The sequence below is a fragment of the Kitasatospora sp. P5_F3 genome (genome assembly GCF_054049135.1).
The window spans coordinates 111,563-169,073 of record NZ_JBFUMY010000005.1; the positions used below are offsets into that span (position 1 = coordinate 111,563).

At 71.6% G+C, this 57,511-nt stretch carries 50 protein-coding genes and 2 pseudogenes (2 of these 52 cut by a window edge); 29 read left to right on the top strand and 23 right to left on the bottom strand.

Going from position 1 to position 57,511, the window contains the following annotated elements; all coding sequences use genetic code 11:
* Together ACXJMZ_RS03830 and ACXJMZ_RS03835 are read left to right on the top strand one after the other, a co-directional pair.
* A protein-coding gene (locus tag ACXJMZ_RS03830) for an acetyl-CoA carboxylase biotin carboxylase subunit (RefSeq protein ID WP_457028542.1) crosses the window boundary here: on the top strand, positions 1-406 show its 3' end. It extends 971 nt beyond the left edge of the window; the window shows 406 of its 1,377 coding nt (coding positions 972-1,377); its start codon lies off the left edge, out of view; its stop codon occupies positions 404-406.
* A 229-nt stretch (positions 407-635) separates the two neighbouring features.
* On the top strand, positions 636-1,025 hold the full coding sequence (locus tag ACXJMZ_RS03835) for a hypothetical protein (RefSeq protein ID WP_457028543.1): 390 nt from the start codon (positions 636-638) through the stop codon (positions 1,023-1,025).
* Between the two features lie 29 nt (positions 1,026-1,054).
* Here ACXJMZ_RS03835 and ACXJMZ_RS03840 read toward each other — a convergent pair.
* The 5 genes and pseudogenes from ACXJMZ_RS03840 to ACXJMZ_RS03860 all read right to left on the bottom strand — a co-directional run.
* Positions 1,055-2,038, bottom strand: a pseudogene (locus ACXJMZ_RS03840) (methyltransferase); the annotation flags it as partial.
* Between the two features lie 38 nt (positions 2,039-2,076).
* Positions 2,077-3,141, bottom strand: a complete 1,065-nt coding sequence (locus ACXJMZ_RS03845) for a right-handed parallel beta-helix repeat-containing protein (RefSeq protein WP_457028544.1) — start codon at positions 3,139-3,141, stop codon at positions 2,077-2,079.
* 112 nt (positions 3,142-3,253) lie between these two features.
* On the bottom strand, positions 3,254-3,985 hold the full coding sequence (locus ACXJMZ_RS03850; protein ID WP_457028545.1) for an FAD:protein FMN transferase: 732 nt from the start codon (positions 3,983-3,985) through the stop codon (positions 3,254-3,256).
* Between the two features lie 56 nt (positions 3,986-4,041).
* Positions 4,042-4,503: an FMN-binding protein gene (locus ACXJMZ_RS03855; protein WP_457028546.1), complete on the bottom strand. Its 462-nt coding sequence runs from the start codon at positions 4,501-4,503 to the stop codon at positions 4,042-4,044.
* 59 nt (positions 4,504-4,562) lie between these two features.
* Positions 4,563-5,909 (bottom strand): ferredoxin reductase family protein, encoded by a 1,347-nt coding sequence (locus tag ACXJMZ_RS03860; protein ID WP_457028547.1) that lies wholly within the window; start codon positions 5,907-5,909, stop codon positions 4,563-4,565.
* 212 nt (positions 5,910-6,121) lie between these two features.
* Here ACXJMZ_RS03860 and ACXJMZ_RS03865 point away from each other — a divergent pair, with 212 nt between their 5' ends.
* Both ACXJMZ_RS03865 and ACXJMZ_RS03870 read left to right on the top strand, forming a co-directional pair.
* Entirely contained in the window at positions 6,122-6,856 is a 735-nt protein-coding gene (locus ACXJMZ_RS03865; RefSeq protein WP_457028656.1) for a response regulator transcription factor, read from the top strand.
* Positions 6,853-8,379, top strand: a complete 1,527-nt coding sequence (locus ACXJMZ_RS03870; protein WP_457028548.1) for a sensor histidine kinase — start codon at positions 6,853-6,855, stop codon at positions 8,377-8,379. Before ACXJMZ_RS03865 ends, ACXJMZ_RS03870 begins: the two co-directional genes overlap by 4 nt.
* Positions 8,380-8,428: 49 nt before the next feature.
* Here the strand turns inward: ACXJMZ_RS03870 and bla are convergent, their stop codons facing one another.
* Positions 8,429-9,343: a class A beta-lactamase gene (gene bla, locus ACXJMZ_RS03875; RefSeq protein WP_457028549.1), complete on the bottom strand. Its 915-nt coding sequence runs from the start codon at positions 9,341-9,343 to the stop codon at positions 8,429-8,431.
* A 113-nt stretch (positions 9,344-9,456) separates the two neighbouring features.
* Positions 9,457-10,029, bottom strand: a complete 573-nt coding sequence (locus ACXJMZ_RS03880) for a TetR/AcrR family transcriptional regulator (RefSeq protein ID WP_457028550.1) — start codon at positions 10,027-10,029, stop codon at positions 9,457-9,459.
* A 72-nt stretch (positions 10,030-10,101) separates the two neighbouring features.
* Here ACXJMZ_RS03880 and ACXJMZ_RS03885 point away from each other — a divergent pair, with 72 nt between their 5' ends.
* The 19 genes from ACXJMZ_RS03885 to ddaH all read left to right on the top strand — a co-directional run bounded on the left by ACXJMZ_RS03885 (position 10,102) and on the right by ddaH (position 37,694).
* Positions 10,102-11,283, top strand: a complete 1,182-nt coding sequence (locus tag ACXJMZ_RS03885) for an FAD-dependent oxidoreductase (RefSeq protein ID WP_457028551.1) — start codon at positions 10,102-10,104, stop codon at positions 11,281-11,283.
* A 239-nt stretch (positions 11,284-11,522) separates the two neighbouring features.
* On the top strand, positions 11,523-11,945 hold the full coding sequence (locus ACXJMZ_RS03890; protein ID WP_457028552.1) for a CU044_2847 family protein: 423 nt from the start codon (positions 11,523-11,525) through the stop codon (positions 11,943-11,945).
* Between the two features lie 307 nt (positions 11,946-12,252).
* Positions 12,253-12,792 (top strand): effector-associated domain 2-containing protein, encoded by a 540-nt coding sequence (locus ACXJMZ_RS03895; protein ID WP_457028553.1) that lies wholly within the window; start codon positions 12,253-12,255, stop codon positions 12,790-12,792.
* A gap of 4 nt (positions 12,793-12,796) precedes the next feature.
* Complete coding sequence (locus tag ACXJMZ_RS03900) at positions 12,797-14,323, top strand: VMAP-C domain-containing protein (protein ID WP_457028554.1); 1,527 nt, start codon at positions 12,797-12,799, stop codon at positions 14,321-14,323.
* Positions 14,320-15,378, top strand: coding sequence for an AAA family ATPase (locus ACXJMZ_RS03905; RefSeq protein WP_457028555.1), 1,059 nt, complete (start codon positions 14,320-14,322; stop codon positions 15,376-15,378). The genes ACXJMZ_RS03900 and ACXJMZ_RS03905 overlap by 4 nt, the downstream gene beginning before the upstream one ends.
* Positions 15,379-15,464: 86 nt before the next feature.
* Positions 15,465-21,827, top strand: coding sequence for an SAV_2336 N-terminal domain-related protein (locus tag ACXJMZ_RS03910; protein ID WP_457028657.1), 6,363 nt, complete (start codon positions 15,465-15,467; stop codon positions 21,825-21,827).
* A 194-nt stretch (positions 21,828-22,021) separates the two neighbouring features.
* Positions 22,022-23,305 carry a lysine N(6)-hydroxylase/L-ornithine N(5)-oxygenase family protein gene (locus ACXJMZ_RS03915; RefSeq protein WP_457028556.1) on the top strand — a complete coding sequence of 428 codons (1,284 nt, stop codon included), beginning with the start codon at positions 22,022-22,024 and terminating at the stop codon, positions 23,303-23,305.
* The gene (locus ACXJMZ_RS03920; protein ID WP_457028557.1) at positions 23,305-24,840 is read left to right on the top strand and encodes a class I tRNA ligase family protein; all 1,536 of its coding nucleotides are present in this window, start codon (positions 23,305-23,307) and stop codon (positions 24,838-24,840) included. Before ACXJMZ_RS03915 ends, ACXJMZ_RS03920 begins: the two co-directional genes overlap by 1 nt.
* Positions 24,837-25,895 (top strand): NAD(P)/FAD-dependent oxidoreductase, encoded by a 1,059-nt coding sequence (locus tag ACXJMZ_RS03925; protein WP_457028558.1) that lies wholly within the window; start codon positions 24,837-24,839, stop codon positions 25,893-25,895. The genes ACXJMZ_RS03920 and ACXJMZ_RS03925 overlap by 4 nt, the downstream gene beginning before the upstream one ends.
* Positions 25,892-27,181 (top strand): MFS transporter, encoded by a 1,290-nt coding sequence (locus tag ACXJMZ_RS03930; RefSeq protein ID WP_457028559.1) that lies wholly within the window; start codon positions 25,892-25,894, stop codon positions 27,179-27,181. The genes ACXJMZ_RS03925 and ACXJMZ_RS03930 overlap by 4 nt, the downstream gene beginning before the upstream one ends.
* Positions 27,178-29,661 (top strand): ATP-grasp domain-containing protein, encoded by a 2,484-nt coding sequence (locus ACXJMZ_RS03935; RefSeq protein WP_457028560.1) that lies wholly within the window; start codon positions 27,178-27,180, stop codon positions 29,659-29,661. The genes ACXJMZ_RS03930 and ACXJMZ_RS03935 overlap by 4 nt, the downstream gene beginning before the upstream one ends.
* A complete protein-coding gene (locus ACXJMZ_RS03940) occupies positions 29,658-30,863 on the top strand; it encodes an acyl-CoA dehydrogenase family protein (RefSeq protein WP_457028561.1) in 1,206 nt (401 codons plus the stop codon). The genes ACXJMZ_RS03935 and ACXJMZ_RS03940 overlap by 4 nt, the downstream gene beginning before the upstream one ends.
* Before the next feature lie 22 nt (positions 30,864-30,885).
* A complete protein-coding gene (locus tag ACXJMZ_RS03945; protein WP_457028562.1) occupies positions 30,886-32,055 on the top strand; it encodes an acyl-CoA dehydrogenase family protein in 1,170 nt (389 codons plus the stop codon).
* Between the two features lie 43 nt (positions 32,056-32,098).
* Positions 32,099-33,826 (top strand): tryptophan 2-C-methyltransferase, encoded by a 1,728-nt coding sequence (tsrT, locus tag ACXJMZ_RS03950; protein WP_457028563.1) that lies wholly within the window; start codon positions 32,099-32,101, stop codon positions 33,824-33,826.
* A gap of 209 nt (positions 33,827-34,035) precedes the next feature.
* A complete protein-coding gene (locus ACXJMZ_RS03955) occupies positions 34,036-34,701 on the top strand; it encodes a response regulator (RefSeq protein ID WP_457028564.1) in 666 nt (221 codons plus the stop codon).
* Between the two features lie 51 nt (positions 34,702-34,752).
* The gene (locus ACXJMZ_RS03960) at positions 34,753-35,097 is read left to right on the top strand and encodes a cupin domain-containing protein (protein ID WP_457028565.1); all 345 of its coding nucleotides are present in this window, start codon (positions 34,753-34,755) and stop codon (positions 35,095-35,097) included.
* The gene (locus tag ACXJMZ_RS03965; protein WP_457028566.1) at positions 35,094-35,432 is read left to right on the top strand and encodes a hypothetical protein; all 339 of its coding nucleotides are present in this window, start codon (positions 35,094-35,096) and stop codon (positions 35,430-35,432) included. The genes ACXJMZ_RS03960 and ACXJMZ_RS03965 overlap by 4 nt, the downstream gene beginning before the upstream one ends.
* Positions 35,429-36,811: an FAD-binding oxidoreductase gene (locus ACXJMZ_RS03970; protein WP_457028567.1), complete on the top strand. Its 1,383-nt coding sequence runs from the start codon at positions 35,429-35,431 to the stop codon at positions 36,809-36,811. The genes ACXJMZ_RS03965 and ACXJMZ_RS03970 overlap by 4 nt, the downstream gene beginning before the upstream one ends.
* A 70-nt stretch (positions 36,812-36,881) precedes the next feature.
* Positions 36,882-37,694, top strand: a complete 813-nt coding sequence (gene ddaH, locus ACXJMZ_RS03975) for a dimethylargininase (RefSeq protein ID WP_457028568.1) — start codon at positions 36,882-36,884, stop codon at positions 37,692-37,694.
* Positions 37,695-37,753: 59 nt separating this feature from the next.
* Here ddaH and ACXJMZ_RS03980 read toward each other — a convergent pair whose 3' ends face one another.
* A complete protein-coding gene (locus tag ACXJMZ_RS03980; protein ID WP_457028569.1) occupies positions 37,754-38,698 on the bottom strand; it encodes a LysR family transcriptional regulator in 945 nt (314 codons plus the stop codon).
* Between the two features lie 115 nt (positions 38,699-38,813).
* Here ACXJMZ_RS03980 and ACXJMZ_RS03985 point away from each other — a divergent pair, with 115 nt between their 5' ends.
* From ACXJMZ_RS03985 to ACXJMZ_RS03995, 3 genes are all read left to right on the top strand, one after another.
* Positions 38,814-39,626, top strand: coding sequence for an inositol monophosphatase family protein (locus ACXJMZ_RS03985; RefSeq protein ID WP_457028570.1), 813 nt, complete (start codon positions 38,814-38,816; stop codon positions 39,624-39,626).
* A gap of 48 nt (positions 39,627-39,674) precedes the next feature.
* Positions 39,675-40,319: an NADPH-dependent F420 reductase gene (locus ACXJMZ_RS03990; protein ID WP_457028571.1), complete on the top strand. Its 645-nt coding sequence runs from the start codon at positions 39,675-39,677 to the stop codon at positions 40,317-40,319.
* Positions 40,320-40,560: 241 nt separating this feature from the next.
* Positions 40,561-41,034, top strand: coding sequence for a DIP1984 family protein (locus ACXJMZ_RS03995; RefSeq protein ID WP_457028572.1), 474 nt, complete (start codon positions 40,561-40,563; stop codon positions 41,032-41,034).
* A gap of 323 nt (positions 41,035-41,357) precedes the next feature.
* On the opposite strand, the pseudogene ACXJMZ_RS04000 reads toward ACXJMZ_RS03995, so the two are convergent.
* Positions 41,358-41,471: pseudogene (locus ACXJMZ_RS04000) on the bottom strand (exodeoxyribonuclease III); the annotation flags it as partial.
* Between the two features lie 488 nt (positions 41,472-41,959).
* On the opposite strand from ACXJMZ_RS04000, the gene ACXJMZ_RS04005 reads away from it, so the two are divergent.
* On the top strand, positions 41,960-43,189 hold the full coding sequence (locus tag ACXJMZ_RS04005; protein ID WP_457028573.1) for a branched-chain amino acid ABC transporter substrate-binding protein: 1,230 nt from the start codon (positions 41,960-41,962) through the stop codon (positions 43,187-43,189).
* A gap of 484 nt (positions 43,190-43,673) precedes the next feature.
* On the opposite strand, the gene ACXJMZ_RS04010 is transcribed toward ACXJMZ_RS04005, so the two are convergent.
* A complete protein-coding gene (locus tag ACXJMZ_RS04010; protein ID WP_457028574.1) occupies positions 43,674-43,928 on the bottom strand; it encodes a hypothetical protein in 255 nt (84 codons plus the stop codon).
* On the opposite strand from ACXJMZ_RS04010, the gene ACXJMZ_RS04015 reads away from it, so the two are divergent.
* Entirely contained in the window at positions 43,922-44,365 is a 444-nt protein-coding gene (locus ACXJMZ_RS04015; RefSeq protein ID WP_457028575.1) for a hypothetical protein, read from the top strand. The genes ACXJMZ_RS04010 and ACXJMZ_RS04015 overlap by 7 nt on opposite strands.
* A gap of 33 nt (positions 44,366-44,398) precedes the next feature.
* Here the strand turns inward: ACXJMZ_RS04015 and ACXJMZ_RS04020 are convergent, their stop codons facing one another.
* From ACXJMZ_RS04020 to ACXJMZ_RS04055, 8 genes are all read right to left on the bottom strand, one after another.
* Positions 44,399-44,527, bottom strand: coding sequence for a hypothetical protein (locus ACXJMZ_RS04020; protein WP_457028576.1), 129 nt, complete (start codon positions 44,525-44,527; stop codon positions 44,399-44,401).
* Between the two features lie 454 nt (positions 44,528-44,981).
* Positions 44,982-46,055, bottom strand: a complete 1,074-nt coding sequence (locus ACXJMZ_RS04025; protein WP_457028577.1) for a restriction endonuclease — start codon at positions 46,053-46,055, stop codon at positions 44,982-44,984.
* Positions 46,056-46,230: 175 nt separating this feature from the next.
* Positions 46,231-47,415 carry a protein-L-isoaspartate(D-aspartate) O-methyltransferase gene (locus tag ACXJMZ_RS04030; protein ID WP_457028578.1) on the bottom strand — a complete coding sequence of 395 codons (1,185 nt, stop codon included), beginning with the start codon at positions 47,413-47,415 and terminating at the stop codon, positions 46,231-46,233.
* Positions 47,416-47,572: 157 nt separating this feature from the next.
* Positions 47,573-47,887, bottom strand: a complete 315-nt coding sequence (locus tag ACXJMZ_RS04035; RefSeq protein WP_457028579.1) for a hypothetical protein — start codon at positions 47,885-47,887, stop codon at positions 47,573-47,575.
* Positions 47,888-47,994: 107 nt separating this feature from the next.
* Positions 47,995-48,840, bottom strand: coding sequence for a helix-turn-helix domain-containing protein (locus tag ACXJMZ_RS04040; RefSeq protein WP_457028580.1), 846 nt, complete (start codon positions 48,838-48,840; stop codon positions 47,995-47,997).
* 21 nt (positions 48,841-48,861) lie between these two features.
* Entirely contained in the window at positions 48,862-49,425 is a 564-nt protein-coding gene (locus ACXJMZ_RS04045; protein ID WP_457028581.1) for a DUF6879 family protein, read from the bottom strand.
* A complete protein-coding gene (locus ACXJMZ_RS04050; RefSeq protein ID WP_457028582.1) occupies positions 49,397-49,639 on the bottom strand; it encodes a hypothetical protein in 243 nt (80 codons plus the stop codon). The genes ACXJMZ_RS04045 and ACXJMZ_RS04050 overlap by 29 nt, the downstream gene beginning before the upstream one ends.
* A 127-nt stretch (positions 49,640-49,766) precedes the next feature.
* Complete coding sequence (locus ACXJMZ_RS04055; RefSeq protein WP_457028583.1) at positions 49,767-50,567, bottom strand: exodeoxyribonuclease III; 801 nt, start codon at positions 50,565-50,567, stop codon at positions 49,767-49,769.
* Positions 50,568-50,811: 244 nt separating this feature from the next.
* Between ACXJMZ_RS04055 and ACXJMZ_RS04060 the strand changes: the two genes are divergently transcribed.
* Complete coding sequence (locus ACXJMZ_RS04060) at positions 50,812-51,594, top strand: GntR family transcriptional regulator (RefSeq protein ID WP_457028584.1); 783 nt, start codon at positions 50,812-50,814, stop codon at positions 51,592-51,594.
* On the opposite strand, the gene ACXJMZ_RS04065 is transcribed toward ACXJMZ_RS04060, so the two are convergent.
* The 5 genes from ACXJMZ_RS04065 to ACXJMZ_RS04085 all read right to left on the bottom strand — a co-directional run.
* Positions 51,498-52,787: an ROK family protein gene (locus ACXJMZ_RS04065; protein ID WP_457028585.1), complete on the bottom strand. Its 1,290-nt coding sequence runs from the start codon at positions 52,785-52,787 to the stop codon at positions 51,498-51,500. The genes ACXJMZ_RS04060 and ACXJMZ_RS04065 overlap by 97 nt on opposite strands.
* A 229-nt stretch (positions 52,788-53,016) precedes the next feature.
* On the bottom strand, positions 53,017-53,685 hold the full coding sequence (locus tag ACXJMZ_RS04070) for a class I SAM-dependent methyltransferase (protein ID WP_457028586.1): 669 nt from the start codon (positions 53,683-53,685) through the stop codon (positions 53,017-53,019).
* Positions 53,686-53,788: 103 nt separating this feature from the next.
* Positions 53,789-54,217, bottom strand: coding sequence for a GNAT family N-acetyltransferase (locus ACXJMZ_RS04075; RefSeq protein WP_457028587.1), 429 nt, complete (start codon positions 54,215-54,217; stop codon positions 53,789-53,791).
* Positions 54,218-54,322: 105 nt separating this feature from the next.
* On the bottom strand, positions 54,323-55,468 hold the full coding sequence (locus ACXJMZ_RS04080) for an alpha/beta hydrolase family protein (protein WP_457028588.1): 1,146 nt from the start codon (positions 55,466-55,468) through the stop codon (positions 54,323-54,325).
* A gap of 279 nt (positions 55,469-55,747) precedes the next feature.
* Positions 55,748-57,511, bottom strand: partial view of a glycoside hydrolase family 3 C-terminal domain-containing protein gene (locus ACXJMZ_RS04085; protein WP_457028589.1) — the 3' portion only. It continues 657 nt past the right edge of the window; 1,764 of the gene's 2,421 nt are visible here — the last part of the coding sequence; the start codon falls outside the window, past its right edge; its stop codon occupies positions 55,748-55,750.

A 57,511-nucleotide genomic window follows, 5' to 3' on the forward strand; every position in this document is an offset into this window, starting at 1 on the left:
CCAGCAGGACGTCAGGCCGCGGGGAGTGGCCGTCGAGTGCCGGGTCAACGCCGAGGACCCGGACCGCGACTTCGTGCCGACGCCCGGTCTGCTGACCGAATTCGTGCCGCCCGGCGGCCAGTTCGTCCGGGTCGACACCCACGCCTACCCGGGCTGGTACGTCGGTCCCGACTACGACTCGCTGCTCGCGAAGGCCGTCGTCTGGGCGCCCGACCGGGAGCAGGCGCTGGCCCGGATGGACCGGGCCCTGGGCGAGTTCAGGATCGACGGGAGCGGCCTGCGGACCACCACCGGCTTTCTCCGCCGGGTCCTCGCCCGTCCGGAGTTCCGCGCGGGGACACACACCACCGGGCTGGTCGAGGCGATGACGGAGGAGACCCACCCGCCGGTGACGATCGGAGCCTGACCAGCTCTGCTGATGACGAGCTCTGCCGATGACGAGAGCTGTCGGTGCCGGGTGACCCCAAGGGGCGCCCGGCACCGGCGCGTGACGGATCGTCAGGTGTGCGCTCCCCCTGATGCCGCACCCCGGTGGCGGGTAATTGGCCGATGACAGACGGTGATTGAGGTGCTGGTGTGACTCTCCTGCCGACGCGGTGTCGGCAGTCGCACGGAGTACCGGAAGGACCACCCTCATGCGTTCCGCACGTACCCTGCTCACCGGCGCCGCGCTCGCCGCCACCGTCCTGCTGGCCGCCCCCGCCGCGTACGCCGAGGACGGCGCCACCGAGCTGACCTGGGAGCAGAAGCAGGCGAAGGCCGCCACCGCCGAAGGGCAGAAGACCTGGGAAGAGAAGCAGGCGACCGGCAAGCCGGGCAGTACGACGACCGAGCAGACGGCCGGGGAGACCACGGCCGAGGCGGCGACGGAGCACAAGCAGCCCAAGGGCGGCGTGCACACCGGCGGCGGCGGCACGGCCCTCTCCGGCGGCGGGCTGGCCGCAGGTACGGTCCTGCTGGCCGGCGGGCTCGGGGTCGGCGCGCATGTGCTCCGCCGTCGTCCGGGCGTCTCCGACGCGGTCTGAGCCCACAACGCGATCCGGCCTCGCCCTGGTTCCCGGACCTGCAGCCCGGCCTCGCCCAGCAGGGTGAGCAGGCTCGCCCTGGAGTGCTTCGCCCCGCCGACGTTGAGCAGCAGCATCAGGTCCATCCCGGTGGTGAACCGCATCGACGGACTGTCGTCGACGAGGTTCTCGACCACCACCACCCGGGCCCCCGGGCGGGCGGCCGCCACCACGTTGCGCAGCGTGCGGCGAGTGCTCTCGTCGTCCCACTCCAGGATGTTCTTGATGATGTAGAGGTCGGCTTGGACGGGGATCTCGACCCGGCAGTCGCCAGGCACCAGCTGCGCCCGGTCGGCCAGCGGACCGCCCGCGCGGAGCCGCGGGTCGGCGTGGGCGACCACCTGGGGCAGGTCGAGGAGTGCCCCGTGGATCCCGGGGTACTTCTCCAGCAGGCCGGCCAGCACGTGCCCCTGGCCGCCGCCGATGTCCACCACGCTCGACACACCGTCAAGGTCCAGGAAGGCGGCCAGATCCGCCGCGGACTGCCGGCTCGAGTGGGTCATCGCCTTGTTGAACACCTGCGCCGAGTCGTCGGCGTCGTCGTGCAGGTAGTCGAAGAACTCCTTGCCGTACAGGTCGGGGAAGATGTTCCGGCCGGTACGGACGGCGTCGTCCAGCCGGGGCCAGGCATCCCAGGTCCACGGCTCGGTGCACCACAGGGCGATGTACCGCAGGCTGTTCGGGGCGTCCTCGCGGAGCTGCCGGGACATGTCGGTGTGGGCGAAGCGGTCGTCGTCCGTCTCGGTGAAGACGCCGTAGCAGGACAGTGCGCGGAGCAGGCGGCGCAGCGGCTTGGGTTCGGCCTGGACGGCTGCGGCGAGCTCGTCGGCCGTCATCGGTTCGTCGTCCAGGACGTCGGCGATCCGCAGCGAGGCGGCCGCGCGGACCGCGGCGGCGCAGGCGGCGCCGAAGACGAGCTCGCGCAGTCGCATCGCGGACTGCGGGGAGGGGGAGTGGTGCTGAGCGGTGGTCATGAGGGCCTCTCTGAGAGGGGAGTCCGGGAGTCCGGGAATCAGCAGCGGCCGGCCGGTTCGGAGACCTGGCAGGTGTTCCCGGTGAAGGTGTGGCCCGCCCCGGTGTCGCGGTCGGCGAGGTCGGCCGGGCCGTTGCGCAGGGCGACGTTGTCCCGGACGGTGATCCGGGAGCTGGGGGCGCCCACGACGCTGCGGAAGAGCACGATGCCGCCGGACATCTCCGACGCGCCGTCGTTGTCCTCCACCCGGTTGTCCGTCACCAGGGTGTCCTCCGCGCCGGTGAGCAGAATCCCGGTGCCCTGGATGTAGCCGAGGCGGGGGGTGGGCGGGCAGTACTTGTTGTTCTCGTACACGTGGTTCTGACGGACGGTCAGCGAGCCGGCCCGGGGGACGCCTTCGTCGCCCACCACGAACACCCCGCCGCAGTTGGCGGTGATGCTGTTGTGGTCGACCGTCAGTTCCCTGGTGCGGCGGAGCACGACGCCGATGCGGTTGCCGACCAGCCGGTTGCGGCTGATCTCGGTGCCCCGGGTGTCGAGGGCGCCGCCCTCCTCGTCGACCGAGTTCGCCAGGAAGACGCCGGACTGGCCGTTGTCCCGGGCCTCGTTGTCGGTGATCACGGTTCGGGTGGAGCGCTCCAGGCTGATGCCCTGCTGGCCGTTGTCCCGCACCAGTACGCGGTGCACGGACAGCTGGTCGGTCCGGGAGGCGGAGAGGCCGTTCTTCCGGAAGCCCTCCACCGCCAGCGACTCGATCCGGACCCCGGAGACGATCCGGTCCGCCGTGCCGGTGACGCAGACGCCGTGGCCGGCCGTGGCGCAGGCGGACTCGGCCTGCGTCGAAGGTGGCGCGATCACGGTGGCGGGGCCGATCCCACGGACCGTCAGGTCCGGGACGGTGATCTGGACGCTCTCCCGGTAGGTGCCCGGCAGGAGTTGGACGATGTCCCCGGGCCTGGCGCCGTCGACCGCCCGCTGGATTGACTCGCCGGGGTGAACCACGTGCAGCGAGCTCGCGGCCTGGGCCGGCGGGGCCGCTCCCAGGCTGGACAGCAGTACGGCGGCGGCGGTGCCGGCCAGGGAGTGGGTCGGTCGGATGGGCATGGGGTCGTGACCTGTCTTCGGAGCCCGCCGGTACCGGCGGGCGGGCGGAATGGGCGACCCTGCCGACGCTAGGGGGGAACACCACCGGTCGCCACCCAAGGTGCGCCGATCGTCACCCGAGGTGACGGGCGGTCGGCGGCGCGAGGTGCCGCGGCAGGCCGGAGGTCCAGCGGCGGGTGCCGTCGTCCGTGATGGCGAGGGCCTCGGTCCCCGGGCGCCGCTCCACCCAGTCGAGGGCGAGCGCGGGGCCCATGGCGAAGGCAGCGGTGGTCCAGGCGTCCGTGCGGGCCAGGTGCCGGCCGATCAGGGTCAGGGAGAGCAGGCCTTCGGCCGGGCGGCCGGTGTGCGGGTCGAGGATGTGGGCTCCGCGCTCGGCGACACCGGAGGTGGCCACCGCGAGGTCGTGACCGCTGACCACCGCGGCCAAGGCGCCTGGGCGGACCGGGTCGGCGATGCCGATCCGCCAAGGCCCGCCGCAGGTCTGGATGTCACCGCCGCCACCCACGCTGTGCCGGGTGGAGCCGGCTGCTCGCAGCTGTCGGGAGGCCTCCTCCACGGCCCAGCCCTTCACCCAGCCGCTCGGGTCGAGCCGTCCCCCCGGCCGGTCGGTGAACCAGCCGTCGGTCTCGGCGGCGGCCTCGCGGCAGCGTGCCAGAACCTCGGCGACCTCGGGATCGCACTGTGCGAGGGTCAGCTCCCCGCGCCCCAGCCTGCTGATGTCCGAGCCGGGCCGGTAGGTGGAGAACACCTCGTCGATCCGGTGCAGCCGCCGGACGATCCGGTGCAGGGCACGGCCGGTGTCGGCGGTGGGCTCGGGCACGTTGAAGGAGAACACGGTGCCCATGACGTGCTCGGCATGCCGCAGACCGGGGGACCGGCCCGGGAGGTGCGCAGGAGTCGTCACAGCCCGGCCTGGTCGAGGGCGCTCTGCAGTGAGCGGGTGTATCCGTCGCTGGTGTACGTCGCGCCGGACACCGCGTCGATGTGCGCGCTCTGGGCGGCGATCGCCTCCTGGTTGAGCAGCGGCAGCGCGAAGCCGTTGATCTCCTGGTCACGGCGGTCGCGGCTGGGGTAGCGGATGACGTCGATCTTCGAGATCCGGCTGCCCTCCAGGGTGACCCTGACCTGGACGGCTCCGTAGCGGGTGTCGGACGCGTCGCCGGTCACCGAGCGCGCGGCCCCGGCGGGGGCGGAGCTCGCCGAGCTCGCCGAGGGCGCCGGAGCGGCGGCCGCCGGAGCCTCCGAGCCGCCGGAACTGATCACGCCGTTTCCGGTGTTCGCGGCCGGGTCGTGCGGCTTGAGCGAGAGCAGCAGGATCACCCCTGCCAAGGTGGCGGTACTGGCGACGACGGCTCTGCGCACGGGAGTTCTCCTCAACGGGTCGGGCGGTCCGGGACGAACGGCGGATCGGCGTCGGCCGGTCAGAGTTCGAAGGATTCGAGGTGGAGGCGCGAGCGCCGGACTCCGGCGCTGCGCAGGGCCCGTACGGCCTCCTCGGCGAAGGCCGGCGGTCCGCACAGGTAGACCTCGTGCGCGGCGAGGTCCGGAACGATCCGGCGCAGCGCCGCACCGAGGTCGCCGATCTGCGCCCGGGTGCCGAGCAGTTCGTGCGCCTGGCCTCCGCGAGCGGCCGCGACGGTCGCCAGCTCGTCCCGGAAGAGCACGTCCTGTGGCCGGCGGGCGCGCTGGACCAGGGTGACCCGGCCCGGGACGGTCTCGAACAGGGCGCGCAACGGGGTGATCCCGACCCCCGCGCCGAGCAGCAGTACCCGGCTCTCCCGGCGCCGCCCGGCGGTGAACGCACCGTACGGGCCCTCGGCGCGGACCCGCGTGCCGGGAGCGAGTCGGGCCACGGCGGCGCTGTGGCCACCGAGATCCTTCACCGTGAAGCGCAGGAACCTCGGGTGCGGCGGAGCGGAGAGCGAGTACGGGTTGGCGGCCCAGCGCAGTCCGGGGGCCTGGAACTGGAGGCGGAAGAACTGGCCGGCCTCGGCACCGAGCCGGTCCAGGTGCTCGCCGGTGACGAACAGCGAGACCACGCCCGGACCCTCCGGCCGGACCTCGGCGACCCGCATCCGGTGGCGGCGGTCGCGCAGGAAGGGGAGGACGAGGCGGTACCAGCCCAGCAGTGCGGCGCTGCCCAGGTACAGCGCGTACCAGGCGGCCCGCTCGGGACCGCCCCCGAGGTCGGCGCCGTTCGCCAGTTGGTGGCCGAAGCCGAGCGCGATGGCCAGGTACGTCGCCAGGTGCAGGTAGTACCAGCTCTCGTAGCTCATCCGGCGGCGCGCGGCCCGTGCGCTCAGCACACCGGTGCCGACCATGATCAGGGTGGCCAGCGTCGCCTTGATCATCTCGGGGTAGTGGAACACCAGCCGCACAGCCTCACCGACCGGCCCGCGCCCGTCGGTCAGCGCGTAGCCCCAGGTGATGGTCAGGACGTGCGCGGCGACCAGTCCGACCAGGTAGCGCCCGCCGGCCGCGTGCCAGCGAGCCAGGCGGTCCGCACCGACCTCGCGCTCCAGCAGGGGGACGCGGGCCATCAGGAGCAGCAGCACCGGCGCGGTGTACCCGGCCAGCAGACCGGTGATCCGCCCGGCACCGGTGAGCCAGTCCGCGGCGCCGCTCACCTCGGCGGTACCCCGCCACCAGCCGACCAGGACTCCGACGGCTCCCATCACGATCACGGCCTGCACGGCCCCGGCCACCGCACCCGGCGACCTGGTCCGCCGGGCCGAGCCGGTACCGCGTGCGGTTGTCACTGTTCCCATCCCGACCTCCTCCGGTGGCGCTGTCGGCCACCCTGGCACCGCAAGCTCTCAGTTCCCTCTGAATACGGCGTCGCAGATTGTCGTAGGCCGGAGTGTTCTCGCAGGTCAGACGCTTTCGATGGTGCGGTCGGGCCGAAATGGATCTCATCGCCTTCTCATCGGAGCAGGCAAGAATGGACCGACCCGCCGCCCCCGGAGCCACCTGGACCCGTATGGACACCGCCGCCCCCGTCCCGGCCCCCGCACAGTCACCGCCCTGGCGGATCCTGGTCGTGGACGACGAGCCCGACCTGGTCGAGGTGCTCTGCGGCGCGTTCAGGTACGAGGGCTGGCAGGCGCGAGGCGCCGAGGACGGGCCGAGCGCCGTGGCACTCGCCGCCGAGTGGCACCCGCACGCGGTGGTGCTGGACATGATGCTGCCCGACCTCGACGGCATGCAGGTGTTGGAGCGGATCCAGGCCGCCAGGCCCGAGGTCCGGGTCCTCTTCCTCACCGCGAGGGACGCTGTCGAGGACCGGATCTCCGCGCTGGCCGCGGGCGGGGACGACTACGTGACCAAGCCGTTCAGCCTCGCCGAGGTGGTGGTGCGCCTGCACGGTCTGCTGCGCCGGGCCTCGTCCGTACGGCCCGGCGTCGCACCTCCGGCGCACGCTCTGGTCCTGGGGGACCTGGTGCTGGACGAGCAGGCCAGGGAGGTCACCCGGGCCGGGGACGGCGTCGACCTCAGCCCCACCGAGTTCGCCCTGCTCCAGCACCTGATGCGGAACCCCCGGCAGGTACTGAGCAAGGCGCAGATCCTGGACGCCGTCTGGTCGTACGACTTCGGCGGCCAGGCCCACGTGGTCGAGCTCTACATCAGCTATCTGCGGAAGAAGATCGACGCGGGCCGGCCCCCGATGATCCACACCGTTCGCGGCGCCGGCTACCTGATCAAGGCGCCGCAGTGATCCGGCCGACGGTCCGCCGTGCCGCCGCGCGCCTGCCCGTGCCACGCACCCTGCGGGCCCGGCTGGTCGCGGGCCTGCTCGCCCTGCTCCTGCTGACCTGCGGCGGGGTTGCCCTCGCCACCACCGACGCACTGCGCCACTTCCTGGTCGACCGCCTCGACCAGCAGCTCTCCGACACCTCCGGCCGCTATGCGGCCAGCCTGGAACACCGGGACACCCGGGCTCCGGGCACCACGGGAGGCAGGGGGGACACCCGGGCCCAGGCACCCGGTACGTTCGGCGCCCGGCTGCTCGACGGCCGGGTGACCAACGCCGGCGTGGTCGACGGCGACGCCGACGACGCCGAGGTCGGTGCGGGAAGCACCCCGGCCGACGCCGACGACCTGGTGCAGCTCGGTGCCGCCGACCAGCGGGTGCTGGCCGCGCTGCCCGTCGGTGGCGCGGCCCGGAGCGTACATCTGTCCGGGCTCGGCGGTTACCGGGTGCGCGCCGTCGCGGGCCAGGACGGCGACGTGCTGGTCACCGGCCTGCCGCTGCGTCCGCTGGAAGCGACGACGCATCAACTGGTCGCCGTGGAACTGGTGGTGTTCGCCCTCGCGCTGGCGGCCGCCACGGCGGCCGGCGCGTTCTGGATCCGCCTCTCGCTGCGCCCGCTCGGCCGCGTCGTGGCAGCGGCCGAACGCGTCGGGGCCCTGCCGCTGGCCAGTGGGGAGGTCGAACTCGACGTCCGGGTACGGGACGACGATCCGCGGACCGAGGTCGGCCGGGTCGGTGCGGCCCTCAACCGGATGCTGGGCCACGTCGAGGACGCCCTCGCGCAACGCCAGGCCGTCGAGGAACGGCTGCGGGCGTTCGCCGCGGACGCCAGCCACGAACTGCGCACCCCGGTGGCAACGGTCCGGGGCCACGCCGAACTGGCACTGCGACACCCCGGCCCGATGGCCGAGCCGGTGCGCCACTCGCTCACCCGCATCGACGCCGAGTCCCAGCGGATGGGCACCATCGTCGAGGACCTGCTCCTGCTGGCCCGGCTGGACGCCGGGCGGCCGCTCGCACACGGCACCGTCGACCTGACGCGGCTGGCCCTGGACTGCACCACCGACGCCCGTGCCGCCGGACCACGCCACCGATGGCAGCTCGTGCTGCCCGAGGATCCGGTGCTGGTCCCCGGGGACGGTGACCGGTTGCGCCAGGTGGTGGCCAACCTGCTCGCCAACGCCCGCACCCACACCCCCGACGGCACCGAGGTGACGCTGAGGCTCGAACGCTGCGACGGCCCGGTGCGGCTGACCGTCACGGACACCGGCCCCGGGATCGACCCCGCGATCGCGCCCGAGGTCTTCGAACGCTTCGTACGCGGTGACCGGGCCCGATCCAGGGCACACGGCAGCACCGGCCTCGGGCTGGCGATCGTGCAAGCCGTCGTGACCGCCCACGGCGGCGCCGTGACGCTCACCGGCGGCCCAGGGGCGAACACCTTCTCCGTGACGCTTCCCTCGGGGGAGCCACCCGGCGCGGCCTGAGTTTCGGCAGTGGGTGAAGACTGTTCTGTCCGCCGATCATCGGCCGACCCTAGGTGAGCTCCGCCGCCAGCAGCGCGGCGGTCCTGGCCACCAGCGGATGGTCGGCCGGTGCGTCCTCCTGGTGCTTGGTCGTCAGGACGGCCAGCACGATCGGTCCGCCGTCCGGCGGCCAGGTGATGCCAGCGTCGTTGTTGCCCCCGTACCGTCCGCCGCCGGTCTTGTCGGCGAGAACCCAGTCGCCGGGGAGGCCGGCGCGGAACCTGTCGCCGCTGGTCGTGTTGGCGAGCAGCCAGCCCGTGAGCCGTTCCCGGTCCTGGGGTGCGAGTGCGTCACCGAGCGTGAGGTGCGCGTAGGTCCGGCCGATGGCGCGGGGGGTGGTGGTGTCGGACACGCGCCAGGGCTCTGCCGAGTTGAGTTCGGGCTCCCATCGGTCGAGCCGAGTCCTGCCGTCCCCGACCGAGCGGCAGAACCGGGTGATGGCGGCCGGTCCCCCCAGCTCGCGGAGCAGCAGGTTTCCGGCGGTGTTGTCGCTGTAACAGATGGCGGCGTCGCACAGTTGGGCGACGGTCATGCCGTTCTCGAGGCTCTCGGCGCTGCCGGTGCGCGGGGAGTAGCCCGACTTCTTCACGTACTCCGCGGTGTACCGGATGCGCTTGGCGAGGAACTCGCCGTCGTGGTCGAGGTCGCGCAGCACGGCCGCGACGGCGACCGTCTTGAACAGTGAGCACATCGGGAAGCGTTCGTCCGCGCGGTACGCCACCGTCCTGCCTGTGCGCATGTTGCGGGCGAACACCCCCAGGCGGGCGGAGTGCTGCTGCTCGAGCTCCCTCAGCCGCGAGGTGATGCCGTCCTCGCCGGGTGAGGCGTGTGCCGTTCCGCCGAGGGGCAGGACGGCGGAGAGTGCCGCGCCGGTGCCGAGAGCGAGTGCGGTGCGGCGGGATGGGCGTGGTCCTGTGACGCGCAAGGCGTTCCCCTTCCGAGGAGGTCATGACGGTACGTCAGTACACCTGTCTGCATGGCGTCCTGCCACCCTCGCGTGACTCGTACACGAATGCATGAGTACTCGTACTCAGACTGCTAGTCGGCCAGGGCGGCGTCGAGCATCCGGCGGGCCACCGCCGTGAGTTCGGCCGGATCCGGTGCGGGCCGGGTGCGGGCCATCGCGCCGGCGAGGCGGTCGAAGAGCAGGCCCTCGGTCCAGGCGACCAGCAGTTCGGCGGCCTCCTGGGGCCGGGTGGCGCCCAGTGCCGTGAGAAGGGTGGCCGCACGGGCGCGGGCCGCCAGGCCCGCCTGGTGGAGGGCCGACTCCAACTCCGGCGTGCGCGCAGCCTCAAGGATGAGTTCGTAGCGGGCGAGTTGGCGCTCGCGGCCCGTGGTCAGCCAGCGGTGCAGCAGCGCCCCGAGCGAGGCCGCGACCTCCTCCCGCGAGACCGGTTGCGTCAACTCGAGGTCGTCCAGGTCCAGTTCCGCGAGGCGTGCGTAGCATGCGCCGATCAGTGCCGTGCGGGTGCGGAAGTAGTACGACGTACTGCCCGCGGGCAGCCCCGCGGCGGTGTCGATCGCGCGGTGGGTGAGCCCGCGCAGGCCGGCTGCGGCCACGGTGGCGATCGCGGTGTCCGCGATGAGGGTTCGGCGGTCGAGGCTGGACATGCCCTCACTCTACAGTTGTAGAGTGAGGGCTCCGCAAGCGTAGAGCGCCTGGACCGAACGGAGCGGTGTGCCATGCCGGAACGTCAAGCGGTGGTGGTCGGAGCCGGGATAGGCGGCCTCACGGCCGCCATCGCACTGCACCGCCGCGGCTGGCACGTCACCGTCTGCGAGCGCGCTCCCGAACCCCCCACCACCGGTGCCGGCATCGGCCTCGCCCCCAACGCCCTGCGCGCACTCGGCGCCATCGGCATCGACGTCGCGCACGCCGTCGGCAGCGCCGTCCCCGCGACGATGGGCCTACGCCGCTCCGACGGCCGGTGGCTCACCAGGACCGACACCGCCGACATGGCGGCCCGCTACGGCCTGGCCCCGATCGCCGTCCCGCGGTCGGCCCTTACCGCCGCCCTGGCCGCAGCACTGCCGCCGGATGCCCTCCGCTACGGCACCGCCGTGACCGCCGTCGACGACGCCGCGGGCCGCGCGACCGTCCGTACGGCAGCCGGCCCGGACCTCTCCGCCGATCTGGTCGTCGCCGCAGACGGTATCCACAGCCCGCTGCGCCGCGCGTACTTCCCCGCTCATCCCGGCCTGCACTACATCGGCGAGACCGCCTGGCGGACCATCGTGGACGCCCCGGACCTCCGGATACCGGCCATGAGCGAGACCTGGGGGCGGGGCGAGCGGTTCGGCGTGACCCCGCTCTCCGACGGCCGGTTCTACCTCTACGCCACCGCCGTCGTCCCGGCCGGCACCCGGTCGGCCGACCCCCGCGCCGAGCTCCGCCGACGCTTCGGCTCGTGGCACGATCCGATTCCGGCCCTGCTGGACCGCGTCGGCCGGCTCGACCCCGCCGACGTGCTCCAGAACGACCTCCACGACCTGGCCGCCCCGCTGCCGCGCCTGCACCACGGCCGGATCGCCTGGGTCGGCGACGCCGCCCACGCCATGGCGCCCAACCTCGGCCAGGGCGGCTGCCAGGCCATCGAGGACGCGGTGGTCCTCGCCCACCTGCTGCCCGCCGGAGCCGGTGACGACGGATCAGACTCCGTCCCGGCGGCCCTCGTCGCGTACACCGCCGCCCGCCGGATGCGCACCGACGCGCTCCGGATCCGCGCCCGCCGGGCCGGCCGCCTGGGCGCCCTCCGCAACCCGCTGGTGGCGGCGGCCCGCGACCTCGCGATCCGTGCCACTCCCGCCCGGCTGGCCCTGCGCGGCATGGACGACCTCTTCAGCGGCTTCCGGCTGCCCGGGTAGCGAGGTCCCACCGGGCCCACCACGCTCGGGTCGCCGCCCAGTTCCGGGTATCCGGGGATCTCCTCCCCGGTGGCCGGATAGAGTCGGGCCTTGGCAGCATTCCGCCGGACCCGTGTCACGTACTGACGGAGTGTCAGACCGGTTCCGGGGGAACCGGCGTGGGATCCGTGAGGTGACCGGCGGCGGTATTCTGTCGGACGGTTGTTGGTCGCGGTGGGAGGGGAGTCCAGGTGGCCGGGATGGTGACGCTCGAGACGATCGAGCTCGGGGACGGTACGACCGTGCGCGCCGAAGTCATCGGCGAGGTGAACTTCCAGCCTGACGGGGAGGACTCCGACTTCGGGGATGTCGGCCTGCGGGACCGCGCCGCGCAGGTCGGCTCGGCCGTGGCGCTCACGCTCGACCAGGTCCGCGGCACGGTCCAGGGGATCGGCCGGTGGGCGGCGGAGTCCATCACTCAGGGCCAGGCGGGTTCGCCGGACTCCTTCGAGGTCGAGTTCGGGCTCAAACTGGCGGTCAAGTCGGGCCAGTTGCTCGGGATCATCGCGGAGGCCGGCAGCGAGGCCGGGCTGACCGTCCGGCTGTCCTGGGACCTCGCGGCCCGCCGTGAGCGGGCGACCCCGGCCTCCGGAGCCGGCCCGGCCCCCGCCGTCGGGGAGTGAGCGGGCCACACCTGGGCCGTGCGCACGCCGACGCCCTGCACCGCTGTGCGGTCCGGGTCGAGGTCGCGGGCGCCTTTCGGGGCAGCGGATTCCTGGCTGGTCCGGGCTTGGTCGTGACCTGCGCGCACGTGGTCCCGGTCCTCCCCGGGCCGCGCCCCGGCCACGAGGCACCGTCCCGGCCCTGGAGGGCCAGGCGCCGGCTCCGCTCGCGGGGGCCGAGGCCGAGCCGGGCACCCAGCTCGCCGCCCTGGGTTTCTCCACCCACACCCCCTCGCCGGGTGTCGAACCGGACACCCTGGCGCTTCAGGTGGTCGGTCTCTCAGGGCCCTTCGTCCGCGTGCACGGCGCCGTGCAGCCGGGCTTCAGCGGCAGCATGGTGGTGGGGCCTGACGGCCTGGTGGCGGGTGTCCTCAAGGGCAGCCGCCACTACAAGCAGGACCTGGGCGGCTGGTACATCCCGCTGGCGGCCCTGACCGCGCTGCTCGGTCCGGCGGCCCGGCAGGGCGTACGGCCCCCGGGCGAACGGCCAGGAGCGCTGCCGAGTGACGCGCAGCTGGTCGAGGTGCTGATGGCGTTCCCGGTGACGGCGCGCGCCGACGGCCGCTTCGACCTGCTGGAGAAGATGGGGGACCACCTCGGCCTGCCGCACTCCTTCGAGGCGGAGGAGCGCGCCGACCGCCGCGACCACCTGAGCCGCATCGTGCGCCGCTGCCGGCACCACCGGGACGGGCGGGCCGCGCTGCGGGCGCTGTACACGGCGATGGAGGAACTGGTCCCGTACGACGGTGCGTTGGAGGATCTCCGGACCGTCATCGGGCGGGCGGCCGGGAGCTGGGAGAGCAGGTAGGGCTTTGGACGCAGGAGCGTACGGAGGGAGACCGTCCGGCGACTGGCGGCGGAGCCGGACCGCCGGCTGGCCCGACTGTGCCGACCGGCTGCTGTCCGAGATCCTGCTCGGCTTCCAGCGGATCTCCCGGCTGAACTTCCGTCAGGACTTCCTGGAGACGATGGGCCGCTCGGCGTACTGCCCGGGTATCGACGCGGACATCGAGGAACTTCCCGAAGCCCGGGCCCACGTACGGGAGATCGTGGCCGGCGTCGGCTGCCACCGCGACCCGGCGGCGGCACTCGGCGCCCTGTGCGAAGCACTCCACGAGCAGGCGCCGCAGGACGGGGCGCTGGCCTGGCTCGAGTTGACCGCGCTCGTGCTGAGGGGGGAGAGCGGACTGCCCACCGAGGCCCTGCTGCAGGCCGTCCAGTTGCTGCGGGCGCTGACGCCGTCGCCCGGCCCCGAGCAGCTCCGGCGCCATCTTCCGGACGGGGTCAGCGGGTTGGCACTGCTGCCGGCCGGAGCGACCCTGCCGGAGATCCTGCGGCGGCTGGTGGACCGGCGCGGCGCCGTCGACCCCGGTCCGGTGCTGTACTTCCTGCATGCGTTGACCGCCGACCCTGCGCTCGAAGAGCAGCCCGAACTCCCAGCGCTCCGGGCGCTGTTGCGCAGGATGGGCCGAGCCGACCCGAGCCCCGCGGCCGCCGGGCCGAGCCGCCTGATCGTGCAGATCCGGCTGGACCCCGAGACGCCCGAGCACATCGACAACGGCCGCTACCTGCTGCGGGCCTCCTTCTACCGCCAGCCGCTGGCCGGCGGCCGGTTCCGGCGGATCGACACCCTCGGCGTCACGGAGTCGCTCGCCAAGGACGAACTCATCACGGCGGGCAGCGCCCGACTGGCAGGCTGGGAGGCCCTGTTGGGCGCGCTGCGGGCCGCTGCGGGAGACCCCGTCCGGATCGAGTTCCTGCTGCCGGCCTCCCTGCTCGGCCACACCGCCGAACTGTGGTCCCCGAGCCGGAACGGGCAGCGGCTGGGGCACCACCACCCGGTGGTGGTGCGCTCCCTGGACCGCTACACCGACCCGTGGCTGGACCCCGTCCCGTGGCGTGAGCGGTGGCAGCACATGTTCGCCGAGACCATCGACCAGGACGTGCTGGGCCAGATCGGCTGGCCCTCGCTGCTGCCGGAACGGGCCGCCGAGCTGTCCCAGTGGCTGGCCGGCCGGCCCACCCTGGCCTGCATGGGGCTGGACACCCCGTACGAGGAACTCGACCCCCGGGTGCGCCGCGCCGTGGACGAAGCGATCTTCATCGACGGGGTGCCGGTGATGCTCTGGCGCCGGGTCGCGGGCGATCCGGCGGACCTGGTGACAGCGTTGCGTGCGCGGCGCCCGCGCTCGCTGGCCCAACTGCCGGAGGCGGTCCACCAGTACCGGAAGCTGACCCGGGCAGCGGTGAGCCAGGAGGGCATCACCCTGCTCTGGGACGACCCCGACTGTGTGGACCCCGACCAGGATGCTCCCTACCCGGGAATGCCGAACAGATGACGACTGATCACGAGGCGGTAGCGATGCCCGACAACTGGTTGATCTACCAAGGCACTGGCGTGCCGCACATCGGCATCGGGGCCCTGCCGCCGGCTCCGGTCTGGCGTGCGTTCGGCGACTGGGTCGAGCGGAAGGACGAACTGCCGCTCCCGCCCACCGAAGACGCGGGAGGCCTGACGGCCCGTCGGCTCGGCCGTCTCCGGCAGGCGACGGCCTACCAGGCCGACGAGCGCGAGGTCCAACTCGTCAACCTGGCACTGCACTTGCGGCGCCCGCTGCTGATCACCGGCAAACCCGGCGTCGGGAAGTCCACCCTCGCCTACGCGGTCGCCCACGAGCTGGGGCTCGGCCCGGTGCTGCGGTGGCCGATCAGCAGCCGCTCCACCCTGCGCGACGGCCTCTACACGTACGACGCCATCGGGCGGCTGCACGAGGCGGGGATCCGGGCCCCGCAGGACGGTCAGCGGCAGCCTCCCGCGATCGGCCAGTTCCTGCGGCTCGGTCCGCTCGGCACCGCGCTGCTGCCTTGGCGCGTCCCGAGGGTCGTTCTGATCGACGAGATCGACAAGAGCGACATCGACCTGCCCAACGACCTGCTGAACGTGTTCGAGGAGGGGGAGTTCGAGATTCCGGAGCTCCAGCGTCTCGGCCCGGGCGCCCAGGAGGTGTCCACTGCGGACCCGGGCCGCACGGCGATCGTCCGGGACGGCCAGGTGCGCTGCGCCGACTTCCCGCTGGTCGTGCTGACCAGCAACGGCGAGCGGGAGTTCCCCTCGGCACTGTTGCGGCGCTGCGTCCGCCTCGAGATCCAGCCGCCCACCGAGGAGCGGCTGGCCGCGATGGTCGCCGCCCACCTCGGCGAGGACGCGGCGGCCGACTCGCGCCGCACCGCGCTGATCACCGAGTTCCTGCGTCGGCAGCGCGAGGACGGTGCCGAGCTGGCCAACGACCAGCTGCTGAACGCCCTGCTGATGACCGAACGCGGGCTCTGGGACGGCGGGGCGGGGCGTGACGTCATCCACGACGTACTGCTGCGCCCGCTGAACGAGAGCTGAGGCGGCGTCCGGTGACCGAGCACGATCCTTCGGTGGACGAACGGGAGCCCGAGGCGACGGCGCACGCCGCCCTGCGGGAGGCGCTTGTGCAGCTGCTCGCGCCGGCTGGCAGCGATCCGCTGCCGCAGGACCTGGCGGACGTCCTCTGGATCTCCCGGCTCACCGGACTCGCCCCGTTGCCCGCCGGTGGCGCGGCGCAGCAGGGCGAGACGCCGACCCGCGCCGAGGAACCGGACCCGCTGACGGTCGATCAGCCCGAACCTGCTGCCGAGCCCTCCGGGCCTGACCGGCCGTCGGCCGGTCCGAAGGCCGAACTGCACCCCCGCGCCGCCGCCGAGGCCACCGGACCTGTCGGCACCCGCGGCGGCGAGGCCGTCCAGGTCACCCGTCCGGCCGCCCTCCCGGGTGCACTCGGCCTCGCCCGGGCGCTGCGGCCGCTGCGGCGTCCGCTGCGCAACCCGGTCGGGCGGGTGGAACGAGCCGGACTCGACGAGGAGGCCACGGCCGACTCGACGGCGGACGTGGGAGTGCTGCTGCCCGTCTGGCGGCAGGAGCAGCAGCGCCGGTTCTCGGTCGACCTGCTGGTGGACACCGGGGCCACCATGGCGGTCTGGCACGGCCTGGCCGGTGAGTTCGCGACCCTGTTGGAGCGTCACGGCGCCTTCCTGGACGTGCGGTGCTGGTCCCTGGACACCGACCACGCCGTCCCGCACCTGACGCCGTTCCGCCGCCGGAGCCGACGGCCCCGGGTCGCCCCGCGGCCGTCCGGCCCGGCCCGGAGCTGGGCCCGCCCGCTGGCCGACCCGCTGGGCCGGCGGATCCTGCTCGTCCTCACCGACGGCGTCGGCCCGGCCTGGTACGGCGAGGAACTTCCCGACTTCCTGGCCCGGGCCCTCGGCGGCCGGCCCGCGGCCGTCCTCCAGGTGCTGCCCCGCAGGCTCTGGCACCGTACGGCCCTGCGCCCCGCTCCCGTCGAAGGCCGCGCGGCCACCCACGGGCAGTCCGCCCCGGTCCTGCGCTCGGACGCGGCCCTGCCGGGGATCCCGCGCGGCCCCCGGGGGAGTACGGCTCGGGCAGCAGTGCGCTGGCTCCCGGTCATGGAGATCGACGCCGAATGGCTCACGCCCTGGGCCGAGGTCGTGGCCGGCCGCGCCTCCGGCTGGACGCCCATGCTCGCCGCTCCCGTTCGCGGGGTGCCCCGGCCGCAGCACCCAGGTCGCGCGGTTGAGGAACCTTTGACGGCCGCCGAGCGGGTCGCTCGGTTCCGGGCCGGTAGTTCCCCCGGTGCGTACCGGCTCGCCTGCCACGTCGCTGCAGCGCCGTTGAGCCTGCCGGTGATGCGGCTGGTCCAGCACGCCACGCTGCCCGTGTCCGGACAGCCGGAGCTCGCCGAACTCTTCCTCTCCGGGCTGCTGGAGCTCCGCGAGGAAGCCCTGGACCCGGACGAGGTGGTGTACGACTTCGGCGAGGGGGTGCGGGAGGAACTGCTGGCGGAGTTGACCCGCAGTGAGTCCGTCCGGGTGCTGGAGAGCGTCCTCGCCAAGGTGTCGGGCCGGGTCGCCGCCACCTTCGGCGGGACGTTGGACTTCCGTGCCCTCGCGGCGACTGCCGGTGCCGGCGGGCTGACGCTGCCGTCCAGGAGCCGGCCGTTCGCGGAGGTCGCGGTGGCGGTACTGGCCGGTGCGGGCGGGCAACACGCTGCGCTGGCACGGACGTTGAGTGCCGCGGTGGAGGCGGGTGCGGGTGCCGGGGAGGCGGACGGCACTGCGGTCCGGGGGGCGACTATCCGCCACCAGCTGCTCAGCCCTGCGCCGATCATCGGCCCGTCGGACCCGCCGCGCATGATCGGCCGGCAGCACGAACTCGCCCTGCTGGAGCAGACCGTTCTGACGAACCGTCATGCAACGGTGGTCATCGAGGCCGCACCGGGGATGGGCAAGCGCCGCTTGGTACAGGAGTACATCCAGCAGCACGGCGCACGCCACTCCTTCATCCACTGGATCGACGGAGACACCGTCTCGGTGGTCGCTGGACTCGCACAGCTGCGGTCGGCCCTGGACCCGTCCGCCCATTTCCCGTCCCTCAGCCAGTTGCTCCGCGAGCATCCGGGCTGGTTGATCGTCATCGACGATGTGTCCCAGGACAGCGTCCTCACCAGCCTCGGCGTCCGCTTCGGTCTCGCCGACGCCGGACCGGGCTGCCTGGTCGTCACGACGCCGTTGCTGAACGGCACTCAGGCTCCCGATGACGCCACGGTCATCACGCTCGGCGAACTGACCGACGGCGACCTGCTGCACGAACTGCGGATCCGACTCGGCCTGCTCCACGAGGTCCGTGAACTTGCCCATCCTCTAGGGCAATTGCTGAATCGCCTGCCACGGAATCCGGACCTGCTGCTGGGGTGGGACCTCGACGGGGAACTCGCCTCGATCGTTGAGGCCAGCGGGCTGGGGCGCGACTTCGAGGCTTCGGTGTCGGCCGTGAGCCGGGTCAGGACCTATCAGCTGCGCGAGCCCGCCGTCGCCATGGCGGCGATTCCGAGCCCCGCCGGGCAGCCACGGCTTGCCGTGTACGGCGGGAGCGGACTGGTGCACCTCTATGACCTGGCCGACGGGTCCGTCGTCGGCGAACCGATCGCACTGCCGCACTCCGCCGAGGTCGTGGCGATGGCGGCGGTGGGCGACGGCGATGGCCGTGTCGTGTTCTGCATCGCCGACAGTAATGATCAGCTTTACGGGAAGAGCGATGATGGATCCTTCGCCGTTCGCAAGACTGGGCTTCCCGGGAGGCTGGCCGCGATGGGCGGCTTCGTAGGCGCGGACGGGAGAAAGTCTGTCTGGACGGTGGACGACAGGGGCCACATGCACCTCCGGGATACGATCTCCGGCGCCCTCATCGAAACCCTGCCGGAGGTCCCGTTCCTGGTGGGACGGACCGTGACCACGGTTCCTCGCGGCGTTGGCCGGTCGGCTCTGCTCATAGCCGACGTCGAGGGCCGGGTGTATTGGTGCGAGTCGGACGGAACCGATCGCGTCGCTCTCGGCACCATCGCGCCCGCTGCGGCAAAGGCGATCGTCGGCCTCTCCGCCTCGCGGTACGAGTGCATGTTCGCGTCGCTCGGTGACCGGGACGATCAGGTCCACGTGTGGGAGATGCCCATCGCACCGAGGTCGGCGGCACCGCACTACCAGACCGGCCAGGACGTGAACCGGATCATCGCAGGCCGGTATCAGCTGTCCCGGCCGMTCGGCCGGGGCGGGGCGGGTATGGTCTGGGAGGCGGTGGATGTCCGGGACGGCTCGGCCGTCGCCGTCAAACGGTCCGTCCGTTCCGCTCTGTGGCGCGGTCGGCGGTCAGCGGTCTTCCGCAGCCAGGCCGACGCGCTCCGTGGACTGCGGCACTCGGGGATCACCACCGTGCATGCCGGGGGCGTCAAGGACGACACGGCCTACCTCGTACTCGATCTCATCGACGGCCCGGACCTCCGGAGTGTCCTCGGCGGCAGACGCTTGCCCCTGGAACGCACCGTGGCGGTCGGGCGCGGTGTGGCAGACGCGTTGGAGTACCTCCACGGTCACGGCATTGTCCACGGTGACGTCAAGCCCGCCAACATCCTGATCCGCCGCGCGACGGGCGAGGCCGTCCTCTGCGACTACGGTGTCGACTGGATCGCCGCACGGCGGCACGACACCGATTCGACCAGCCTCGAGATCAGCCGTGAGCTGGTGACGCCTCGTTACATGTCGCCGGAACAGGCCGGCGGCGCCGTGGCGGGCCCCACCAGCGACCTGTACTCGCTCGGCTGCGTGCTGCACGAGATGCTGACCGGCGCACCGCCGTTCACCGACCGGTCGGCTGCGCTGCTGACAAGTCGTCATATCGACACGGTTCCGACGTCCCCACAGCAGATCGATCCCGAGGTGCCGCAGGCGCTGGACGTGCTGGTCCGAGACCTGCTGCAGAAGGACCCCGACCTGCGACCGCAGAGCGCGGCGGAAGTTGCCCGGCGGCTCGCCTCGCCGGAGGTGCTGCGCCGCCCCGGCCGTCCGGTGGAGTCGGAGCCGCGGCTGACGTTCACGGTGCTCGGGCCGGTGCGCGCCTGGCGCGGAGAGGACCCCGTCGAACTGAGGCCCCGGCAGCTCGCGGTCCTCGCGGTACTGATCCTGAACTACGGCCGCCCGGTCACCACGTCGGCGCTGGTCGACGCCGTCTGGTATCCGCACGAAACGCCTCGGGCGGCCGCCAAAACGCTGGAGACGGACCTTAGGCAGATTCGGCATGCCCTGAACGCAGGATCTGTGGAGCCGGACGTGCTGGTGTCCGGGGAAGACGGCCACAGCCTTCGCGTCGGTGCAGGGGCGGTGGACGTGATGCTGTTCGAAGATCAGCTCCACCGCGCCGGCGAGGACCTTCGGAACGGCGACCCGCGCGCTGCCCTGCGGCACGTGCGGGACGCACTCGCCGTGTGGAAGGGCCGCCCGCTGGAAGACGTGCCCGGACCGTTCGCGTCGGTGAAGCGGGCCGCTCTGAACGAGCGTCACCTGCCCGCGCAAGAAATTGGGTTCGAAGCAGAGTTGGGGCTCGGCCGGGCCGCGGAACTTGTGGCCGAGCTGCAGGAACTCACGTCTGAGTACCCACTGCGGGAGCGGCTCCGGGCCTTCCTGATGCTCGCGCTCCACCGCTGCGGCCGGTCGGCCGAGGCGCTGGACGTCTACATCGACACTCAACGCGTTCTCCGCGAGGAACACGGCCGCCAGCCGGGCGCGGAGCTCACGGACCTGCACGCCCGGATTCTCGCCCAGGATCCCGGTCTGCAGCTGCCCGGCCAGGTCCTGCGCTTTGCGGTCCTGGGCCCGCTCACGGCCTGGCGTGACGAACGCCTGTCCCTCGGGTCACCCCAGCAGCAGGCGGTCCTCGCGATGGTCCTGCTGAATGCCGGGCGGCCGGTGTCCATGCAGACTCTGATCGACGGAATCTGGGGTGATCGACCGCCGCCGCAGGCCGCCGCAGCAGTGCGAACCTACGCGTCACGCCTTCGCGCGGTCATCGAACCTTCGCGCGGTGTACGGCAGTCGCCCCAGGTCCTGACGTCCGTCGCCGACGGCTTCGCGCTGCTGGTGCCGCCCGCCTCGATCGACCTGTCCGAGTTCGACAGTCGGATGGCCGAGGCCACCTCCGCGCGAGCGGCAGGAGCGCTCCGCAGCGCGCACCAACTCCTGCTGTCCGCACTGTCGTTGTGGCAGGGTACCCCGCTCGACGGCATTCCGGGACCGTATGCCGAGATGAGGCGTGCAGAGCTCTCCGAACGGCAGGTCGCGGCCTCGGAGATGTTGCACACGGTGGCGCTGGACCTCGGGCGGCACGAGGCCGTCGTGGCGGAACTCGCGGTGCTCGCAGCCGATCACCCGCTGCGGGAGCGGCTGCGCACACTCCAGATGCTCGCCCTGCACCGATGCCGGAGGTCATCAGAGGCGCTCAGGGTGTACCGGACGGCCCGGCAACTGCTGGTCGAGAAGCTCAGGGTCGAACCGGGCCCGGCGCTCACTGCCCTGTACCGTCGGATCGACGCCGACGATCCTGATCTCCTGCACGTCAGTGTGGATGACCTGTTCGGAGGGCTGGCTGCCAGCGACGCTGTGCAGCCCCCGACGGACGGCGGGCTCCCGCTCGTTCTGAGCAGTACTGTGCTGCCCCACGGCTCCGAACTCCCCGAGCAGGGTGTCGCCTTCGGCATCAACGACACCGACTTCGCGCCGGTGTTCATCGACTTCGAGACCGACCCGCTGCTCATCGTCCTCGGTGAGAGCGAGTCCGGTAAGTCGGCACTGCTGCAGTTGCTGATCAAGAAGATCACCGAGCGGTACACCCCGGACCAGGCCGGCATCGTGGTCGGCGACTTCCGCCGCTCACTGCTCGATGCGGTGCCGACGGAGTACCTGGTGGAGTACGCGGCAGCGGCGCCGCGCCTCGCAGAGATCGTGGAGATGGTACGCGGTGCCTGCGAGCGGCGGGTGCCCGGTTCGGACGTCACGCCGGAGATGCTGCGCAACCGCAGTTGGTACACCGGCAAGGACATGTTCGTGATCGTGGACGACTACGAACTGATCGCCACCTCCTGGGCCAATCCGCTGGCGCCGCTGGTCGAATATCTGCCGTTCGCCCGCGACATCGGCCTGCGCATCATCATCGCGCGAAGCTCCACCGGTGCCGGCCGCGCCATGTACGAGCCGGTCCTGCAGCGGATGCGCGAGCTGGGCGTCTCGGGTGTGCTGCTCTCCGGTGACGAGCGGGAGGGCCAACTGCTGGATGGCGTCCGCCTGCAGACGCTGCCACCGGGCCGAGGCAGCTACGTGTCGCACAGGTACCGGAGCGGCACGCTGGTCCAGATCGCCTTGCTGCCACCGTCCCCGCCTGCGGGCGAAGCCGACGATGTCCGGTCGACCGTCTGAACCTGGCGAAACCTCGCCCCGGGACCTCTCCGCGGCATAGCCACGTCCCCGTGCCGCCTGGTTCAACGGGCTTCCGTGTCCGGAATTTCCCCCGGGGCCGGGAAGCCCAGCCCTACCTGCCGGGAACGGCCGCTGCCTAGGTTTCCACACGCAACAACTCCTGTTTCCGGAACGCGAGTCGACGAGGGGGAAGTGTGGCTGATCTAGAGGCGGGCGTGCTGGCGATCGGAGCCGGCCCGGCGAACCTGGCACTGGCGGCGGCGATCGAGGAGTGCGGATCGACCGAACTGGCCGAGCGCACCCTGCTGCTGGAGCAGGCGCCGGACATCAAGTGGCAGCGGGATCTGCTGATGCCGTGGGCGCGCAGCCAGGTGTCCTTCCTGAAGGACCTGGTGACCCTGCGGGACCCGCGCAGCCGGTTCTCGTTCCTCAACTTCCTGCATCAGAACGGCAGACTGGACCAGTTCATCAACCTGGGCACGTTCCACCCGCACCGCTGGGAGTTCTCCGACTACCTGCAGTGGGTGGCCGCCTCCCTGGAAAAGGTGCAGATCCGCTACGACGCCAAGGCCACTGCCACCGAGCCGGTGTACGACGGCAAGGGCCGGCTGACCGGCTGGCAGGTGACGCTGGCCGACGGCGACACCATCCGCTGCCGGGACCTGGTGATCGGCGCCGGCCGGGACGCGCACGTCCCGCCGGTCTTCGCCGGTCTGCCTGCCGACAGGGTGGTTCACAGCGCCCGCTTCCGCAGCCGGATCTCCGCTGTGGAGAAGGACGCCCCGCTGCGCGCCGTGGTGATCGGCGGAGCGCAGAGCGCCGCCGAGATGTTCATGGCGGTCTACGAGAACCTGCCGAACTCCAGTGTCACCATGCTGGTCCGCTCGATCGGCCTGCAGAACTACCAGAGCAGCAAGTTCATCAACGAGCTGTTCTACCCGTCCTTCGTCGACGAGTTCTTCGACGCCCCGGCCGAGATGCGCGCCCAGGTGCTGGACGAGATGCGGCTGACCAACTACGCGGGCCTGGCCCCGCCGTTCCTGGAAGAGCTGTACCTGATGCTGTACCGGGAGAAGATGATCGGCACCGGCCGCGCCGAGGTGCAGGCGATGACCGAGGTGGTCGCCGCCCGCGAGGAGGACGGCGAGGTGGTGCTCGACCTGCGCGACCGACGCACCGAGAAGGTGACCGAGTACCGCTGCGACCTGGTGCTGCTCGGCACCGGCTACGACAGCCGGATGCCCTCTCTGGTCCGGGAGTTGACTGCGAAGGCGGGCGTGTCGGAGGTCAACGTCAGCCGCAACTACCGGGTCGACCTGGGTGAGACCGCGGGCGGTGCGCTCTACCTGCAGGGCGTCAACGAGGCCACCCATGGCATCGCCGACTCCCTGATCAGCGTGCTCGCCCACCGGGCTCGCGACATCTCCGGCGAGCTGCTCGCCCGGCACACCGCCCTCGCCGATCAGGGAAGCCAGTGATGGGCCGACTGCTGATCGTCGCCCCAGGCCCCACCGCCAACGGGGACCTCCATCTCGGCCACCTGGCCGGGCCGTTCCTCTCCGCCGACGTGTGCGCCCGGTACGCCCGGGCGAGCGGCCGGGACACCCTGTTCGGCACCGGCGTGCACTTCACCCAGAACTACATCGTCACCACCGCCCGCCGCCTCGGCGAGCAGCCCGAGCAGCTGCGGCTGCGCGCCGCCGAGCAGGTCGAGGCCACCCTGGCCGCGGCCGGCATCGAACCGGACGGCTTCGTCCGGTTCGACGAGCGGTACGTGAAGACCGTCCGACGGTTCTTCGAACGGCTGCACGCCGATGGGCAGTTGAGACTCCGGCCGATGACCTTCCCGTACCTGCCGGCCACCGGGGAGTTCCTCACCGACGCCTACGTGAGCGGCAGCTGCCCGGTCTGTCTGGGCGAGGGCTGCGCCGGGCTGTGCGAGAACTGCGGGCACTGGATCGCCTCCGGCGAGCTGATCGGCCCGACCTCCACCCAGCATCCGGAGCTGGCGGTGGAGTTGCGCGAGCGCGAGGTGCTGGTGCTACCGCTGGAGGAGCACCGGGCCGCGCTGACCGCGTACTTCGAGCGGCTCGCACCCACCATGCGGCCCCGACTGGCCCAGCTGGTCGAGGAGTTGATGGCCGCCCCGCTGCCCGACTACCCGATCACGCTGCCGATCGACTGGGGTATCCCCGCGCCGTTCGCCGAGACCCCGGGCCAGGTGCTGTACTCCGACACCGAGACCATCGCCTGGAGCCTGCACGCCATCGCGCTGGCCGCCGAGGCCCGCGGCGAGGTGCCCGGCGACCACGAGCGGTACTGGACCGCCCAGGCCGAGCCCGAGGTGGTGTACTTCTTCGGCTCCGACGCCAGCTTCGCCTTCGCACTGGCCGGCACCGCCATGCTGCTCGCCCTCGGCGGGCTTGCGCTGCCCGCGCACTTCGTCACCAACGAGTTCTACGAGCTGGACAGTGACAAGTTCTCCACCAGCCGCGGCCACGTGGTGACGGGCCGTCAGCTCGCCGCCGAGGTGCCGCGCGACCTGATCCGCTACTACCTGGCCGCCACCGCCCCCGACTGCCAGCGCACCAACTTCACCCGCGCCTCGATGGACCAGGTCTGCCAACAGCGCCTGGTCGAGCCGTGGAACCGGGTGGCCGAGAAGGCCGAGCAGTTCGTCGGCCTCGGCGAGCTGCCGGTCAGCGAACGTTCCCGGCAGGCCGGGAAGTTGATGGTGGAGCGGTTCGCCGCGTCGTTCGGTCCGCGCCGGTTCAGCCTCACCGGCGCCGCCTTCACCCTCACCGAGCAGCTCGGCCGGCTCGACCGCCGGCAGGTCACCGCGCGCGACGCCGGCGACTTCTGGCACGAGCTGGACCTCTTCCTGCGCTGCGCCGCCCCGCTGCTGGTCGACCTGGCCGCCGCGGGCCTGGTCGAGACGGCGATCCCGGCCGAACCGCAGGCCCGCTCGGTCCGCCCGCGGCCACTGCCCAGGCTCACCGGCGGCCAACGGTGACCAGTAACACCGCCGCGCACGTGGTGGTGGTCGGCGCCGGGGTCACCGGACTGCTCACCGCCGTCGCCTGCGCCCGGGCCGGACACCGGGTCACCGTGCTGGAGCGTGGCCCGGTCCCCAACCCCGACGCCACCTCGTACGACCAGTACCGGACGTTCCGCGCCCTGCTGCCCGGCGATCCGGGCGGCACCGCCGACCGGCTTGCCGCGCTCCGGCACTGGCAGGAGCTGGAGACCGTGTTCGGCGCCGCGCTGTACCGCCGGATCGGGACGGTCACCGCCTGGCCCGAGCACCGGCTCGCCGGGATCGTGGCGGATGCGCGCCGGGCCGGGGTGGCGGTGCAGCAGCTGACCGCGAGGCAGCTGCCCCGGCTCGGCCTGCCGCCTGGCACGGGGGCAGTGCTGGAGCGCCCCAGCGGGGTCCTGCTCGCCGACCGGGTGCTGCGGGCCGCCGCCCGCTGGCTGGCGATGCGGCCCGGCGTGGCGCTGCGACCGTACTGCCGGGTCACCGCGGTTCTCCCGGACTCCGGGCGGATCGTGCTGGCCGGCGGCGAGGTGGTCCGTGGGAACGCCGTCCTGCTCTGCGCCGGGCCGTGGACCCGGGAGCTGACGGACCATCAGGTGACGCTGTACCGGCAGACCATTCTCTACCTGCGCACGCCCGCACCGGATGCGGAGTGGTGGCAGGACGCGCCCGCCGCGGGCGGCCTGGGCCGCGAAGGGCGCGGCTGGGTGGTGCCACCCGGCTCGGGCGCCCTGCTCAAGCTCAGCTCGGACACCGTGTGCCGGCCCGCCGAGCACACCGACAGCACCGGCGAGGACCAACAGCCGTACGTCGACCGGCTGGTCGACGAGGGCGTGCTGCGCGGTCAGGGCCGCTACCCGCCGGCGGCCGTCCGGGTCTGCCACTACACCGCGGACGCCGCCACCGGCGGTCCGCTGCTGGACCGGGTCACCCCGGGACTCTGGGTCCGCGCCGCCTGTGGTGGCAGCGGCTTCTCCACCGCGCCCCTGGTCGCGGAACGCATCGCCACGGCAGTGAAGGAGGCGGCATGACCGACGACAAGCCACCGATCGGCGTCTTCGAGGCGCTCAGAGCCACCCCGGTCGCCGTCCGCTATCTGCTCGGTGGCGTCCTGGTCAACCAGCTGGCCGCGTTCGTCCAGACCTTCCTGGTGCTCTATCTGACCCACCGTGGGATGTCGGCCGGCACCGCCGGTCTCGCCCTCGGCGCCTACAGCCTGGGCACCGTGTTCGGCACCGTGCTCGGCGGGGAGATCACCCACCGGCTCGGCGCGCGCACCACGATCGTGGTCGCGATGACCGGCTCCGCGCCGCTGGTCGCCGTACTGCCGCTGCTGGCCAAACCCGGGCTGCTCGCCCCGCTGCTGGTCGCGATCGCGCTGGCCGGGCTGTTCGCCCAGGCGTACCGGCCGGCCGCCGCGGTGCTGCTCAGCGACCTGATGCCGGAGCGCTACCAGGTGATGGCGTTCTCCATGATGCGGATCGCCCTCAACACCGGTGCGGCGCTCGCTCCGCTGATCGCCGCCGGAGTGATCCTGCTCGACTGGGACCTGCTGTTCTGGCTGGACGGGGCCACCGCCCTGGTCTACGCGGCGCTCGCCTACCGGCTGCTGCCCCGGCACACGGTGCCGGAGAAGGGGCCGGAGGAGCAGGCGCAGGACCGGGCCACCCGCCGTACCGGCGGCCGGGCGGCGTACGCGGCGATGCTGCGCGACCGGGCGTACCTCGCCTACCTGGGGGCGGTGATGCTGGGCACGATCGCCTATGTGCAGTCCACCATCTCGCTGCCGCTGGAGATCGTGCACGACGGCTACTCGACCGGGCTGTACAGCGCGGTGCTGACCGCCTCCTCGGTGGTGCTGATCACCTGTGAGCTGAAGATCACCGCCTACATCATCCGGATTCCCACCTACCTGGCGGTCGGCCTCGGCTACCTGGTCAACTCGGTCGGCCTCGCCGTGTACGGGCTGGCCGTGCACTCCGGTGTGTTCGTGCTGTTCGGCGCGGTGCTCGCGGTGAGCGGGCTGATGATCGCCGGGCCCAGTATGTTCGCCCACCCCGCCACCTTCCCGGCCGAGTCGAAGGCCCGTTACCTCGGCACCATGCAGGCCGTCGTGGGCCTGGCCTCGGCGATCGGCCCGCTGCTCGGCGTCTTCGCGTGGACCCGGCTCGGCGCGGGCTTCTGGGTGCTGATGTCCCTGGTCAACGGCCTGGCCGGGGTGCTCGGGGTGTACGGCCTCAAGCGCCGGGCCGAGCTCCGGGCCGCCGCCGAGGCGGAGGCGGAGACCAGCGAGGAAATCGTGGGAGGGACGGTATGAGGACCCAACACCAGAGCACCCGACCGGTGTTGATCGTCGGCTATGTGGCCTTCGCGGTGCCCGGCATCGCCGCGTTCCAGGAGCCCGAATCGGTGGTGTACGTCGAGGAGCCGGACGTCGCCCGCAAGCGGCACGTCGCCGAGGCGCTGGAGCAGGTGCCGTTCGCCCGCGGGCTGATCGAGTGGGAGTACCACCTGCCCGGCCGGGCCGACTCCTTCTTCGCGGCCCACCCGGGGCTCGACCCGGTCGCCGTGATCCCCGCCGTGGAGTACGCGGTGCCGTTCGCGGCCCGGCTGGCGGAGCGCTACGGGCTACCGGGGGCGAGCCTGGGCGCGGCCCAACTGCTGCGCGACAAACACCTGTTGCGCACCGTCGCGGCCGTCGCCGGGATCGCCAACCCGGCCTCCGAGCCGGTGGGCAGCGCCGCCGAGCTGGCCGGCTTCATGGCCCGGCACCCCGGCCCGGTGGTGCTGAAGCCCACCAACCGGCAGGCCTCGGTCGGCACCCGGGTGGTCCACCGCCCGGAGGAGGCCGAGGAGGCGTGGGCGCAGTGCCAGGTCCAGGACGAGGGGGCGTTCGTCCCGGACCGGCCGAGGGAGTCGTCGATGCTGGCCGAACACTTCGTCAGCGGACCGGAGTTCAGCGTGGAGATGCTGGTCGCCGGCGGCCGCCCGGTGTTCGCCAACACCACCGGCAAGGTGCTCTACCCCGGCCCGTACCCGATCGAGGCCGGTCACACCGTCCCGGCCGAACTGCCCGAGGAGCAGCGCAAGATGCTGGTCGCCGAGACGGAGCGGCTGTCCGCCGCGGTCGGCTTCGGTGACGGGGTGCTGCACTGTGAGTGGATTCTGCAGGACGGCGTCCCGGTGCTGGTGGAGTGCGCCGGACGCCTCCCGGGTGACTCGATCGCCGACCTGATCGAGGCCGCCTATCCGGTCGAACTGGTGCGCGCCTACTTCGCGTTGATGAGCGGTGAGCCGCTCGGTCCGCTGCCCGAGCGGGCCGAGCAGGCGACCGCCGCGCGCTTCCTGGCCCCCGACCGGCCGGGCACCGTCACCGCCGTGCACGGGCTGGACGCGGCGGCTGCCGCCGAGGGCGTGCAGCTGGCCGTGGTCGGCATCGGCCCCGGCCACCGCACCGCCGGGCTGCGCAGCTCCTGGGACCGGGTCGGGATCGTCACCACCCTGGCCGACACCCCCGCCGAGGCCCGCAGCGGACTGAAGGAGTACCGCGAGTACCTGGTCGGTCCGATGAGCCGCCGCGCCCGCGCCGCCGGGCTGGAACTGCTGCTGGTCAACAACCTGCGGCCGACCTGGCAGAACGAGTACTTCGACGAGATCGTGGTCGCGAACGTCTTCGACACCGAGGTGATGAACGCCACCGTCCGCGAGATCGCCGCCCGCCGGACCATCGTCGGGCTGCTCTGCTGGGACGAGCCGCTGGTGCTGGACGCCGGCCTGCTGGCCGCCGAACTCGGCGTGCCGGGCCTGTCCGAGCGCGGCGTGCGCGGGGTGCGCGACAAGGACCGCACTCGCACCGTGCTCACCGCGGCCGGCCTGCGCCAGCCCGGCTTCGCGCTCACCGCGGACCTGGACGAGGCCCGGGCCGCCGCCGAACGGATCGGCTATCCGGTGGTGCTCAAGCCGCGCGCGATGGGCGCCAGCATCGGCGTGGTTTTCGCCGCCGATGCGGGCGAACTCGACGCGGCCTTCGACACCGCGCTCTCCGCCAGCTGGGTCGACCCGGGGCCGTACCGGGCCAGCGTGATCGTCGAGGAGTACGCGGGCGGACCGGAGATCAGCGTGGACGGCGCCGTCCACAAGGGCGAGTACCTGCCGCTCTTCCTGGCCCGCAAGTACAGCAGCGACGAGCCGTACTTCGAGGAGGTCGGCCACATCGTCGACGCCGCCGACCCGCTGCTCGCCGACCCCGCACTGCTGGAGGTGCTGGCGAGCGCCCACCGGGCGCTCGGTGTGGAGGACGGCATCACCCACACCGAGCTGCGGCTCACCGACCGGGGCCCGCTGATCATCGAGGTGAACGGCCGGCTCGGCGGCGACCTGATCCCGCTGCTCGGCCGGATCGCCACCGGCCTGGAGCCCGGCGAGGTGCTCTTCGACGTCGCGGTCGGTCGCCGCCCGGAGATCGCCCCCACCCGCGCCGCGGTGGCCGGCATCCGGTTCGGCTACCCGGAGCAGGACTGCCGGCTGGACGCACTGACGGTCCCCGCGGCCGGTGACGCCGCAGGCCTGGTCGCCGCCGCCCCGATGGCCCCGCCGGGCACCGTGCTGAGGCTGCCTCCCGGCGGCTACCTGGCCCGGCACTCCTTCGTGGTCTGCGAGGCCGACACCCTGGCCGCCTGCGAGCAGCGGCTCGAGGCCGCCGCCGCGCTGGTCCGCCTGGACGCCTCCCCGGTGGGGCCGCCCGCGCAGGACGCGCCGTTCGCCATGCCCGCCGGACTGCTGGACGTGGACCAGTGAGCGCCGTGGACGCCCTCGGGGCACCGCAGGACGCGGCGGAGATCCTGGCCCGGGCCCGTGCGCTGGCACCGGTGCTGCGGGAGCGCGCGGCGGAGATCGAGGCCAACCGTACGCTGCCCGCCGACGTGGTCGAACTGCTGCGCGGCACCGGCGTGTTCCGGATGTGCTTCGCCCGTGAGTGGGGCGGCCCGGAGCTGACCTCGATGGAGCAGCTGGCCGTGGTGGAGACGCTGGCCTACGGCGACGCCTCGGCGGCCTGGTGCGCCGTGATCGGCGCCAACAGCGGCCTGCTCGGCAACTTCCTGCACCAGTCGGTGGTCAAGGAGGTCTACCCGAGCCTGGACCTGGTCACCGCCGGCGTGCTCGCGCCGGCCGGTCGGGCCGAGGTGGTGCCCGGTGGCTTCCGGCTCAGCGGCCGGTGGTCCTTCGGCTCCGGTATCAAGCACAGCGACTGGGTGACCTCCGGTGCGTTCATCTTCCAGGACGGCGAGCCCTGGGCCGCTCCCGGCAGTCAGCACTCGCACGACTCCCGGCAGTTCCTGGTGCCCCGCTCGGCGGTCGAGGTGGTGGAGAACTGGGAGACCACCGGCCTGTGCGGGACGGGCAGTTGCGACTACACGATGACCGACGTGTTCGTCCCCGAGGAGCACACCTTCACCTTCTACGAGGTCCGCGGCACACCGAGCCCGCTCGCCCAGCCGGACTCGTTCATGCGCGCCCTGTGCGGGGTGCCGCTCGGCGTGGCCCGCGCCGCGCTCGACCACGCCCGGGAGGTCGCCAGTACCCGGTACGACCGGATGGCCGGCCGCGAGTGGTCGGAGAGTTGGCGGGTGCAGACCGAACTCGCCCGCTGCGAAGCGGAGTTCAATGCCGCCCGGGAGGGCGTGTACGGGGCCGCGCGGCGCCAGTGGGAGGTGCTGGCGGCCGGTGGCACCCTCGACGACCTGACCCCGACCGAGCGCGCCGCCTCGCCGCTCGCCTGGCTGCACGCCTTCCGTGCCTCCCGGGCCGTCGTCGTCCGGCTCTACGACCTGCTGCAGACCTGGTCGATCAACCACTCCTCGCCGATGGACCGCTGGCTGCGCGACACCGCTGTGATGTGCCAGAACCTCACCGCCCAGGACGCGGTGCTGGAGTCGGTCGGCGCCTACCTGCTCGGCCGGCCGCCGATGTTCCGGATCAGCCTCGGGCTGGACCGCTGACCCCATGGAAGGACGTGACGACATGACGACGGAGATCCTGCGCCGGGCCCGTGCGCTGGCACCGGTGCTGCGCGAGCGCGCACCGGAGATCGAGGCGAACCGTACGCTGCCCGCCGAGGTGGTCGAACTGCTGCGTGGCACCGGCGTGTTCGGGATGTGCTTCGGTCGCGAGTGGGGCGGCCCTGAGCTCACCTCGATGGAGCAGACCGAGGTGGTGGAGGCGCTCGCGTACGGCGACGCCTCGGCCGCCTGGTGCGCCGTGATCGGAGCCAACGGCGGCATCTACGCCAACTTCCTGGACCAGGCCGTGGCCAAGGAGCTCTTCCCGCGGCTGGACCTGGTGGTGGCCGGCCTGCTCCAGCCCTCCGGCCGGGCCGAGCGGGTGCCCGGTGGGTTCCGGCTCAGCGGCCGCTGGTCCTTCGGCTCCGGTATCAAGCACAGCGACTGGGTGACCTCCGGTGCGTTCATCTTCCAGGACGGCGAGCCCTGGGCCGCCCCCGGCAGCAAGCACTCGCACGACTCCCGGCAGTTCCTGGTGCCCCGCTCCGCGGTCGAGGTGATCGACAACTGGGACACCACCGGCCTGTGCGGCAGCGGCAGTTGCGACTACACGATGACCGACGTGTTCGTGCCGGAGGAGCGCACCTACACCTTCGACCCCGCGCACAGCCGCCCCGGCCCGCTCGCCCAGCCCGACGCCTTCACCCGGGCGATGTGCGGGGTGCCGCTCGGCGTGGCCCGCGCCGCTCTCGACCACGCCCGTGAGGTCGCCAGCACCCGGTTCGACCGGATGGCCGGCCGGGCGTGGGCCGACAGCTGGCGGGTGCAGACCGAACTGGCCCGGCTGGAAGCGGAGTTCAACGCCACCCGGGAGGGCGTGTACGGCAGTATGCGCCGCCAGTGGGAGGTGCTCGCGGCCGGCGGGACCCTGGACGACCTCACGCCCACCGAGCGCGCCGCCTCACCGCTGTCCTGGCTGCACGCCTTCCGCAACTCCCGGGTCATCGTGGCCCGCACCTACGACCTGTTGCAGACCTGGTCGATCAACCGCAGCTCGCCGATGGACCGCTGGCTGCGCGACACCACCGTACTGGCCCAGCACCTGGTCGCCCAGGACTGCATCCTGCAGTCCGCCGGGGCGTACCTGCTCGGCGGCACGCCCGAGTTCGGCATCAGCCTCGGCATCGTCTGACGCCAGCCTGCCGCGTCCGCGCGCGGCCCGGAAAAGGAACCCCATGAGCAGACTCGTCCTTCTGGTCAACCCCAACAAGGTCCATCCGCCGATCGCCCCCTACGCGCTCGACGTGCTGACCACCGCACTGGAGACCGCCGGCTTCGAGGTGGAGGTACTGGACCTGACCTTCCACCGCGAGGACTGGAAGTCCTACCTGAGCGAGTACTTCGCCAGGCGCAGCCCGATGCTGGTCGGGGTGACCGTCCGCAACACCGACACCGTGTACGCCTTCGAGCAGCGCCCGTTCGTCGGCGAGCACCTGGAGATCATCACCGAGATCCGCCGGCTCAGCGACGCCCCGATCGTCGGTGGCGGGATCGGCTTCTCGACCATGCCGTTCGCCCTGGTCGAGTACTTCGGCATCGAGTACGGCGTGAAGGGTCCGGGCGAGAAGATCCTCTGCGAGCTGGCCTCCGCACTCGCCGAGGGCCGGGACACCGCCGGTGTCGCCGGGCTGATCCGCAACACCGAGCGGGGCGCGGTCCGGGTCCCGCCCGCGGTGCTCACCGTCCGCCACGGCGCGGCCCAGGAGGTGGAGGCCACCGGGCAGTTCGAGTCCAGGGTGTGGCAGGTCGACCAACTGTCGGTGTACCGCCGGCGCTCCGGGGAACGCCACCGGGTGGACAACCTGGAGTACTACCAGCGCGGCGGCCTCGGCTCCATCCTCACCAAGAACGGCTGTGCCTTCCGCTGTTCGCACTGCGTGGAGCCGGACGCCAAGGGCATCCGGTACGGGCAGCGGGAGATCCCCGCGGTGGTGGACGAGATGGAGGACCTGGCCGCCCAGGGCATCCTCGACCAGCACACCACCGACAGCGAGTTCAACCTCCCCATCGCGCACGCCAAGGCGCTGCTGCGGGAGATCGTCCGCCGTCGGCACGCCGACCCGGACAACCCGCTGAACCGGCTGCGACTCTGGGTCTACTGCCAACCCAGCCCGTTCGACGAGGAGTTCGCCGACCTGCTGGCAGCGGCCGGCTGCCGGGGCGTCAACGTCGGCAGCGACCACATCCGCCCCGACATGCTCAGCGGCTGGAAGGTCACCGAGAAGGGCAGTACCTACTACACCTTCGCGGACACCGAGCGGCTGGTGCGGCTGTGCCGTGAACGCGGCATCCTCACCATGGTGGAGGCCCTGTTCGGCATGCCGGGGGAGACTCCGGAGACCATGAAGGCGTGCGTGGACGCCTTCATGGCGCTGGACGCCACCGTCACCGGTTTCTCGCTAGGGCTGCGGCTCTTCCCCTACACGCCGATGGGTATGGAGATAGCCGCGCACTGCGACGGGGTGCGCACCTTCCCCGGCCTGCAGTCCAACACCGCGAGCGGCCCGATCGTGCTCAAGCCGCTGCGGCAGTGCGCCTCCCCGGCCGAGTACGAGCGGCAGTTCATGTTCGACGAGCAGGGCAACTTCCGACTGGTCTGCTACTTCTCGCCCGACCTGCTACCGGACCCGGCGCGGGCCGCCGACCCCGAGGAGCGCTGGCACGGTGCGGTCACCGCGCTGTGGGACCTGGTCGACCCGGCCGAGCTCTTCCGGGTGATGCTGCCGACCGTCGAGGGCATGAGCGAGAACGACAACAACTACGCCGACAACCCTTTCCTGACCGGTCTCAGCGGCCTCGGCTACACCGGAGCCTTCTGGTCGCACTGGCGCAGCCGGGAGGAGATCCTGCGCAAAGCCAGGGAGGGGAGCGCCGCGCTCGCACCTTCCGGCGTGCTGGAGTGAGCCGCCCGAGGATTTGCTGACGAACCGTCAAGACTGTGACTTCATCGCGGCGAACAAGAGTCAAATGCCGATCAACATCTGATGATATTTGACACTTGAGGGAACTATTTGACCGGCGCCATGATGAGGTCGCGAATCATCACCGCCGGGTCGCCAGTGGACCATCCGCATCCGCGCCGACCGCCGACCACACATGTCACGAGGGGTAGATGAACCAGCACGGGAGTACTGCGCCGCTGACCGTGCTCCTCGCCGACGCGCAGCCGGCCGTCCGGCAGGGCTTACGGGCCATGGTCGAGGCCTGCGGCACCGTCGCGGTGGTCGGCGAGGCGAGCAGCGCCGGCGAGGTGCTCGCCGCCGCCACCCGGCACCGCCCGGACGTCCTGGTCCTCGACCCGCTGATGGACGACGCCCCCGGCATGCGGATGATCAGCCAGGTGGTGCGGCTCACCCCGGAGACCGGCGTACTGGTCTTCAGCACCCTGGCGGACGACAAGACGGTGGCCGCCGCGTTCCACGCCGGCGCCCGCGGCTACCTGCTCAAGTGCTCCACCGCCGACCAGATCCTGCGTGGCATCCACGCCGTCGGCGCCGGCGAGGCGATCGTCGACCGCACCATCGCCGCCCGGCTCGGCGCCCTGATCGGCCTCGCCCCCCGCGCGCGCAGCTACCCGTTCCCGCAACTCAGCGACCGTGAACGCGAGGTGCTCGAACACCTCGCCGCCGGCAAGTCCAACACGGCGATCGCCCGGGAGCTCACGCTCGCCTCCAAGACCATCAGCAATCGCATCTCCAGCATTTTCGGAAAGCTGGGCGTCGCCGACCGAGCCCAGGCGATCGTGCTCGCCCGGGACGCCGGACTCGGCCTCTCCTAAGTCTGACCTACCGTCAACTCCCACGATTTACGCCAAGATCGGAGTCGGCCCATGCCCGAGACCGCCCCCGGCCTCATCATCCGCCGCCAGGAACCCGCCCGGCTCGAACGTGCCCACGGCCTCGACCTGGGAATGCTCCATCCCTGGGGCGACCTCACCACCCCTTTCCACGGTGCCTGGTGCGTGCTGCGGCCCGGCGACGTCACCGAGGTCCACCAGCACACCGAACGCGAACTCTTCATCTGCATGGCCGGCCGGGCCGAGGTGCGCTCCGCCGACGGCAGCCACCCGATCGCGGCCGGCGACCTCGTCCTGCTGCCCGTCGACAGCGACCACTCGGTGGCCAACCCGCACGACGAGGACTTCTCCTACTACGCCATCTGGTGGGAGGTGTGAACCCCCGGCAGATCGACTACGAGGGCCGCCGCTTCCACACCCCCGACGGCGACCACCGCACCGTCGCCGTCTACCACCAACAGGGCGACCTGGTCTGGGGCGAGGTCACCGGAGGCACCGTCCGACGCGGGTGGACCGCCGGCACCCGACAGCCCGACGGCACCCTCGCGATGGGCTACACCATCGTCTTCACCAACGGCGAAGTGGTCTGCGGCCGCACCCGCAACACCCCCTCGCTGACCCCTGACGGCCGCATCCGGCTGCGCGAGCAGTGGGAGCGCTACGGCCCGCACGCCACCCACGGCGTCTCCACCATCGAGGAGATGACCGGATGACCGCCCCGGACTGGGCCCTGCTCGACAAGCACACCACCGGCGTCCTGCTGCGTCCCGGCGACGCCGCCTTCGCCGACTCCTCCACCCCGTTCAACCGCCGGTACGCCGACCGCGCGCCCGCCGTCGTCCTGCAGGCCGCCGACCGCACCGACGTGCTGCGCGCCATCGACTGGGCCCGGGAGAGCGGCGTGCCGATCGTCCCGCGCAGCGGCGGTCACTCCTACGCCGGACACTCCGTCAACTCCGGCCTGGTGGTCGACCTGCGCGCCCTGGACGCGATCGCGGTCGACCCCGCCGCCGGGCAGGTCACCGTCGGCGGCGGCGTCCTCACCGGGGCCCTCTACGCCGCGCTGCGCCCGCATGGGCTCGCGCTGCCGCTCGGCAACGGCGCAGGTGTCGGCATCGCCGGACTCGCTCTCGGTGGCGGCCCCGCCGCCACCTCCCGAAAACTGGGCCTGACCGCCGACACCCTGCTGCACACCACCCTGGCCACCGCCGACGGCGCGGCCCTGGACTGCGACGAGCAGCGCAACCCCGACCTCTTCTGGGCCTGCCGGGGCGGCGGTGGCGGCAACTTCGGCATCAACCTCGACCTCACCTTCCAGGCCGTCGAGGCCCCCGCCGCCAGCACCTGCCTGCTGCTCTGGGAGGCCGAGCACGCCCCTGCGGTCTTCGACGCCGTCCAGCGGCTGATGCTCACCCTCCCCGAGGAGACCTCGATCCGGCTCGGTGTCGCCGGCTCCAGGGCCATCGGTACCGGGGCCACCGGCACCATCGTCTCCGCGGTCGGAYTCCACCTCGGCCCCGCCGCCGAACTGCGCGAGCTGCTCGCCCCCGCGCTCGCCGCCGGTACGCCGCTGCGCGCCGAGATCGCCGACCGGGACTTCTGGGACGCCATGGACTACCTCCAACACCAGACCAGCGCCGGGGCGTTCGCCGTCCGCACGCACTTCGCCACCCGGCCGCTGCCGCCCGCCGCGGTCGACGCCGCGCTCGCCCAGCTGGCCGCCTGGCCCGGCAGCGACAACCCCGACGGCTGCGGCTTCGCCCTGTTCGCCTGGGGCGGCGCGATCAACCGGGTCCACCCGCAGGACACCGCCTTCGTCCATCGCGGCGCCGAGTACCTGGTCAGCCTCGACACCTCCTGGCAGGAGGACGACGACCCCGGCGCGGTGGCCGCCAACCTGGCCTGGCTGGCCGGACTTGACCAGCTGATCGCACCGCACGCGATCGACGGCGCCTACCTGAACTTCACCGACCCGGACCTGCCTGACTGGCAACACGCCTACTACGGCGCGAACTATCCGCGCCTGGTCGCCACCAAGCGCCGCCATGACCCGGACGGACTGTTCAACTTCCGGCAGTCCATCGGTAGTTGACCCCTTTTAGATCTTCCTTCAGTTGCTGACCAGTCGTCAGCTCCGCCGCCGTCTCCGGAAGGACACCACCGTGTCGCCGCGTACTGCCCGCCCCCGGCACTACCTGATGTGCCGGCCCGCCCACTTCACCGTCGACTACTCGATCAACCCGTGGATGGACCCGGCGAAGCCCACCGACAACGGCGCCGCACTGGCGCAGTGGGAGCAACTGCACGCCCTGTTCCTGCGGTTAGGGCACACCGTGGAGCTGATCGACCCGCTTCCCGGCCTGCCCGACATGGTGTTCGCCGCCAACGGCGCCACCGTGGTCGACGGCAAGGTACTGGTGGCGCGGTTCCGGTACCAGGAGCGGGTCGCCGAGGCCCCCGCGTACGCCGCCTGGTTCCGGGAGAACGGCTACCGCGAAGTCCAGCAGACCGCACACCCCAACGAGGGTGAGGGCGACCTGCTGGTGGTCGGCGAGCGGATCCTGGCCGGCAGCGGCTTCCGCACCGACCGCCGGGCACACGCCGAAGCCGCCGAGTTCCTCGACCGCGAGGTGGTCACCCTGGAGTTGACCGACCCGCGCTACTACCACCTGGACACCGCGCTCGCCGTGCTCGGCGACACCGAGATCATGTACTACCCGGGGGCCTTCAGCCCCGACTCCCGCGCCGTCCTGGAGCGGCTGTACCCGGACTCGATCCGCGCCACCGCCGCCGACGCCCAGGTCTTCGGCCTCAACGCGGTCTCCGACGGCGAGCGCGTCATCCTCCCGGAGGCAGCCGTCCACCTCGCCGAGCGGCTGCGCGCACGCGGCTTCACCCCGATCGGCGTCAACCTCACCGAACTGCTCCGGGCGGGTGGCAGCGTCAAGTGCTGCACCCTGGAGCTGCGCCACTGATACGTCGTTTCGGCGCGAGATCGGGAGTCAGCTGCCGCAGGCCTTCCCCGGCGTATCCGTTACTGCCCGGTCCGGTTGGTGAGGGGCTGTTGCGGGGCGGTCGGTGGTGCGAACAGTGCCTGGACGGTTTCGGTGGCCAGGTCTCGCAGCCAGGTGTGGGCGCGGTCGTCGTCGTAGCGCTGGTGCCACAGCAGGTGCAGGGGGACCTCGGGCAGCGGGAGCGGCGGCGGCAGTGTGGCCAGGCCGAGTTGTTCCCGGGCTGCGCGGGTGACCGCGTCGGGGAGGGTGACGACCAGGTCGGTGTCGAGGGCGAGTTGCAGTGCGAAGGCGGCGGTGGGCCCGGCGGCGACGACGTGTCGTTCGAGGCCGTGGTCTGCCAGGGCGTCGTCGATCGGATCGCGCAGGCTTCCGCGTCGCGAAACGGTGAGGTGTTCGGCGGCTGCGTAGCGTTCGATGCTCAGCGGGCCTTCGGTGAGGGGGTGGCCCGGTCGGACGGCGACGACCAGTCGGTCCCGGCCGACGAGGCGGTGGCGGATGTCGGGGAGGGTCGGAGCGCTGGAGCTCGATTCGAGGTCGACCTCACCCCGGCGCAACTCGGGGGTGTCCGTGCCGGGTTCGGCCGGCAGGCGCAGCCGGACGTCGGGGGCCTGGCGGTGGACGGCGGTGATCAGGGCGGTGCCGCAGGCGGCGGTCAGGGCGTCGTGCCAGCGCACGGTGAACACCCGGTCCAGAGCTGCCAGGTCGAGTTCCTGCTGCGCGGACAGAACGTGGTGGGCCTGCTGTACGAGGGCGTGGACGTGGGCGCGCATGGCCAGCGCGCGGGTGGTGGGGACCATGCTGCGGCCGGTGCGGACCAGGATCTGGTCCCCGGTGGCTTTGCGGATGCGCCCCAGGGAGCGGCTCATCGCCGGTGCGGTGACGTGGAGACGTGCTGCGGCGCCGGCGACGCTGCCCTCTTCCAGCAGGGCGTCGAGGGCAGTGAGCAGGTTCAGATCCAGTTGCATGCGAGTAACTCTACGAGTGAATAGCATGCACTTGTTGTTAATTGGCGGGGAGCCTACCTTCGAAGTGCAGGCGCAAGACAAGCCGCCCGCACACATCGAACCCAGGGAGCCCGCCATGAGCACAGCCATGCCTTTCGCCGCCGACACGACCCTGCTGTCCGAGGTGACCGCCGCGGTGAAGACCGCAGGCCGCACGCTGCGCGACCGCCACACCCCGCACGCCCGGGGCGTGAGCCTGGACGAGGTCGTCGCCGAGATCCACGCCAACGACGACGCGGTGCTGGAGGTGCTGCGGGAGCCGCTGCTGCGGGCCCGGCCCGGATCGCAGTGGGCCGAGGACGAGCTGGCCGGCGGTGCGCTCCCGTCGGGGGAGTGGTGGGTCGTCGACCCCGCCGAGGGCAACATCAACCACGTTCACGGCATGGAGGATTGGGCCGTGACCGCCACCCTGGTCCGCGACAACCGGCCGGTGCTCACCGTCGTCCACCTGCCACTGACCGGCGACACCTACACCGCTGTCGCGGGCGGCGGTGCCCACCTCAACGACCGGCCCCTGCAGGTGTCCGCCAAGACCGATCTGGGCGCCGCACTCGTCGGCACCGGTCAGGCCAGGCCCGGCGAGGACGAGCGTACCTTCCGCCGGATCGGCGACTCGGTCACCGCCATGCTCATCAACGGCCTGGTCGTGCGGGTGTCCGTTCCCGCCACGATGCAGCTCATCCATGTCGCGGCCGGACGCACGGACGCGTTCTGGCAGTTCTCCGACGTCCGTTCAGGTCTGGTCGCAGGTGCGCTGCTGGTCTCCGAGGCCGGAGGCACCGTCACCGACCTGGCGGGTGAGCCCTGGAACACGGGCAGCCGCGACTTCCTGGCCGCCGCCCCCGGCATCCACACCGCCGCCCTCAAGGTCCTGTCGCCGATCGCCTGACCGGACGCCTCCGCCCCACCCACCTCACACCCCAAGGAACATCACCTCATGAGCAGCATCGGCATCCTGGGCGCCGGCCGCGTCGGCGCCAACCTCGCTCGCAAGCTCTCCGCAGCCGGACACCGTGTCACCCTCGGTACCCGGAACCGGGAAGAGACCGCAGACCTTGCCACCGGCATCGCCCCGCAGATTGTCTTCGCCGACCAGCGCACCACCGCCCGCACCGCGGACATCGTGATCAACGCGACGCCCGGCGACACCTCCCTGGAGCGCCTGGCCGGCCTGCGCACCGAGCTCTCCGGAAAGCTCCTCGTCGATGTCTCCAACGCCACCCGCGACGCCGAAGACGGCCTGCCCGGCGACCTGTGCTACCCCGGCAGCAGCCTCGCCGAGCAACTCCAGGCCGCCCTCCCCGACACCCAGGTGGTCAAGACCCTCAACACCATGCTGTTCATGGTCATGACCGCTCCCGAATCCCTGGCCACCCCACCGACCGCCTATCTCTCGGGCGATGACCAGAACGCGAAGAAGACCGTCACCGGCCTGCTCGGCGACCTGGGTTGGCAGCCCGGATGGATCGAGGACCTCGGCGGCATCACCACAGCCCGCGCCACCGAGGCCATGATCCTCGTGGTTCCCCACATCCTGCGCCGACACGGCTTCAAGCCTTTCGCCGTCTCCCTCGCCCGCTGACCCATCAGGACCGGGTTCAGACCAAACCAGTAGCGGGCTCGTGCGAGGCAGCCTGGCGCCGGCACGGGAGGCGGATGTCCGGCACGGACTCCACTTCGGAGTGGCGCAGCGGGTCGCTGATCGTCTTCGAGCTCGACGCCCGCCGGGCCGGTCCGGCTGGCCCCGCCCCCGTGAACCGAGCGGTCAGATGCCGGTGTGCATACTTACCTGACGATCAGTGGACGGTGAAGGTGATGACGCGGTGAAACTGGCTGAAGCGCTCGCGGAGCGCGCGGCTGCGGTGCGGCGGGTGGAGCAGTTGCGGGCGCGCGTCGTCGGCAGTGCCCGTTACCAGGAGGGCGAGGAACCGGCCGAGAACGCGGCGGAGATCCTGGCGCAGGCCGGGGAGGTGCTGGACGAGCTGGAGCGGCTGATCCGTCAGATCAACCGGACCAACTCCACCGCGGTCATCGAGGGCGGCGGCACTCTTACCGAYGCCCTCGCCCGCCGGGACGTCCTGCGGCTGCGCCACTCGGTGATCACCGCAGCCGCCGACGCCGCCTCCGGACGCGACCAGCGGGGAGCCGTACGGCAGTTGCGGTCCGAACTCAGGGTCCTCTCCGCCCTGCCGGTCGCCGAGCTTCGCGCCCAGGCCGATGTCTTGGCCAAGGAGATCCGCGAGGTGGACACCCTGATCCAGCGCTCCAACTGGGAGATCGACCTGATCGAGGACTGATCCCACAAGCTGGGTGTGGGAAGCAGGTAGTCGTCACGGAGGCGTGCACACACCGCGGGTCGGCGGTCTATCCGGCCCTTGGCGCGTGAAGAGCAACGCAGGGGTTCGATTCCTCACCAACAGTGCAGCTCAGCATCGCGTACAGGTGACAGGGCACACCGAACAGCTCACCACCATGTGCAGATCCGGACGACGAGGGCGGGAACGGGGCGCCCCACACCCGGTGCGAGGGCCGTGCACACCAGCACGGCCCTCGCACCTACTTCATCCCCAGAAACCTCCTGGACGTGGCTGTTGCTCAACTGTCCACTCCGGTAGCCCGGTTATCCGTGATCGAAGACCGCGATGACGCGTGCGCGGTCGCTCCAGCGCTCTGCATGGGTGGCAGCCCTCGCGGCCACGGCAGAGACGGCCTTGGCCGCGAGGCCCGGGGTGGAGGGCGCGGATGACGTCGAGGCGTCACACCTACTCCAGGCGGACAGCGCGCGTGCCTCCGTTTGGGCGGTCGGCCCTGTAGAGAGCGAGTATCAGCAGTTCTGCTGACGTGGCGTGAGGTAGCCACATCCCGCTTGTCCCGCCGCCCCCGGAGCCCCTGTGTGGGGTGACAATCCGGGGAGTGGGCAGGCGTTTTGCCGCTACCTACCGTGTTTGGGCGAACCCGTTGACGCCCCCGGCGGCACACCGTAGGGTCACGCCCCATGGACGCCGGTCGGTGATCCGGACCGGGCGCGCGGCATGCTCCTGGACCCGGTCCGCCGCCCCTCGCCGGGCGGTCCACTGAGGCGCCAACCACCCTGTCCCTGTGCAGAGTTAGCCGGACAGATGGTTAATCGTGCCTTCCTTCGCGCCGTCCCGCCGCCCTGCGGTCGTGGRCGGCCGCGGTCCGGCGTCCCATGAGTAAGCCCAACGTCGCAAGGGATGCACGGTGACCGGTTCTACTCTGCCCAGAGCCTCTGTACTTGGAGTGGTCTGCGCGGTGCTGCTGTCCGGCTGTTCGTCGGGCGGCCTGGGGTCCGGATCGACGATCACGGTCACCATCGGCGTTGACGGTCCGCTGACCGGCAATCTCGCCGACCTGGGCCTTGGCATCCGATACTCGGCTGAGCTGGCTGTTGCCAAAGCCAATGCCAAGAACACCGTCCCCGGTGTGAAGTTCATCCTGGACGCCAAGGACGACCAGGCCGACGAACAGGCCGCCCGCGCCAACGGTGAGGCGTTCGCCGCCGACCCGAAGGTCGTGGGAGTGGTTGGCCCGCTGACCTCGTCCGGCGCCCTCGCGATGGCTCCGGTCCTGTCGAAGGCGGGCCTCGCCGAGATCTCCCCGTCCAACACCGCACCCGCGCTGACCTGGGGTGCCGACTACCGCGCCGGCGGGAAGAAGCGCCAGTACCCGACCTACTTTCGCACCGTCACCACCGACGCCGTCCAGGGCCCGCTGCTCGCCCGGTATGCGCACAGTCGGCTGAGCGCCAACCGGGCCGCCGTGGTCAGCGACACCAAGGCGTACGGCACCAACCTCGCGGCCGAGTTCGCGACCGCCTTCGAGGAGGTCGGCGGCAAGGTGGCGTTCCGGGCCACGGTGGAGCAGGGCACCACGGACTTCACCAAGCTGGCCTCGCAGATCGCGGCCTCCCACCCCGACATCGTGTACTACGGAGGCGAGCACCCTGAGGGCGGCCCGCTGTCCGCGGCACTCAAGGCCGCCGGAGTGAAGGCACCGATGGCCGGCGGCGACGGCCTGCACACCGACGGATACGTCAAGGCCGCAGGTCCGTCCGCCAACGGCGACCTCTCCAGCCAGCCGGGCATCTCGGTGGAGGGTCTCGCCTCCGCCTTCACCTATCTTGACGCCTATCACCAGGCCGGCTACAAGGAGGAGCCTGGCCCGTTCGGCCCTTACGCCTACGACTCCACCTGGGCCCTCATCCAGGCCGTCGGCCGAGCCCGCCAGGGCGGGAAAGGGACGGACCTCACCGGCACTGAACTGCGAAAGGCCGTCGCGGACGCCCTTCAGGACATCTCGTTCTTCGGTGTCACCGGCGACGTCTCCTTCGACGAGTTCGGCGATGCCCGTAACCAGGTGGCCTCCATCTACCAGGTCCAGAAGGGTGCCTGGACCGCCATCGTCCCGGTCGGCCGGCTCCGCGACTTCTGACGGTTCGCGCCCAGTCCGAGGCGGGTGGCAAGGTGCCTGTCGGCAAAGGTGAATCGAAGTCCAAGACGGCGGATCAGAAACTGGCTGCTCTTCGATCTCATCACCGCCTACAAGACCGACCGGAGAAGTCGCCAAGTTGCCGGCCAACTACCTCTGCAAATGGCCCGTCCTGTGACACATGATCTCGACGGCCACTGGGGTCTGCCCCTTGATCTTGACCGGTGGGTCTTTCGTGATGAGTGAGGCGCCACCGGATCTGCGCCTGGCCGCGAACGGGGGCAGTCGGCCAGTGGCGCCCAAGTCAGTCGTCCCGCCGCTTGTCGGGCATCGGATGGCGGCCGTGGGATGAGGCCGGGCCTCAGGAGGCGGCGGCGCGGGGGATCTTCACTCGGTTCGGCGGCCTGTCCGACGGACCGTCAGACACCGTCCTGCTCGCACCCTGAGACATGCGCGGCACCGGGCAGATCCCCGAGCGTACCGAAGGTTACTGCATGGGAATCAACGGGAGCGGCGGGCCGAACCTCGCCTGCCTGGACTGCGGGTGGCCGGTCGGATCGCGGATCGACGACTGCGGGCAGTGGCAGATGGTCCGGCTCCTCCCGCAGGCCGTGGTGCGGTTGCCCGGCCCGCCGGAGCGGCCGGTCATGGACTGGGCGGAGCTGGCGGCCGACGGTGCGCTGTGGCACAGGCTGAGCGAGTACCGGGACATCCCGGCCGGGGTGGCGCTCGCCCATGTCATGGTCGCTGCCGGGGGCGCTCCGGTCGAGGTGGCGCCCGGCCCGGTCGAGGAACTCCTCGGCAAGGCCCTCGCCGCTGCTGCCCTCCGGGGAGGGCGCGAAGCTGCTGAGCCTGGCGGGCCCGGGGATCGGCCAGCCGACCGCCGAACTGGTGCTGGTGCCGCTCCATCCGCAGACCGGCCAGGTGTGGCAGCCGAGCGGCGGTCCGGTGGTCGTGCCCGTCGAGGCCATGCTCTGGGCCGAGCTGGCCTTCCCGCCCCAACGCACGCGGCTGCCGGTGGTCGGCGGGCTGCCAACGGGCGTGGAGCGCGACGACCCGCTCCTGCCACTTCCGCGGTCGCAGTTCTGGCCGTCCCGCTACGCGTTCCAGTACACGCTGGCGCGGATGCCCGCCGTCCGCGAACTGTGGCTGCGGGCGATCTACGACTGCGAGTACTGACCCGTCAGAGTGCGTGGCGGGCCCGGACGTTGGTCAGGGCGTCAGTGCGGCGGAGACGCGGGCCAGGCGGTGGGCTGGCAGCGCGAAGTCGTTGGCCGGATTGCGGAAGGACAGCCCACCGCCGCTGACCCGGACGCCACGGTCTGTGGTGCTCCAGGACACCGGACCGCACTGCCCCTGGCCTTCCAGGAGCGCAGTGGCGAGGGCGTCGGGGTCTTCGACCCGGGTGCGGGCACGGAGAGCGCCCGCCAGCCGGCCCGCGGCGTCAACCTCCTGGACGTGGCTCCGTCACCCGCGCCTCGAGTGCGTGGTCGCTCCAGCGCTCTGCATGGGTGGAAGCCCTCGCGGCCACGGCAGAGACGGCCTTGGCCGCGAGGCCGGGGATGGTCATTAGGAAGTCGATCCGCCAGCGGAACGACGCGTTTTCGAACGGGGTCCAGGTGTTCGAGTAAGGGCTGTTCGGGGGTCTGTGCCGGCCTGGGCGATCCGGCATCCGAGTGGTGTATCAACTGGCCCCGCTGGTACGGGAATCCGTCACGGTCGCGCTGCCACGGCGCCATGTCCGGAGATCCCAACGGTCTCAGGCCGGACACCGCCGTGCCTGCACTGTTGGTGCCTACGCGTCAACGACTTCAAGGCCGTAGGCGACGACGGCCTGGTGCAGCCCGTCCGCGTAGCCGGCGAGGGCCGGGGTGAAGGCCCAGTCCCCGGCGGAGTCGCGGTCGAACCGGCCCAGGCGCATCGCGGTGTTGGTCACGGCGCCGTCGGCGAGGTGCACTACGGACGGGGCATCGTCGGCTCCGGATTCAAGGATCAGCGCCGGCCCGGCGAATCCGGCCATGGTGGCTGTCGGGTGGTTCTCGGTGTCAGCGGCGGCGACGATGACGAGCCGGTCGGCTTCGGCGGGAAGCGCGTCGAAGTCCACCATCAGGCAGGCCTTCGCGTCACCGTAGCCGGTGACCATCCGTACCGAACCATCGGGTGTGGAACCGTTGTTGTAGAACACCAGGTGCTCATCCGACAGTGCCCTGTTCCCCTGGCAAACCAGCGCCGCGATGTCGTATTCGTCCTCGCCGGTCCAGTGGAGAAGAAGCCGGGAAGGTTCAGGTGCGACCTCGATCCCGGACAGGTCGTCCCCGTCTCCGACATCGGTAGCACCGTGGTGAGCGGCTGCGAAGACCTCATGGAATCCGTGATGCTTGAGCAGGCCGACCAGCTCGGCGCCATTGATCAGGGTGATGGGCTTTCCCACCACGAACTGGTGGGAGCTCGGACCGAACCTGCTGGTCGTGACCAGTACAGCCTTCGTCGCCTCCCGATCATGCTGCAGCGTGCCGTACAGGTCACGTACGGCCGAGGGTGTCACGGTGTCCCGATACCGCTTCACCTGCACGATCACGTTCCCACCGCGGAAGGGGTCCGTGTCGATGCCGCGTACGTCCACCCCACCGTCCCGGGACCGGGCCGTGAGCTCGACCTTCATGCCCATGGCTTCCATCAGCCGAGCAATGAGCTGTTCGAACTCGACCGGGTCCATCGCCAGGAGGAGCTGGAGCTCGCGAACCCGCTTGGACATCCGACCGCGATTCGCGTTGGTGTCATCGCGGAGGTGGCGGAACAGCATGCGCTGCGCGTGACGCTCGGCAGTGTCGGGGTTGCTCAGGCGATGGAGCTTCCGGCTCCGGGGCATACGGTGCTCCCTTGCAAGACGACTGGTTGGGCAGGCGTCACGGTAGACGACCCGCTGACGCTGCGTCAGGCATGTCTCACAACTGTTAACAGTCCCGTGCTCGAAGGAACAGGACGCCCCCGACCTTGAGGACCGGGGACGTTGTGCGTCTGGCTGCTACGAGTCGGCCGGCCTGTCAGCGGTACTGCGGCACCCAGTTGTCGGGGTGATTCAGCCACGGGACCTGTCTGCCGTCCGCCACGGTCAGCCCGAAGCGTTCGACTCCCGGCCTGCCCTCGGCCTGCCACCACTGCAATGCCTGCTCTACGGCCTGCCACAGCCGTCGGGGTCCGGACTGGTACACGGTGGTCTCCGGCTGGTTCTTGCGCCAGACAACGGCCCCCCACGCCTTGTCGCCGAGGCCGTAGAACCAAGCGGTCGTCGCGTCGTCGACCTGTTCGTGGATCACGTGTGTCACGTCCGGCACCGCCAGGCCGATGACGAACTTCTGCACACCCCAGACCCCGCCGAGATCGCCCGCCGTGAGCATCGTCCGGTGCTCGGTGTTCGCGTCTCCGGGGAAGTCCGGGACGTATTCGGAGTGAGCGGGGAATGCCGTCCGTGAGCCCCGGTCCTTCATGAAGCCGACCAGCTCGGTGAAGTGACCCGAAGCGGTGTGGTCGCTGCCGACGGTCAGCTTCACCACGGCATCGCGGAAGGAGTAGTGCGTGCCCCACGGGGCCATGATCAGGCCCCCGGGCTTCACCTGCTGGATCCAAGCGCTGGGGATCTCTTTCACGCCGTACGTGGCAATGATCCGGTCGTACGGGGCTCCTGCGGGCCAGCCGAGCCGTCCGTCCCCGGTGATGACCTCGGGGGTGAGTCCGCCGCGTCGATGCGCGGTGCGGGCGGTGGCCGCGACCGTCGCGTCCACCTCCGTCCTGACGACCTGTCGGGAGCCGAGCCGGTGAGCGAGCAGACCGGAGCTCCAGCCCGTTCCGGTACCAGCCTCAAGTACCCGCATGCCGGGCGCTATGTCCAGGTCCCGCAGCATCGCCATGACGACGTTGGGCTGACTGTTGCTGCTGGTCGAAACCTGCCCAGCTTCGGTGCCTTCGTGTGCCCCGTCATCCCACTGCGTGACGATCGGGATGTTGGAGTCCACGGCACGCTGCCAGGCATCCGGGTCGGTGCGGCGGTCGACAGCCACGGTGGACTGGGATTCCTCGGTCCAGGCCCACATCAGATCAGGGATGAACAAGGAGCGGGGCACCGCGTTGAACGAGTCTTCCCAACTGGGAGACATGGAGCCGTTGTTGAGGAGGAACCGCCCCAGCGAGATGCCCGGGCGGTCCGTACCCTCGTTGAGGGTGTCCGTCACTTGCGGTGGCCCCCATCGCCGGGCGGCGACCCGCTGTCGGGGGATGGCGGTGGCGGGGGTGCAGGCGGCTGGATCGGCGCGGGGGTGCCCCCGTGCCCTCCGTCGTTCTGCAAGATCATGGGGTTCACATTCGAACCAGCAGCCGGAATCCATGGGGTCAGCTTGGGACCGTCCACGGAAACCGCTTCGAGCTGTCAGCCACGATCTCGACCAGGTGGCTACGGCCCGCCATCTCGAACGTCAAGGCGATAGCCCCACAACTCTCCAACTGCTCTGCCACCCGCTGCTCAGCCTCCGGGCCGGTCAGATACACCTGGTAGGCGTCTGCCTGAGTCGCACCCAACGGAAGCTCACGGAGCGAGCCCCACAGGGCTATGAGGGCATCCGCCAGCCGAGAGAACCTTGCCGGATGGGTTACGTCCTCGATCGACACCGTGAACCCGATGGTGGTGCCTCTGGTCAGCAGGTCCACAACGCCTCCTCAGCCTGATGCGGCTGCGCCGCTACCTGATCCGGTGGTACGAGGGTAGGAAAGCGAGAGGCAGGCTCTCTAGGTGCGATGCACGTCTATGCACGGCATCACCCGAGAGAGTCAGCGGCCCGGTTCACCAGGGCCCGAGCACTGGCACCGAACACAGCCATGGCCGCCAGGCGCGAGAAGGCAGCCGCGTAGGCCCGCACCTCTACAGGGGTGCGAATGCTGATCAATGCGGTCAAGGTCTCCACTTGAACGAACGATTCATCGAAGATCATGAAAGTCTCAATGCCCCACATGAGCCGTTGCGCGGCGGTCGGGATGACACCGATCGAGACCGAAGGGAACTCCATTGCCCGTAGCAGGTAGCCGAGTTGGGCCTGCATCGTGTCCTGATCCCCGTACCGGTGGTACAGGACGTGCTCCTCGATCAGCAGGGCGAAACGGTGATCACCTCGGCGCATCACCTGGTTCCGCTCCACCCGGGCCGCCGCCGCTGCCTCCGAGTCGTCCGGCGTCCCCTGAAACTCGGTGATCAGCCGGAGGAGAGCAGCCCCATACGCCTGAGTCTGCGTCAGGCCCGGCATGACGTTCGACAGGTACACATGGAACTGCCGCGTGCTCTCGTACAGCGGCACGTCGGCCTGCTGGTTCCGGCGCATCCCGGACTGGTGCAGCCTGCGCCAGCCCACATACATGGCGTCAGCGTTCCGGGTAGCGGCGATCAGATCAGCCGCCTGCTCCGGCACCCGGCAGGCAGCACACCATGCCCGAACATCACTGTCAGAGGGCACGGTCCGGGCGTTCTCGATACGGGAAGTCTTGGCCTGGTTCCAACCGCACCGTTCGGCCAGTTCCTTGCCGCTTAGCCCGGCAGTACGTCGGAGGCCGTGAAGCCTCTGAGCGATCTCTCTGCGCGCCTGCTGCGCACTGGACAGAGGAGAGGACATGGTGTGCTGTCGGCCAGCCGCCTACGCCTGCTGGACCTCTGCCGCGACTTGGTAGTCCTCATGAGGGACGGCACGTTCCCAGACAGCTTCGAAGGCTGAAGCGCAAAGGTCAGCCGTCGCCTGGTCCTCGTACAACTCCATTGCAGGCTGGGCCCATTGGCCGTCGCCGGTGAAGTGGTTCACGATCAGTACCTGGCCGTCGAACAACCAGAAGTCGTTACCGGGGAACGCAATGTCGGTGGCTTGCCTGCGCGGAAGCCAGCGAACCAGCTCTCCTGCGGTGATGTTGGCTGTCGTCAGGTAGTGCTCATAGCGGATGTACTCAGTGACCGGCTCGGACACGACCCGGGCCCGGCGCATCACCACACCCCGGCCCACGGCCTCGATCACGGCCGTGTGGAAGGAGTTCCACCAGGACGAACGGTCGGACCAGTCGATCACGTGGCCGTTCCGCCATGCCTTGAACTCCTTGGCCTCGTCCGCAATGTCGTCCGAGACCGCGTAGGAGTCCCGCAACTCAAGGTGAACGACAGAGTGTTCAGCGGCGCGGAGCAGTTCAAAGAAGTCCGGTTCGCTCTGCGGCATCGCAAGCCTCCCTAAGTGCCGTCACCATGCGAGCCGGAAGACGAACCACGGCTTCGTGATCCGGGATGCTACCGGTCTTGAGGCAGTCAGCTTCCGTGGCGTCGTCGATCCTCCACCCCTGAACGATCACGTCCGCCGTATCCGGATCCACCCACAACGTCGGGCTTCCGGTGTTCCCTGACTTCTCATCCTTGGCGATGAACTCCAGCGCCATACGGCCCTCCCGAGTCGAGTCGGTTGCAGTGCTGGAATCCTGCTCCGTGAGCGATCCTCGTGTCAGGACTTCGGCCAGATACGCCAAAGCCCCCGGCATCAGGCCGGGGACTTCGTGCCAGAGCGTCCTACGGGTGGTCGTACGCCACGGTCACGGGCGCGTGGTCCGACCAGCGGGCGGCGTGCTCGGTGGCGCGTTCGACCACGGCGGTGGTGGCGTGGGCGGCGAGGCCCGGGGTGGTGATCTGGTAGTCGATCCGCCAGCCCGAGTCGTTGTCGAAGGCGCGGCCGCGGTAGGACCACCAGGAGTAGGGGCCCTCCTGGTCGGGGTGGAGGGCGCGGACCACGTCGACGTAGCCGACCTCGTCGAGGACGCGGGAGAGCCAGGCGCGCTCCTCGGGGAGGAAGCCGGCGCTCTTCTGGTTGGCCTTCCAGTTCTTCAGGTCGGCTTCGCGGTGGGCGATGTTCCAGTCGCCGCAGACGATCACCTCGCGGCCGTCGGCTTCGGCGCGCTTGCGGAGTTCGGTGAGGTGCACCAGGAACTCGGCCATGAAGCGTTCCTTCTCTTCCTGGCGCTCGGTGCCGACCTCGCCGGAGGGGAGATAGAGGCTGGCGACCGTCAGGCCGGGCAGGTCGATTTCGACATACCTGCCCGAAATGTCGAATTCGGCCGAACCGAAACCAATCACGGTCCGAGTGGGTGCCTGTCGGGAGAGGATCGCCACGCCGGCCCGGCCCTTGCTGGCGGACGGTGCCCAGACAGCGTGCCAGTCGGTCAAGTCGCGTAGCTCGGGCGGCAGTTGGCCGGGATCGGAGCGTACCTCCTGGAGGCAGATCACGTCCGCCTCGGTGGTCGCCAGCCACTCCAGCAGGCCCTTCTTGGCGGCTGCCCTGATCCCGTTCACGTTCACCGAAGTCACGATCGTCACCGGAGAAGGGTATCCGGCCGGTCGGGCCGAGGCGTGCCGGGCCGGTTCGGGTCGTGAACGGTTTGTGAAGTCTTGTTCGGCCGTCGTCAAGCGGCGCCATTGGTCTTGACCATCTCCGCGACCACCCCCTAGGTTGCTTACTGCAAAGACCTTTAATAAAGAAGGACGGATAAAGCCCGCCCCTCCCACCTGCCGGAACATCGGGCGTGGGGCAGGCCCGGCGTCCTTCAGGGTGGAGGACACGGTGGGGCAGGGACAGCTCGCGGCAGTACCGGAGCCGAAGTACTGGCACCTGCGCACGGTGTTGGTGCGCACCATCGACGCGGAGTTCTCCACCGGTCAAATCCTCCCGAACGAGCGGGAGTTGGCCTCCAGGTTCGGCGTGGCCCGGGCCACCCTGCGGCAGGCGCTCGACCAGCTGGAGCTGGAGGGCCGCCTGGTCCGTCGCCGCGGCATCGGCACCCTGATCGCCGCCCCCCGGGTCGGCGTCCCGGTCAGCCGGCGTGAGGAGGGTTGGCCCGGCGCCGCCCGCAGCCAGTCCTGGCGCAGCGTCGACTGCGTGAGCGCCCCGGCCTCCGCGCAGATCGCGCTGGCGCTCGGCATCGCGCCGGGGGAGACGGTGCACACCGTCCGCCGCCTGCGGCTGGTGCAGGGTCAGATCATGGCCACCGAGTCGCTGCACGTTCCGGATGCGGTGCTGCCGCAGCTGCCCGCCGTCCCGCACGTGGTCGGCGGCGAGGGCGAGCCGGCCCGTTCGGTGCTCCGTCGGCTGGAGCGGCTTGGCATCGAGGGTGAGTCGCGTTCGGTCGAGCTCGGCGTCGCGGAGGCCGACCAGGCCGCGCTGCTGGAGCGCCCGCCGGGCACGCCGGTGCTGATCGTCACCAGCCAGTACGCCTCGGCCGGCCGCCTGGTCGCCGTCGCCGTCTCCACCTACCGGGCCGACACCTGCAAGCTCACCTTCGGTGAGACCGGTCTGGTCGAGGTCACCCCGGTCGAGGCCCAGCAGCCGGTCGGCGCAGCCTCCTGACAGCGTGACAGTGCCCCCGATCCGTCCGGTCCCGGACGGGCCGAGGCGCCAGGGGAGTCCACGGCGAAGAGCTGCTCCTCGACGGTGTCCAGCGCGACGCGCAGCGCGCCCATCGCCACCACCTCCTCGCCGAGTGCGGCGAGCGCCACCTCGGGTGCCCGGAGGCAGTAGAGCTCCAGCTGTTCGCGCAGCGGTTCCAACACGCCGTCAAGACCGGCCGCCCAGCCGCCGACCACCACGATCTCCGGATCGAGGGCCAGCACCAGCGCGGCGACATCGTGCACCAGCCGGCGCAGGAATCGGTCCATCGCGACCTGGGCCACCTGGTCGCCCTCGCGGGCGAGCCGGAGCACCCGGGCCACCGCGGCCTCGTCCAGCGGGTCGAGCGGCTTCCCGGTGGTGGAGAGCAGGCGCTCGGGAGTGGCTTCCTGGCCGAGCAGGTGCAGGGCGCCGATCTCGCCCGCCGCGCCGCCGAAGCCCCGGTGCAGCCGACCGTTGATCAGCGAACCGGCGCCGGGGCTGAGCCCGGCCATCACGAAGACCAGGTCGCCCTTGCCGACTGCCGCGCCCTGCCAGTGTTCGGCGATGGCGGCCAGGTTGGCGTCGTTCTCGATCATCACCGGGCACCGGAACGAGCGGCGCAGCCGCGCGCCGAGGTCGAGTCCGGTCCAGCCGGGCATCGCGGTGCCGAGCTTGACGGTGCCCTCGCGGTCGACGATGCCGGGGCTACCGACCGCGACCGCCCAGAGGCTGTCCCGGGAGACCCCGGCCTTGCGCAGCACCTCGGCGACGGTGGTGCGGGTCAGGGTGAGCCGCTCCTCCGGGTCGAGGGTCTCGGCCGCGGCTCTGGCGTGACTGCCGAGCACCTTGCCGGTCAGGTCGGCCAGGATGACCCGGATCTCGTGGACCCCGATCTCGATGCCGAGGATGTGCCCGGCCTCCGCCCGGAACCTGAACCAGCGGGCGGGGCGACCGCGCTGGCGGCCGCCGTCCTGGGACTGCTCGACCTCGGCGACGAGTCCGGCCTCGAGCAGGCCCTCGATCACGCCTTCGACGGTGGGCCGGGAGAGCCCGGTGTCGCCCACCAGTTGGGTGAGGGTGACCGCCTGTCCGTCCCGGAGTGCCCGCAGGGTCACCGCGGCGTTGATCCGACGCAGCAGCGAGGAGTCTCCTCCGGTGAGCCGATCCGCCAAGTCGCTGCCCTTCCGCAGATCGCGCGACAGCAGTGGCGCGCGTACCGAGTGCGCGGAGCCGTTCGTGCGTGCCCCCGCGTGATGAGCCGACCGGGCAGCGCGACACGGGGTACGGGCGCCGGAGGGCGTGAGCCGGATGCTACTCGGCGGGCCACCGACCCGCGAGCGTTTCCGCAGCTCATCACCTGTTCGGTATGAAAACGGTACGTAGCCCCGCCGGTCGGCGGTGTCAGTCTCCCAGCCGCCACACCGTCGTGGTCTTCACCGGGCGGTCCTCCAGGTCGGCCGCCGTCGGCACCTGGTAGACGGCCACCGAGCCGAACGCCGCCCGGGGCAGGTACGCCCGGCCGGGGTCGCCGATCAGGACCACCGCGCCCCTGGCGGCGGCCCGGGTCAGGAAGGGCAGCACCCGCTCGGCCATCGCGCGTTCGTAGAACACGTCGCCGGCGAGCACCACCTCGGCCGGTGCGCCGTCGCCGTCCAGCAGGTTCTCGCAGCGGGCGTCCACGGCCACGCCGTTCGCCTCGGCGTTGATCTGGATCGCGGCCACCGCGTAGGCGTCGATCTCGACCGCCGTCACCCCGGCCGCGCCACGCAGTGCGGCGGCGACCGCGACCAGCCCCGAACCGGCCGCCAGATCCAGCACCTTGCGCCCGGCTACCAGCTCCGGGTGGTCCAGCACGTACCGGGCCAGCGCCTGACCACCTGCCCAGGCGAACCCCCAGAACGGTGGCGGCAGGCCGATCTCGCCCTTGGCCTGCTCGGTCTGCTCCCACAGTCCGATGGCCTCGGCCGCCTGGTGCAGCTGCACTTCGGGCACGAAGGGTACCGGGGCGAGCCGGGTCTGCGCCCGGACGAACTCCTGGAGGGCTGCGGTGTCGACAACGGCTGAACTCATGCTCTGCCTTCCCACTGCACCAGACCGGCGCTGGTGCCCCCAGACCCTACGCCACCTGACGGGGCGTCAGCCGCCGCGTCCTTCGAGGTGGCGCCGGGCGGGCTCAGCTCGCGGTCAGCGGTTTGGTCCAGCGGCGCCAGCGGTCCTCGCGTTCGTAGCCTGCGGCGGCCCAGGTGTGGTGGGCGCGCTCGTTGTCCTCCAGGACCATGGCGTCGCCCCGGCGGCCGCCGAGGGTGACGAACCGGTCCTCGGCGGCGGCCAGCAGTGCCTTGGCGATGCCCTGTCGCCGGTGCGAGGGGAGCACCGCGAGTCGGTAGAGCGACGCCCGCCAGCCGTCCCAGCCGGCGATCACGGTGCCGACCACCAGCCCGTCCAGCTCCGCCACGATCAGGGCCTCGGGGTCACGCTCGATCAGCCGCGCGACGCCGGCCTCGTCGTCCGTGATGCTGGTGCCCTCGGCGGCCCGGGACCAGAAGGTCAGCAGGCCAGGCACCTCGGATCGGGTCGCGGTGCGGATCTTGATGTTCTCCATGGGGTCATGTTCTAGCAGCGGGTGCCCGCCGCGGCCGAGGCGATTTCTCACTCTGCGAGACGGCTTGGGCGTACTGCGGGCGTTCGCGCAGGAGGAGAGCGGCGGTCAGGGCCGGTGGAACAGCACTTCGGGAGCGTCCGCTGACGGACCGTCCAGCAGCGGCTGCGGGCGGCCCTTGAGATGCAGGTCGAGGAAGGCACCGACGTAGCGCCTGGTCAGCTCGGTGGAACGGGCGCCGGTGAGCGGGGAGGTGGGGTCGGGCAGGCCCAACTGGTCGCCGAGTACCGGGAGATCGGTGAAGCTGAAGTGGGTCGAGCCGGTGACGGTGAGCCAGCGCTTCCAGCCGTCCAGCCGGGGCCAGTTCGCATCCCAGGTCGGGTCACCGCCGGGGCGCGAGCTCTCGGCGCCGAGGAGCAGGAACGGGCGGCCGCCCAGATCGGCGGGGGACCAGATACTGCCGTCCAGGTCGATCCCGGCCCGGACCCGGCGGTCGGCTGCCATGGTGGCGGCGGCCGCCGCTCCGCCGATCGAGTGCCCGACCATGGCGATCCGCTGTCGGTCGATCAACTCGGCGTTGCGCCAGGCCGGGTGACGCCCGGTGAGCCGGTCCAGCAGGAACGAGACGTCGGCCGCCCGGCCGTCGGTTGCGGGGCGTCCGTCCTCGCCCAGCTGCTCGCAGGCCAGGCACTCCAGCATCCGACCGCCCGGGAAGGCCGTGCCGACGCTCTCGTAGGCGTGGTCGACGGAGGCCACCACGTAGCCCCGGGAGGCCAGGTCCTCGGCGAGTGCGCCCAGGCCGGCCCGGTGCACCCCGAGGCCGGGGGAGAGCACCACCAGGGGGTACCGGCCGCCCAGCGGGTGGGCGTCGGCGCGGGAGCTGACCCGGGTGCGGGCCAGCACGTCGGCGCGGACCAGCTGATCCAGGCGCCGGGCGGCCAGCAGCAACCGGGCTTCTTCGGTGCCGAGGTAGCCTGCGGCGTGGCCGGTGCCGGGGCGGGCCGGGTAGTACATGGTGACCATCAGCTCGCGCGGGCCCGACTTCGCCCAGTGGTCGACCCGGCTGCGGTCCACCAGGTGCAGGACGTCCTGGCCTACGGCGAACCGGCCGGTGGGGTGCGGGAGTTCGAGCTTCGTGCGGGCCTGCTGAACGGTGGCCGGGGCAGCGGCGGCGACGCCCGCGACGCCCGGGGCCAGCGGCAGGGCGAGAGCAGCGGCGAGCAGGGCGGCGGTGGCGGTCAGGCGTCTGTTCATGCCTCCGAATCTAGGCTTGGCCATCTGACGGAACGTCAACTCAGCGGAGGAGGCGGGTCATGCGACCGGATGAGGCTCCTCGTCCACCTGTGGGCGGACAAGGAGCCCCGCTACCCCCTAGGGCCGCACCCGGCAAGGTTTGCCCCGTCGCGCCGCCCGGCACGCACTCTCGCCGCACCGGTCAAAGGCCCAAGTAGCTCCGCTACGAGTGGCCTTCGTCCGGCACGCCGAGAGCACGCACCGAACGACGCGACGGGGCAAACCTTGCCGGGTGCGGCCCTAGTGCACGGAGAGGGTGCCCGACAGTGGCAGCTGCGCGGCGGAGGGCCCGGCCGTTGCGGTGAAGCTCCCCGGCTCGGTGCGCCAGGCGCCGTCGGCGACCGACCAGTGCTGCACCGCGCGGGGCGCCACCCGCACCGTCACCTCGACCCGTTCGCCCGGCGCAGCCGTGACGGTGGCGAAGCCGGCCAGCCAGCGGACCGGGCGCGGCAGGGCGCTGTCGGGCCGGGCCAGGTAGAGCTGCACCACCTCCCGTGAGGTGCGGAGGCCGGTGTTGCGCACGGTGACCACGGCGGTGAACGACTCGCCGGGCAGGACCTGTCGGGGCAGCTCCAGACCGAGATACTCCCAACTGCTGTACCCGAGGCCGTGGCCGAACCAGTACGCGGGCTCGGACCCCGTCCGGAGCCAGCCCCGGTGGCCGACGTCGAGGCCTTCCCGGTAGGCCAGCACGCCGTCGACCGGACGGGTGTCGAGCACCGGGACGTCGGCCTCGCCGGCGGGCCAGGTGGTCGGCAGCCGACCGCCTGGCTCGGCCCGGCCGAGCAGCAGTTCGGCCAGTGCGTCGCCGCCCTCCTGCCCGGGGAACCAGGTCAGCAGAACCGCCGCGACCTGCTCGCGCCACGGCATCAGCACCGGCCCACCGGAGTTGACCACCACCACGGTGGCCGGGTTGGCGGCGGCCACGGCCGCAACCAACTCGTCCTGCTCGCCCGGTAGTCGGAGATCAGGGCGGTCGAAGCCCTCGGACTCGTACTCCTCCGTGGTGCCGACCACGACCACCACCGCGTCCGCCTCCCTGGCCAGCGCGACCGCCGCCGCCGGCTCGGAGCCGCCGGGCGGGTCGGCGGCCAGGCTGAGGGCCCGGCCGTGCGCCGCCTCGACGGTGCGCCGGGCCAGCAGGGTGACCTCGCGGCCCGCCGGGAGGTCCAGCTCCACCTGCCGGTACGACGGGGAGACGTGCAGGTAGGTCGGGTCGTCGGACTCGGGAGCGACGTACTCGTCGACCAGGGTGCGGTCGTCGGCCCGGAGCAGGATCCGGCCGAGGCCGATCACGCCGAGCCGCCAGCGACCGCCGACCGGCGGGCGGAAGACGGTGCTGATCTCGACCGTCCGGGCCGTCGTCAGGTCCGTCCCGACGGACGGTTCGAGCACTCGGCCGCTGAGCCGGTGCTCGGTGTGGAGCTCACCCTCCAGGGCGTCCAAGTAGCGCACCAGCAGGCCGGGTTCGCCGGTCCGAGGGTTGCGGCAGTCGGCTGCCTCCAGCGGGGTAGGCCGGGTGCCGGTGCGTACGCCCGGCAGGTGGGACAGCTCCACCCCGGGCGGCAGTGCGGCGCGCAGACCGGCCAGTGGGGAGACGGTGGCGACCGGGAAGACCTCGGCGCTGCCGCCGCCCTGGGCCCGGGCGGTGGCGGCGTTCGGGCCGAGTACGGCGATCCGCCGCAGCCGGGCCGGATCGAACGGGAGCAGCCCGCCCTCGTTGCGGAGCAGCACCGCGCCGGCTGCGGCGGCCCGTCGGAGCAGGCCCCGGGTGGCCGGGTCGGTGGGGGTGGGCCGTGGCGCGGGGGAGGGGCCGAACGCGCGGACCCGGTGGGCGAGTCGGAGGTAGCGGCGGACCTTTTCGTCGATTACCTGTTCCGGTATCAGGCCGGACTCGACGGCGGCGACCAGCCGATCGCCCCAGTGCTCGTTCGGTCCAGGCATGGCGAGGTCGACCCCGGCCGCGCCAGGTCCCTCGGTGGAGTGCACCGCGCCCCAGTCGGA

What these genes read in the sequence shown, in the direction of transcription:
- ACXJMZ_RS04010 (WP_457028574.1), bottom strand. Translation starts at nt 43,928, where the DNA reads ATGACATGGGCGAGCGCCACCCCGGCCGGGATGTCCCGGTACTCGCTC.
- ACXJMZ_RS04045 (WP_457028581.1), bottom strand. Translation starts at nt 49,425, where the DNA reads ATGCCGCAGAGCGAACCGGACTTCTTTGAACTGCTCCGCGCCGCTGAA.
- ACXJMZ_RS03930 (WP_457028559.1), top strand. Translation starts at nt 25,892, where the DNA reads ATGACCGACGACAAGCCACCGATCGGCGTCTTCGAGGCGCTCAGAGCC.
- ACXJMZ_RS03835 (WP_457028543.1), top strand. Translation starts at nt 636, where the DNA reads ATGCGTTCCGCACGTACCCTGCTCACCGGCGCCGCGCTCGCCGCCACC.
- ACXJMZ_RS04015 (WP_457028575.1), top strand. Translation starts at nt 43,922, where the DNA reads ATGTCATGGTCGCTGCCGGGGGCGCTCCGGTCGAGGTGGCGCCCGGCC.
- ACXJMZ_RS03945 (WP_457028562.1), top strand. Translation starts at nt 30,886, where the DNA reads ATGACGACGGAGATCCTGCGCCGGGCCCGTGCGCTGGCACCGGTGCTG.
- ACXJMZ_RS04075 (WP_457028587.1), bottom strand. Translation starts at nt 54,217, where the DNA reads ATGGAGAACATCAAGATCCGCACCGCGACCCGATCCGAGGTGCCTGGC.
- ACXJMZ_RS03955 (WP_457028564.1), top strand. Translation starts at nt 34,036, where the DNA reads ATGAACCAGCACGGGAGTACTGCGCCGCTGACCGTGCTCCTCGCCGAC.
- ACXJMZ_RS03985 (WP_457028570.1), top strand. Translation starts at nt 38,814, where the DNA reads ATGAGCACAGCCATGCCTTTCGCCGCCGACACGACCCTGCTGTCCGAG.
- ACXJMZ_RS03865 (WP_457028656.1), top strand. Translation starts at nt 6,122, where the DNA reads ATGGACACCGCCGCCCCCGTCCCGGCCCCCGCACAGTCACCGCCCTGG.
- ACXJMZ_RS04070 (WP_457028586.1), bottom strand. Translation starts at nt 53,685, where the DNA reads ATGAGTTCAGCCGTTGTCGACACCGCAGCCCTCCAGGAGTTCGTCCGG.
- ACXJMZ_RS04025 (WP_457028577.1), bottom strand. Translation starts at nt 46,055, where the DNA reads ATGCCCCGGAGCCGGAAGCTCCATCGCCTGAGCAACCCCGACACTGCC.
- ACXJMZ_RS03850 (WP_457028545.1), bottom strand. Translation starts at nt 3,985, where the DNA reads ATGGGCACCGTGTTCTCCTTCAACGTGCCCGAGCCCACCGCCGACACC.
- ACXJMZ_RS03860 (WP_457028547.1), bottom strand. Translation starts at nt 5,909, where the DNA reads ATGGGAACAGTGACAACCGCACGCGGTACCGGCTCGGCCCGGCGGACC.
- ACXJMZ_RS03990 (WP_457028571.1), top strand. Translation starts at nt 39,675, where the DNA reads ATGAGCAGCATCGGCATCCTGGGCGCCGGCCGCGTCGGCGCCAACCTC.
- ACXJMZ_RS03960 (WP_457028565.1), top strand. Translation starts at nt 34,753, where the DNA reads ATGCCCGAGACCGCCCCCGGCCTCATCATCCGCCGCCAGGAACCCGCC.
- ACXJMZ_RS04050 (WP_457028582.1), bottom strand. Translation starts at nt 49,639, where the DNA reads ATGGCGCTGGAGTTCATCGCCAAGGATGAGAAGTCAGGGAACACCGGA.
- ACXJMZ_RS03905 (WP_457028555.1), top strand. Translation starts at nt 14,320, where the DNA reads ATGACGACTGATCACGAGGCGGTAGCGATGCCCGACAACTGGTTGATC.
- ACXJMZ_RS04080 (WP_457028588.1), bottom strand. Translation starts at nt 55,468, where the DNA reads ATGAACAGACGCCTGACCGCCACCGCCGCCCTGCTCGCCGCTGCTCTC.
- ACXJMZ_RS03890 (WP_457028552.1), top strand. Translation starts at nt 11,523, where the DNA reads ATGGTGACGCTCGAGACGATCGAGCTCGGGGACGGTACGACCGTGCGC.
- ACXJMZ_RS03845 (WP_457028544.1), bottom strand. Translation starts at nt 3,141, where the DNA reads ATGCCCATCCGACCGACCCACTCCCTGGCCGGCACCGCCGCCGCCGTA.
- ACXJMZ_RS03880 (WP_457028550.1), bottom strand. Translation starts at nt 10,029, where the DNA reads ATGTCCAGCCTCGACCGCCGAACCCTCATCGCGGACACCGCGATCGCC.
- ACXJMZ_RS03980 (WP_457028569.1), bottom strand. Translation starts at nt 38,698, where the DNA reads ATGCAACTGGATCTGAACCTGCTCACTGCCCTCGACGCCCTGCTGGAA.
- ACXJMZ_RS04040 (WP_457028580.1), bottom strand. Translation starts at nt 48,840, where the DNA reads ATGTCCTCTCCTCTGTCCAGTGCGCAGCAGGCGCGCAGAGAGATCGCT.
- ACXJMZ_RS03885 (WP_457028551.1), top strand. Translation starts at nt 10,102, where the DNA reads ATGCCGGAACGTCAAGCGGTGGTGGTCGGAGCCGGGATAGGCGGCCTC.
- tsrT (WP_457028563.1), top strand. Translation starts at nt 32,099, where the DNA reads ATGAGCAGACTCGTCCTTCTGGTCAACCCCAACAAGGTCCATCCGCCG.
- ACXJMZ_RS03920 (WP_457028557.1), top strand. Translation starts at nt 23,305, where the DNA reads ATGGGCCGACTGCTGATCGTCGCCCCAGGCCCCACCGCCAACGGGGAC.
- ACXJMZ_RS03935 (WP_457028560.1), top strand. Translation starts at nt 27,178, where the DNA reads ATGAGGACCCAACACCAGAGCACCCGACCGGTGTTGATCGTCGGCTAT.